Here is a 56,143-nt window from a genome sequence, read left to right as displayed (position 1 = left end):
ACAAAACGCGTCAGCATTTAGCCACCTCCTGCTGTCGGCGGAGCCGGCGGTGTGGTCGCCGGCTGATTAGATTGGGCCGCATAGGGTCCGGCGAAGACCGGGTTGACGCCCGTCGCGGCCAGCTGCTCGCGGGTGTAGATGTCGGCACCCGGCACCCCAGTCGACGGCGGCGGTACAAACGGCAGAATCGGACCTGCGGCAGCGATCGCCGCCAGCGGGGGCGCCACCGGCGGGTTGTCGTCGAAGACATCCGGTGGCGGCGGGGTGACCCCGGTCTTGAGCGGGTCGTAGGTGTAATTCAGGTAGTACGGATCGCCGGGCGCGGGAATCAGCTGGGCCTGCGCGTCTCCCCATCTGGTACCGAGCATCAGTGTGCGCTTCAGCCGTGGGACGGTCAGGTCGATGGTCGCGAACAGGTTGTAATAGTCACCGCGGATAGCCCGATCCATGAATGGCTGGGTGAACGGGAAGTGGATCGCGTATTCGAGGAGCGCATCCAGATCGGGGCCGACGTCGGCGAACGCCTTGAGGGCAGGTTCCAGGTTTTTCAGGTTGGCAACCAGGTCGGCCTGCGACTGGTTGACCACCGTGTTGGCGGTATCGCTGAAGGTGCCGAGCTTCACCAACGCTGTTGTCAGCGTGGGCCTTTCCTTGATCAGAACGTCGATGGCCGGCGGGATCTTCTGGAGAGCCGCGGCGAGGTCGTCGCGCTGACCGGCGAACGTCGCGGCCATCCGGTTCAACGACTGAATGACCGAGACGATGTTGTCACGCTGGCTGTCCAACGTTGCGACGAAGGTGTCGAGCCGGGTGATCAGGTCGCGGAATGCGGCCTCGTTGCCGCTGACCGCTGTACTGAAGTTGTGGATGACGTCGCCGATCTGCCCGAGCCCGCCGCCAGTGACCACGGCCGCCAGCGACGCCAGCGTCTGCTCGGTGGTCGGATACGTCGAAGTAGAATTCAGCGGAATCGTCGCGCCTGGGTTGAGCTTCCCGCTCGGTGCCTGGCCAATCGGGGTGTTCAGCGATAGGTGCATCGAGCCCAGCAAGCTGGTCTGTCCAACGCTCGCAACGGCGTTCGCCGGCACCACGACGTCGGGCTTGACCGAGAACTCGACATCGGCGTGCCAGTTCTTGACGGTCAGCTTACGCACGCTGCCGACGACGACGTCGTTGATCATCACCGGCGAATTCGGCTCCAGCGTGGCGATATTCGCGATCTCCGCGTGGTAGATGCTGGCATCTCCCCCGCGTCCCACCGTGCCGGGCAGCGGCAGCGAGTTGACGCCCTGGAATGCGCAGGCACTGGTGGTCACCGCAACGCACGACCCTGCGATCACCGCCCGTCGCCATGCTTTTCCGCCGATCATGGCGTCCCTCCTGCTTCTGCCGCCATCGGGGCACCAGGCTCCGGACCGGGGGCGGGCCCGGTCGGGTTCAACATGCTGGGCAGCGACGAGATCACGCTGGGCGGGATGATCGGTCCTGCGCCGGGCAACAGCTGGGCAGCACCGGGCGGCGCCTCCCCTGGCGCGCGGCCGGTGAACGGCGGCGGCGGAGTGGGTCCCCCACCTTCGTATGCCGAGATCGACGGCGGCAGTGGCGGCACATCGGGGGTCGGACCACCAGCACCCGGGGCCAGGTTCGGCTGCGAGTAGACGAGTTCGTCCGGCGACGCCGAGGGCATGAGATAGGGATCGATTCCGATTGGCAGGTAGTTGAAGTTCAGCAACCGAAGCGCCGGGCCTAGGTACTGACTGCAAAGCTTCGCCGTCTCCGGGGCAGTGGTGTTCTCGATCGCACCGATTGCGCCGCAGATGAATTCGGTCGGGTTCGAGAAGTTGTTCAACACGAACTGGCCCACCGCGCTACCCGAGGACGGGTTGTAGATGTTGTAGGCGTTGGCCAACGCGTTCGGCGCGATGTGGAGAATGTTCTCGATTTCCATTTTGTTGTTCAACAGATTCGTGGTGACGTTCGTCAGCCGATGCAGCTGCTCCGACGTCTGGTCGCGGCTACCCGCGACGAACCGTTGGATGTCGACGATGGCCACCGACAAGTTCTTCAGCGCACCGTCGAGATCCGAGCGATTGCCGTCGATCACCCTGGTCAGCGTCGCCAATCGGTTCTGGAACATCACCACCTGTTCGTTGCTGTCGCGAAGGGTGGTGACGAAGGTCTGCAGGTTCTTGACGATGTCGACGATGTTGCCGCTGCCGTTGGCCAGGACACGAGACACGCCGGCAAGCTCGGTGATGGTCTGGCGCAACTTGTCGCCATTGCCGTCCAGCGCATTGGCCGCGCTGTCAATGAAGCGCGAGACCGACGTTCCCGAAACACCGCTTCGCGGTCCCAGGTCGGTGGCCAGCCTGGTCAGCTGTTCTTTGACCTCGTCCCACTCCACCGGTATCGCGGTGCGGTCCAAGGGAATCACCGCGCCGTCGGCCATCTCCTTCTGCCCGGTGTTCTTCCGATAAGCCGGGGTGAGTTGAACGTAACGGGCAGCCACCAGATTCTGCGCGACGATCACGGCCTTGGCGTCGGCTGGGACGGGCACATCCCGGTCTACGTCGAGCACCAGCTTGGTCTGGGTGCCCTCCGGCTCGATCGCCTTGATCGTGCCGACCTTGACCCCCGACACCCGAACATCGTCACCGGGATAGACACCCGTGGCGGTGGTGAAGACCGCATCGATTCGCTTGGGGCCGAAAAGGACGTTGCGCACCAGCACCGCCACACCCACCAGGAGAACCCCGGCTAGCACCACTGCCAGCACCTTGACCCAGCGTCGGCCCATCAGCGCGAACCTCCAGGAATACCGTTGTAGGGCAGTGGCAACTCGGCGCGCGGCCCAGCGGTGTCAGCGGGCTGACCGGCATTGACTCCGCGCCGGAAGCCGAACGCGTAGTCCATGAACGGCTGCAGCAACTGCGCGGGCTGCAGGTTTGGCACAAACGCGTTGTAGTACGGGCCGTTGGCCAGTGTCTCGCCCTCGGAGAGGATGAATTTCTTTACGCTCGGCAACATCGTGGCGATATTGTCTTTGTTCTTCTCCAGCACGGCGACAACGGAATTGAGGCGCTGCAGCGTCGGCGCCAGCTTGTCCTCGTTATCGTGGACCAGACCCGTCAGCTGGGCCGACACCGCGGAGGTGTTGGCCAGCAGGTCAACGATCACCTCGCGGCGGTCGTTCAGCACACCCAGCAGGTCGTTGGCATTCAAAATCAAGGTGTTCAGCTGCTGACTCCGCTGCCCCAACACGGTAGTGACGTCGGAAGCGCTCCTGAGTAAGCCGGCCAAATTTTCGTTGCGACTGTTGAGCGATCGCGACAGCGTGCTCAGACCGTCGAACGTCGGCCCCAGCTTCGGCGCCAGCTGGTCGATCGTGGCCGAGAGGGTGTCCAGCGACTGGTTGAGCGATGCGGTGTCGGTCCCAGCCGTGTTGCTGGTCAGATCGCTGACCGCCTCGGTGAGCGAATACGGCGACGACGTCCGGGTCGTCGGAATCACATCGGCAGACCGCAGGCTCCCACCACCCGCCGATTCCAGGGTGAGCACCCGCTCGCCCAACAGGGAACCGGTGCGAATGTGCGCCGTCGTTTGGGACCCCAGCGAATACTTGCCCGCGGTAGTGAACGTGACCAGCGCATCGCCGTTGTCCAGTGAAACGTCGGTGACCGAACCGATTTTGATACCGGACAGCGTCACGTCGTTGCCGGTAGTGATGCCGCCGGCCTCGGTGAACAATGCCTGATGGCGGACCGAGGTGGCCAACTGAAGCAGGCGTTCGGGCTGCAACCCGACGGCGATCACGAGCAGGATCAGGACGGCACCGAGGAATCCGGCGCGCCATAGATTGGAAGCGCGGTATTTCAGCATCAGGGCTCCGCACACCTTCCGGTTTCTTGTTTGATCATCGGGAAGACCCCGGTCCGTCCCTGAAGATCGGTCACGCGGATGCCAATTCCGCAGATGTAATACATGATCCAGCTGCCGTACGCCCCGAGCCGGGCCATTTTGCGGTAGTTGTCCGGCCCACGCTGCAGCCCCCTGTCGAAGACGATCCTGTTGTCGTCCAGCAGCGGCGCCAGCCGGTTGAGTTGCTCGACGTCTCCCTTCAGAGGGGCGCGGGCCTGGCTGAGAAGGCTTGTCAGCGAGGCCGTTCCGTTGTCTAGCTGCGTGATCGCCGTGCCGATGGGTTCGCGATCCTGTGCCAGACCGGTGATCAGCTTCTCCAGCTTGTCGATGGCTCCGGAGAACTTATCGCCATCCTTGGCCAAGGTATCGACTACGACCTTCAGGTTGTCAATCAGCTGCTCGACAGTCTGACTGTTGTCGGCCAACGCATTCGAGAACGACGTCGTCTTCCCCAGCAACGAGTCAAGGGTGTCGCCCTGCCCCTGCAGGATGTTGATCAGCGAGGTGGTGAGCGCGTTGACGTCCTGCGGGTTGAGCCCCTGAATGACCGGGCGAAGGCCGCCGAGCAAGAGGTCAAGGTCCAATGCGCCCTGGGTGCGGTCCTTGGGAATCGTGGAACCCGTCGACAGCACCCGAGCCGAGCCCGGCCCGTCGATGAGCTCCAGATACCGGTCACCGGTGAGGTTCAAATAGCGAACTGCCGCCTGGGTTCCCGTGGTCAAGACGATGTCACGGTCGGCGTCGAACTTGACCAGGACGCTCTTGTCGGGTTGCAGGTCGACACTGTCGATCGTGCCAACCCGGACTCCGGCGACCCGCACCGTGTCGCCGTCCTTCAGCCGGGATGCGTCCGCGAACACTGCTGAATAGCCGGACGTCGAACCGCTCCGGTAGTTGCTGAACGCCAAGAACAGGAACGCGGTCAACACCACCATCACGACGCTGAACACGCCGAACTTGACCAGTGTGCTTGTGGTGCGCATCATCCCGGCTGTCCGATCTGTGCGGTGTTGCGCGGCGGGCCATCCAGCGGCCCGAACAGCAGTTGTTTGAGGCCGTCAGAGTTCAGCAGGATGCCCTGGTTGCCGTACTGCCACGGGTTGCTGCCGACATCGGTGACCAAGTACTTGGATTTGTTGCCGAAGCCGAGGTACGGCAGGCCCATGCACTGCGGACCGCCCGTGGCCGCAACCTTTGGCAGGTTCGAGGGGTAGCGGTACCGATCGATGCCCAGTGTGAAGGCGACGGCGACCGCCACGCCAGGGTCCTGCAGTGGAGGCGACAACCGGATCCAGTCCATACCTTTGAGCGTGCACTCGATGACCGGCGCATATTCGTTGAACAACTTCGTGGTGGGCGTCAGCAACTGGAGCACCTTGGACAGTGCCGGCTGGTTGGCGCCCAGCACGTCATTGCCCTGATCGGCCAGCCCAATCATGTTGACCAGAAACGTGTCCAGATTCTGCTGTTCGTCCACGATGCTCTGGCTGATTCTGTTCGTGTTCTGCACCGTCTTCACCAGATCCGGTGCGGCGTCGGCATAGGCGGCCGACACTGGCGCGGACAGTTCGATGTCCTTGGCCAGGTTGGGCAGGCTGGGCTCCAGCTTGGCCAGCAGGCTGTCGAAGTCGGCCACGGTCTGACCAAATTGCTTGCCGCGGGCCGCGAATGCCTCTGAGAGCGCCCCGAGTGTCGCGTTGAGCTGTGTCGGATCGATCTTGTCGAGGATCTGCGTCAGCTGCTGGAACACCGTGTTGATTTCGACGGTGACATGTTGGCCCTGCAGTACCTGACCGGAATACATGGGCTTCGATGACGGGTCAGCAGGCGGTTCAAAGTTGACGTATTTCGCACCGAAAACTGTCGTCGAGGCAATATCGGCGACGACGTTGGACGGAATCTTGCGCAGCTGCCCAGGGTCCATCGCCAAGTGCAGGACGGCCGCACCATCGGGGCGGGTCTCGATCGAATCGACCTTGCCCACCTGTACACCACGCATCTTCACTCGGGCGTCAGGGTTCATCACCAGACCGGCGCGGTCGGAGATCACGGTCACCGGAACGGTTTTGGTGAAGTCGCCACGGAACAGGCCGACGGAAACCGCGACGATCGCGGCGACGATCACCACGGTCGCCAGGCCCGCCACCGGGCGTGCCCAGCCGCGCGCACCGAAGTTGGTCCCAGTTCTGGCCGCCACCGGCGCAGCATCGGTTTCGGTTTCAGATCGGTCGGACGGGCCCGGACCGAGATTCCGCGTCACGTCGTCCCCCCCTATCCGGACAGGTTGAAGTTGCCGTTGGATCCGTAGATGGCCAGGGAGACCAACAGGGTGACCGAGACGACCACGATCAGGGAGGTCCGCACGGCGTTACCGACTGCTACCCCGACACCGGAGGGTCCACCGGTGGCGAAGTAGCCGAAGTAGGTGTGGATCAACAAGATCGTGATGGCCATCAACACCGCCTGCAAGAAACTCCACAGCAGATCGATCGGATTCAAAAACGTGGTGAAGTAATGGTCATACAAACCCCCGGACTGGCCGAACAACACCACCGTGGTGAACTGGCTGGCCACAAAGCTCAAGATCACCGCGATCGAGTACAGCGGGGTGATCGCGACCATCCCGGCCACAATCCGAGTACTGACAAGGTATTCGACCGGCGGAATACCCATCGACTCCAGCGCGTCGATCTCCTCATTGATCCGCATCGCACCCAACTGCGCAGTCACACCCGCACCGAAAGTCGCAGCCAACCCGATCCCAGCCACCACCGGCGCACTGATCCGCACATTAATGAACGCGGCCAAAAAGCCCGTCAACGCTTCGATACCGATATTGCCCAATGAGCTATAACCCTGCACCGCCAGCGTCCCACCGGCAGCCAACGTCAAGAACCCGACGATCACCACGGTGCCGCCGATCATCGCCAACGTGCCCGCACCCATCGAGATCTCCGCGATCAACCGGATGATCTCTTTCCGGAAATGCACCGTCGCGTGCGGAGTGCCAGCGATCGCACGCCCATAAAAAATCGTGTGATCACCAATACGACTAAACGTCCCCAACGGACGCCTGACCTGCCGCGCGATCCGCGGATACACACCCTGTAGCGACGCCACCGGTCCTACCTCGCGCTCATCCGGATACCAATAGCGGTCACGACCACGTTCACCACGAACAACGCCATGAACGCGTACACCACCGTCTCATTGACCGCGTTCCCCACCGCCTTGGCACCACCACCAGAGATCGTCAACCCCCGATAACACGCCACCAAACCCGCGATCAACCCAAACAACGCCGCCTTCACACACGAGATGATCACCTCCGGCACCCCGGTCAACAACGTGATCCCCGCAGCGAACGCACCCGGATTCACATCCTGAACAAACACCGAGAACACGTAACCACCCAAAATCCCGATGATCACCACCAAACTATTCAGCAACAGCGCCACCAAACCCGACGCCAACACCCGGGGAGTCACCAACCGCTGCACCGGGTTAATCCCCAGCACCTCCATCGCGTCGATCTCCTCACGGATCGTGCGCGACCCCAAATCCGCACACATCGCCGTGGCACCAGCACCAGCCACAATCAACACCGTCACCAACGGACCGACCTGCGTCACCGCGCCAAACGCCGCACCAGCCCCCGACAGATCCGCAGCCCCCAACTCCCGCAACAGAATATTGAGCGTGAAACTCACCAACACCGTGAACGGAATCGCCACCAACAACGTCGGCGCCAACGACACCCGCGCCACAAACCACGACTGCTCCAAAAACTCCCGCCACTGAAACGGCTTCCGAAACACAAACCGCACCGCATCCGCCGACATCGCGAACAACCCGCCAATAGCCTGCATCGGACCCGCAGCACTCTTCAACGAAATACCCGGTGACCAACGCTCCGGTCCCTTAGCTGCCATGGGTGCCCGGTCCCTCCAAAATCGTCACCGCGGCGACCGCCGTCGGCCCACCAATGTTGTGGGCCAGCCCGATTCGGGCGCGGTCCACCTGGTTTCTCGCCTCACCCCGGAGCTGCTCGACAAGCTCTACGGACTGGGCCACTCCGGTGGCGCCGGGCGGATGCCCCTTGGTCTTGAGGCCGCCGCTGGAATTCACCGGCAACGCTGCCCCAACACACGTCACTTCGGCCTCCATCAATTTGTAGGCCTCCGCTGGTTCGGCGAAGCCGAGATCTTCATAGCTGATCAATTCGATGCCGGTGAAGAAATCGTGAACTTCCGCCACGTCGACGTCAGCGGGCGTCAGATTTGCCATACTGAAGGCTCTTGTGGCCGCTCGGACCGTCGCCGGGAACGTGGTCAGATCCGACGTGTGCTGACGCATCACCGAGTCCAACCCCAGCCCCACACCACGGATCCACACCGGCCGGTCGGTATAGCGGTCCACCACATCTTCGGCTGCCAGTAAAAGTGCTGCGGCACCGTCACTTTGGAGTGCGCAGTCATACACACCGAACGGTGTCACCACCGTGGGCGCGGCAAGCACCTCGTCGATGGTGACCTCGAATCGGAGGCGCGCCTTCGGGTTGGATAGGCCATGCCGATGGTTTTTCACCGCGACCATCGCCATGTGCTCACGGGTGGAAGGGGTTTCGTGCACCTTGTCCGCACCCATCATCAACGCCACGTCGGCCGTGCCGGACGCAACGCCGTAGAGGGCATCGCGGACTGTGTCATTGCCGGTGGCACAGGAGTTCTCGATCCGGGTGACCGGTAGGTCGGGCAGGCCCAGCGAGTCGGCCAGGATGCCGGCCGGGAATCCGTCGGGCGTGCCCATCGCGCCGAACCATGCCGCGTCGATCTCAGATTTGTTGACGCCCTTGTCAACCCGGGCGGAGCGCTCTCGCGGCAAGCCCTGGTGATATGGCGCAAAGGAATACCCGTAGCCGCTCCCGGACAGTGCCGCTCGGCCCGCTTCAACAGCGAGTGTGGTCGCGTCCTCATCATCGCCAGAAACACGATGTGCAGCACACCCCCACGAAGGTAGATGGGCGCCAATGGCGATGTGTGCGGCATGAGGTCTCCCGCGCTACCTACGTGACCGCGCCGGCGGTCTTGAGTTCGATGATGCGGTCCCAGTCCAGCCCGAGTTCTTGGAGGATCAGGTCGGTCTGTTCGGCGAAGCCTGGTGCCGGACCTGTGTGCGGCGCGGCGACGTCGAACTGCACCGGGTTGGCGACGAGCTCCAATTCGCCTGCCTGCACGATGTATTCGTTGGCACGGACCTGCGTGTCCTGCGCCGCCTGCAAAGTGTCCTGCACCGGCGCCCACGGCCCGGCCAGCGTCGAGAATCGCTCGCTCCACTCCAGTAGCGGCCGTGTGGCCATTGCCTCGCGCAGGATGTCCACGGCGGCCGGGGTGTTCTCCGCGATCGATTCCGCGGTGGCGAACCGGGGGTCGTCAGCGAGCTCGTCGAGGTCCATGTGCTTGCACACGTCGGCCCAGAACTTTCCTGGCTGCATCATCACGAACGAGATGTAACGGTTGTCGGCCGTCTCGTACAGGCCTACCAGCGGGTTGATCGGCGACCCGGGCACACCCGGAGGCGGTTGCACCATCCGCTGTTGGAGGTGCTGGGTCAGCGCCACGGTGTGGCCCATCGCCCACAGCCCACTGCCGAGCAGGGAGACATCGACGGTCGTCGGCTCGCCGGTGCGCTCACGCTGGAACAGCGCGGCCGCGATGCCGCCGGCGAGATTGGTACCCGAGATCGTGTCACCGTAGGCCGGGCCTGGCGGGCCGATCATGCCTGGGATACCGGGCGGCGTGATAGTCGCGGCGGTACCGGCGCGACACCAGAAGGCCGTCATGTCGTACCCGCCCTTGACCGACTCCTCGCCGCGCGGGCCGAGCGCACTGCCGCGCGCGTAGATGATCTTCGGGTTGACGGCGCGGATGTCGTCGACGTCGATCCCGAACTTCTGGCGGTGCCCGGGCAGGAAGCTGGTGAGGAACACATCAGCGCGGCGCGCCAATTCCAGCAGTACCTCTTTGCCTTCGGGCACCGACATGTCCAGCCCGATGCTGCGCTTACCGCGGTTGGCGTGCTCGATGTTCGGGTTGGGATCGCCCTCGACGCGCAGTGGGCCGGTCTGACGCAGTCCGCGCTGCGGATCACCGGTCACCGCGTGTTCGACCTTGATGACATCGGCGCCCCATTCGGCGAGCACCGCGCCGCACGACGGCACGAAGCCGTACATCGCGACCTCGAGGACGCGAACCCCATCCAGCGGCCTCACGACACGACCGCCGCAAGGGTCTTGCGCTCTAGGAATTCCTCCAGGCCGGCCACACCCATCTCGCGGCCGACACCGGACTGCTTGTAGCCGCCGAACGGGCTGTCCGGACCGAAGTAATTACCGCCGTTGATGCCCATCGTCCCGGTCCGGATCCGGCGGGCGATCGCCAGCGCACGGTCATGGTCGCCGAACACGCCGCCGGAGAGGCCGTAGATGGAGTTGTTGGCGATCCGGACCGCGTCGTCGTCATCCTCGTAGGCGAGAACGGCCAGCACGGGTCCGAAGATCTCGTCCTGCGCGAGCTCGCTGTCGGGGTCGACATTGGTGATCAGAGTCGGCTCGTAGAAGAAGCCCGGCCCGTCGACCTTCTTGCCACCGGTGACGACGGTCGCGCCCGCGGCAACCGCCCGCTGGACCATGCCGTCGACCTTGCCGCGCTGAGCCTCGTTGATCAGCGGTCCCATGTACGTCGACGGGTCGGCCGGATCGCCGTGGCGAACCATGCCCATGAAGTTCTTCACCAGCTCGACGATCTCGTCGTGGTGCTGACGGGGCACCAGCAGCCGAGACGTGATCGCGCAGCCCTGACCGGCATGCGAGGTGATCATGAAGGCCGCCATCATGGCGCAGTTGTTGAAGTCGGCGTCGTCGAGCACCACCATGGCGGACTTGCCGCCGAGTTCCAGGAAGACCTTTTTGATGGTTTCGCTGGCCGCGGCCATGATTTTGCGGCCGGTCGCCGTCGATCCGGTGAAGGTCACCACATCCACATCGGGGCTGGTGGTCAGCGCCGCACCGACGGCGGCATCGGTGGAGCTGATCACGTTGACCACACCGGCCGGGATGTCGGTGTGCTTCGCAATCACCTCGGCTAGGGCCAGCGTCGTCAGAGGGGTGTCCGGTGCGGCCTTGAGAATGACCGTGCACCCGGCCGCCAGCGACGGGCCCAGCTTGGCCAGCGCCAGCTGGTTGGGGAAGTTATAGGCAATGATGGCGGCCACCACACCGGCGGCTTCCTTCTCCACCCACCGGCGGTGGATCTGACCGCGGCTCTCGATCTCGCCGAGGTCCTCGCTGAGCGAATAGGTATTCAGCAGATTCGCGTAGTAGCCGACGATCCGGATGGGGTCGTCGAGCTGGGCGCTCTCGGTTAGCGCGCGCGTCGCGCCCACTTCGGCGATCGTCAGCGCACGCAGTTCATCGCTGTGTTCCACTAGCGCGGCGTGCAGCTGCTCGAGGCAGCGGACCCGCAGTTCGACGTTGGTGGACCACTCGCCGTTATCGAAGGCATTGCGGGCCGCGGCGATCGCCCGCTCGGCGTCGGCGACGTCCGCATTGGGCGCGTAGCCGACAACCTCACCGTTTGCCGGATTGATCGAAGAATAGGTGCGCGCAGCCGCCACGAGCTGGCCATCGATCAGCATCTGCCGGTCGCAAACCTGACGCTGGACCGCTTGCTCGCCGCTCGCGATGGTTGCTGTCGCGTCCTGGGCCGGCATCGGCAACTCCTCCGGTGGGTGGATAACTCGATTCTCATCTCCGGCGAATCATACATTCGGCTCATGAGAACTCAAGCCGCGTTTGAGGAACGTCCCGATCGGACACGCGTCCGATCTACGCGACGTCGAATCACATCACCGCAGTTAGACACATCGCGCCGAAGTGTCTTGCGAAATGGATCACACCGAGAGTAGCGTTCTCATATCAGAAAGGGCGATTCTTGACATTCGAGATCCGCGGCAACGGCGACGTGACGGGATGCGGACGCCGTGGCGAGCCGTGTCGCTCCTTCTTGTGCGCCAGAGATCGTCTGTGAAGACGGCGTTGGTAACCGGTGGCGGTTCGGGTATCGGTGCGGCAATCGCTGCCCGACTGCGCTCGGACGCCTACCACGTCGGCGATTCGTTTCGCCGAGGCCGGCTGCGGCCGCATCGTCAACGGCGGCCGCAGCACCTGAGCACGCGTGAGTTCACGACATTTCGACACATGACGGGCAGTTAGCGAGAGGAACACCGATGGGACGAGTCCAAGGCAAGGTTGCGTTCATCACCGGCGCTGCACGAGGGCAGGGCCGCAGCCATGCCCTGAGGCTGGCCGAAGAGGGCGCCGACATCATCGCTGTGGACTTGTGCAAGGACGTCGAGACCATCGGCTACAAAATGGCCTCTCCCGAGGATCTCGAGGAGACCGCCGAGCTGGTCAAGAAGACCGGTCGGGGCATCGTCACCGCAGAGGCCGATGTGCGCGAGGCCGCTCAGCTCAAGGATGCTCTCGACCAAGGCCTCGCCGAGTTCGGCAAGGTCGACGTCGTCGTGGCGCAGGCCGGCATCGCCGGGATGAAGGGCACGCCGCCGCTGCAAGCCTGGTGCGACGTCATCAACACCAACCTGATCGGCACCATCAACGCGATCCAGGTCGCGCTGCCCCACCTGGAGGCGGGTGCATCGATCATCGCAACGGGTTCCACCGCAGCGTTGATGGACGCCCATCAGAAGGCCAACCCGGGCGCCGATCCCGGTGGTATGTCGTACATGGTCGCCAAGCGACTGCTGTCGAATTATGTGCACGACCTCGCGACCGAGCTTGCGGTGCGGGGCATTCGGGCCAATGTCGTCCACCCGACGAACTGCAACACCGACATGCTGCAGAGCGAACCGATGTACCGGTCCTTTCGCCCCGATCTGGAGAACCCGACCCGTGCGGACGCCGAACCCGTGTTCGGGGTCCAGCAGGCGATGAAGGTCAACTTCGTTGAGCCGCTGGACATCAGCAACGCCGTGCTGTGGCTGGCATCCGAAGAAGCCCGCTACGTCACCGGCATGCAGCTGCGCGTCGACGCCGGCGGCTACCTCAAGTGGTACGACTACCACGTCTAGGCGTGACGACCGCCACATCTGACGACTCAGCACTCGGTGCAGGAAAGGAAAACTGTGAAGGTCCGGGTTGATCAGGATCGGTGCCAAGGACACACGCTGTGCGCCATGATCGCGCCAGATATGTTCCGGCTCAGCGATATCGATGGCAGTTCATCACCTGTCACCGAAGACGTCCCAGCCGATCAGATAGAGCTCGTCGGTGAAGCCGCGCATTCCTGTCCCGAGCAGGCAATCCTCATCGAAAACGATTGACGATTCCCTGCCTGTCCATGAACTATCAAGGGAGACAATGCCTTGAGCCTCGATGACGCCACCGAGCGGAAGCAGCCGAACTATCACTTCGACCGGCACAAACCGGAGTATCGGCAACAATTCGAGAAGATCACCGAGGAGATGCAGTCCCGGTGCCCGATGGCGTGGACCGACGTCTACGACGGCCATTGGGTGGCCGCGGGCAGCAAAGAGGTATTCGAGCTGGCGCGCTGCCCGGTGGTGTCCAACCATCACGACCTCACCGGCGAGACGCCGTTCACAGGTATCACGATCCCGAAAGCCCAGCGGGCAACCGTGGTTCGCGGCGGCATCCTGGAGATGGACGAACCAGAGCACAGCAATTACCGCGGGGCGCTGAACCCGTACCTCTCCCCTGCCGCGGTCAAGCGGTGGGCGCCGTTCGTCGACGAGATCGTTCGCGCGTCGCTCGACGAAAAGATCGAGTCGGGTCACATCGACTTCGTCGACGATCTCGCCAACATCGTTCCCGCGGTGCTCACGCTGGCCATGATGGGGATCGAGCTGAAGAAATGGCCGGTCTACAGCGAACCCGCACACCTCTCGGTGTCCACCCCGGAGCACTCCCCCGACGCCCCGCGCGTCGCGGAGATGAATCGACAGATGGGCATCGACATGATCAACACGATGATGGAGGTCCGGGAGAATCCGCGACCCGGTCTGGTGAACGCGCTGCTGCAACTGCGCATTGACGGTGCGCCGGCCCCCGATCTGGAGATCCTGGGCAATCTCGGCCTGATCATCGGCGGCGGCTTCGACACCACCACCGCGCTGACTGCCCATTCCCTGGAGTGGCTGAGCGAGAATCCCCTTGAGCGCGAACGGCTCAGCCGCGAGCGGGACAAGCTCCTGGATCCGGCCACCGAAGAATTCCTGCGGTTCTACACTCCCGCGCCGGGCGACGGGCGCACGTTCTCCGGCGATTTCGAGGTCGACGGATATCAGTTCAAGGAGGGCGAGCGGCTCTGGCTGTCATGGGCGATGGCCAACCGCGACCCCTCGGTGTTCGAGAAGCCCAACGAGGTCGTGCTGGATCGAAAGGGCAACCGGCACTTCAGTTTCGGTATCGGCGTGCACCGCTGCGTCGGGTCGAATGTGGCGCGCACGGTGTTCAAAGCGATGCTGACCGCCGTGCTGGACCGCATGCCCGATTACGTCTGCGACCCCGAGGGCAGCGTGCACTACGAGACCATCGGCGTCATCCAGGGTATGAAGCACCTGCCGGCCGATTTCACGCCGGGGCCGCGCCTTGGCCCCGGGCTCGACGAGACGCTGGAACTGCTCCAAAAAGCATGTCTGGAACAGGGACTCGCGCGTCCCATCACCGAACACAAGGAAGCAGCCGTCATCGACTGGCGCTAACACCCACCAAACGAGACGTGGCCCTTCCTTTCGGAGCGGCCACGCTTCGTTGTGGGTTAGGCAGCGTCCTGCTGTGCGCCACCGCCGGACTTGTTGGCCGAGCCGGAACCCGACGCCGAGCTATCGCTGTTGGCCGAGCTATCCGACTTGGAATCCGAGGATCCGCTTGTCGGTGCCTTGGGCAGCGACGGGGCCTTCGGGACCCGAACCCGGCCTATTTCGCGCGCGGAAGGCCCAGCACCTGCTGGGCGATGATATTGCGCTGGATCTCCGAGGTGCCCCCAGCGATCGTGCCCGAGAAGCTTCGGGCATGGCGCTCGAACCAGCTGGCGAAATAGTGGTCCAGATTCATGTGCGCGTACGGTCCGGTACTGGACGGATGTACCAGACCGTCGGAACCTGCTGCCGCGAGCGCATACTCGGACGCGCGCAGCTCGGCTTCGGATCCGAACAGCTTGACCACTGACACCGATGCCACATCGGATTCGCCGCGGGCCGCCTTGGCCAGCCCGGAGGACCCCATCAGGCGCAACGCCTGATAGTCCATGATCATCGAGGCGTACTGGTCCTTTTCCAACGGCGTCACCGGCTCGAAGTCCCCGATCATGTTGGCGATCCGGTCGGCGAATCCCAGCCACATCATCGTGCGCTCGTGACCGAGCGATCCGTTGGCCACGCCCCAGCCGCCATTGAGCGGGCCGACCAGATTCTCGGCCGGTACCCGCACATCGGTGAAGAACACCTCGTTGAAGTCTTTGTCGTCGACCCCGCAGATCGACGCGAATGGCCGGCAGACCACGCCCGGCAGGTCGGTCGGGATGATCAGCACGCTGATGCCCTTGTGCTTGGGCGCATCCGGATCGGTACGAACAAACGTCAGCAGGAAGTCGGCATCGTGCGCGCCCGAGGTCCACACCTTCTGCCCGTTGACCACGAAGTCATCGCCATCGCGTACCGCGCGGGTCCGCAATGACGCCAGATCCGATCCCGCACTGGGCTCACTCATGCCCAGCGACGCGGTCTTCTCGCCCTTGAGGACCGGCACCGCCCAACGCTGCTTCTGTTCGTCGGTTCCGAACGAGATCAGCGACGCCGCAATGATATTGACGCCCTGGGGATTAAAGCTGTGGTAGATCCGCCGATTGCACAGTTCCTCGAGATGCACGAACTGCTGCAGGATCGATGCATTACGGCCACCGAACTCGGGCGGCTGGGCGGGCAGCAGCCAGCCGTTGTCGAACAACAGCCGCTGCCAACGCCGCGCCCAGGCCGGCATATGCGATACCGATCGGGGCCGCTCCAAGGTCTCGGCCTCGGTGGGCAGATTGGCATCGAGGAACGCGCTGAACTCATCGCGGAAGGACTCGACATCGGGATCGAATGAAAGCTGCATCTACAGGTCCCTGTACTCATCGGCAATCAAGGCGCGGTGTTCGGCGGCACCGCCGAGCATCAGCTCTCCGGACTTGGCGCGCTTGAGGGCGAATTGGACGTCGTTCTCCCAGGTAAAGCCCATGGCACCGAACAATTGCAGCCCGTGGCGGAACGCCACCGACTGGCAATCGCCTGCAGCGGCCTTGGCCATCGAGGCGGCCAGGCGCCGGCGCGGGTCGTCGGCGCTGATCGTCAACGCGGCGAAATAGGCCAGCGTGCGGGCCCGTTCGATCGCGACGTGGATGTCGACGGCCTTGTGCTGCACGGCCTGGAAAGAGCCGATCGGCACCCCGAACTGCTGGCGGTCCTTCACGTGTTGCAGTGCCAGGTCGAGAATGCGCTGGCACGCACCCACCGTCGTAATGGCCAAACCGGTCAGTGCGATATGCCGGGCCCGTTCGGGGTCGGTGTGCACGCGGTCATCGTCGCAGATGTGCACAGCGGGGAAGGTGACGTCGGCGATGTGCAGCAACGGATCGAATACCGGTACCCGCGTGATCGTTGCGGCAGCGGCTTCAACGAGAAACACCCCGCCGTCGGTGACCACGGCGAGCTGCTGCGCCCGGTCGGCGTCCAAGACGTAGCGGGCGGTTCCGGACAGCACCCATCCCTCGGCGTCACGGTGCGCGGTGACGCCATCGAACACCGCGGTACCCGCCTGCTGTGGGTCGTAGCGATCCCCGGCCAGCGGGGCGTATTGCGTGAGGGTGGCCAGGAACGGGGTCGGGTCCGTCGCGCGGCCGAACTCCTCGAGCACGATCGCCAGCTCAACGGCGTTCTCCGGGTCGGCCAATTCGGTCCAGCCGGCCTCGACGTAGGAGCCCCAGAGTGGACCCGGGTCGACACCGTCCTCAGCGATCCCGCGGATCAACGTGGCCGGGCACTGCTTGGCCACCGCGTCGCGCACGGTGTCCTGCCACAACCGCTGATCAGCATCGAATTCCAGTAGCACCCGCTGCCTCCTGCATCGACCAAACCGATGCGGATGGAAATCTAATTCTCCATTCCTGCGCCACCGGTTTCCCTTCGACGGTATCGCACTCTACCGGCTGATTTGCTTGCCGCCTACGGCCGGATGAGGCACAGTGGTAATGACGTTCTACTCTCAATCGCGAGAACATTATTCTTGATCCTGAAGAACGTGGATTTAGCCTAGGGCAGACACCTGGAAGGTGGGTTTGGTGATAGAGCACCGCGACGGGACCACGACCCCCGTGATCGACGCGAGCGTGCACATCTTCTTCGGGTCGACCCCCGAGTTGCGCGGCGTCATGCGGGAACCGTTCAAGAGCCGCGGCTTCCCCGACTACGAAATGGACTGGTACGGGGCACCGGGCGGCGAGTACCTCAAAGGGGCCCGCGGGCCCGACGGCCAGTACCCCGGCTCCGACCCCGCCGTCGTCGCGCAGCAGCTGTTGACCGATCGCGGCGTCGACGTCGCGATCCTGCATCCGATGGGCCGGGGCATCATGCCCGACCGGCACCTGGGCACCGCGATCTTGGCCGCCCACAACGAAATGTTGGTCTCGCGCTGGCTGGATCATCCCGAACTCGGCGAACGCTTCCGTGGCACCATCCGGGTCAACCCCGACGATATCCGCGGTGCGCTGCGCGAGATAGACAAGTACAAGGACCACCCCCGCGTCGTTCAGATCGGCATCCCGCTGCAATCGCGAGAGCTCTACGGCAAGCCGCAGTTCTGGGATTTGTGGCAGGCGGCGGTCGATGCCGGCCTACCAGTGGCCACCCACATCGAGACCGGTGAGGGCATCGCGTTCCCGCCGACCCCGTCCGGCCACACCAGAACCTTCGAGCAGTACCTGGGCTTTATGTCGCTGAACTACATCTATCACCTGATGAACCTGATCGCCGAGGGCGTGTTCGAGCGCTGGCCAGACCTCACGTTCGTCTTCGCCGACGGCGCGGGCGACATGATGACCCCGTTCATGTGGCGGATGGATTGCTTCGGCCGCCCGCACCTAGAGCAGACGCCGTGGGCACCGAAGATGCCCAGTGACTACCTGCCCGGGCACGTCCACTTCATCCACAACAGCCTCGACGGACCGGGTGACGCCGACTTCGCCGACCAGTGGCTGTCCTTCACCGGCAAGGAGGACATGATCATGTTCGGCTCCAGCTATCCGCACTGGCATTGCACCGATATCCATGCCCTGCCCACCGCATGGACGGCCGAACAGCGGGAAAAAGTCTGCTGGCGCAACGCCGCGCGGCTGTACGGCATAGACATTCCTGCCGGCGTGACCGCACAGTAGACGTGAGCTAAGGAGACCCCGATGACTCTGACCCACAGCCACGAGCGAATCGCTCCCACCGAACGCATCGCGGTCCGGTGCGTCGACTCCGACGTGCACCCGGTGCCCAAGCGTGGCGTGCTGCAGGAGTACATCCCGGAGCCGATTCGCACCAAGTACTTCAAGAACCATCGCGTCGGCGAGACGATCTACTACGACTCGCCGGACTATGCGCACGCCTACGCGATGCGGGTCGACTCCTTCCCCGACGACGGCGAGTTTGCCTGTAGCGACCCCGGCATGGCGCTTCGACAGGCCGTCATGGAAGCCGGCGCCGACATCTGCATCCTCGAGCCCGCACACGCCCCGTGCCGGATCCCGGAGGCGACCGCGGCGCTGTCCTATGCACACAACACCTGGCAGGCCGAGCACTGGCTGGACAGCAAGACCAATTGGCACCAGCGTTGGCGTGGCTCTATCTGCGTGGCGATCGAGGAGCCCGAGGGGGCGGCGCGCGAGATCGAGAAATGGGCCGAGCATCCGTACATGGCCCAGGTGATGATCAAGGCCGAGCCGCGGCCGTCGTGGGGTGACCCGAAATACGATCCGATCTGGGCGGCGGCCACCAAAATCAACAAGCCGGTGAGCTGCCATCTGTCGCGCGGCTTCTTCGAGACCTTGCCCATCCCTCCGGTCGGCTTGCCCAGCTACAACCACGATTTCATGGTCAGCTATTCGCTGCTCGCGGCGAATCAGGTGATGAGCCTGATCTTCGACGGCGTCTTCGACCGCCACCCCACCCTGCGCATCGTGTTCGTCGAGCACGCGTTCAGCTGGATCCTGCCGCTGATGTGGCGGATGGACGCGATCTATGCGGCGCGCAAACCGTGGCTGGACATCAAGCGCACACCGTCGGAGTACGTCAAAGACCACATCAAGTTCACCACCCAGCCGCTGGACTACCCCGAGGACAAGACCGAGTTACTGCGGGCTTTCGAGTGGATGGAATGCGAGAAGATCCTGCTGTTCTCGTCGGACTACCCGCACTGGACCTATGACGATCCGCGCTGGTTGGTCAAGCACCTGCCCGAGCATGCCCGGGAAGCGGTGATGTTCCGCAACGGCATCGAGACCTACGGTCTGCCGGATACCGTGCCGGCCCTCGAGGGTCAGACGCGGGTCTTCTGAACAATGGCTCAAGCAGACAAAAAGCCCCGCCTGGCGCAGGGCCGCGAGCACGTGGTCGCAACCGTTGACGAAATCCCGCCCGGCACAAACAAACTGGTGCCGATCGGCCGGCACGGAGTCGGTGTGTACAACGTCAACGGCACGTTCTACGCCATCGCGAACTACTGCCCGCATGAGGGTGGCCCGCTGTGCTCAGGACGCCCGCGCGGCCGCAACATCGTCGACGAGAGTGTGCCCGGCGACGCGGTGATGGTGCGCGATATGGAATACATCTACTGCCCGTGGCACCAATGGGGGTTCGAATTGGCAACAGGCACCACGGCGGTCAAGCCGGAGTGGAGCATCCGCACCTACCCGGTGCGTGTGGTGGGCGACGACGTTCTCGTGACCGCATGAGCACACCGGTGACCGCCGGTCCGCAGCTGCGCGAGGGCGAACAGATTATGAAGATCAACGGCGGTAACGTCGTCTACGAAATCCTCGGCGCTAAAGGCGATTTCATCGCCTTGACGCCGGGTGGCCGATACAGCAAGGATATCGAGGGGTTGCGCCCGCTGGCCGAGGAATTGGTCAAGGGCGGCTACCGGGTCTTGTTGTGGGACCGGCCCAACTGCGGAAAATCCGATCTGCAGTTCTACGGCCAGAGCGAATCCCATATGCGCGCCGAGACATTGCACGGGCTGATCACCGGCCTCGGCATCGGTCCGTGCGTGATCGCCGGCGGCTCCGGCGGTGCCCGCGATTCGATCCTGACCACGATCCTCTACCCCGAGATCGCCACCAAGCTGGTGACCTGGAACATCGTCGGCGGGGTGTACGGCAGCTTCGTGCTGGGCTCGTACTATCTGGTGCCGAGCATCCTCGCGGTCCGCGGCCTGGGCATCAAAGGCCTTCTGCACGTAGACGAATGGCAGGAGCGGATCGCCGAGAACGCGGTCAACAAGGACCGGATCCTGGCGATGGACGCCGATGAATTCCTCCGGGTCATCCTGCGCTGGCTCACTGCGTTCGTGCCCAAACCCGGCCAGGCGATCCCCGGTGTCGACGACGAGTTCTTCGGCGATATCAAGGTGCCCACCCTCATCATTCGCGGCGGCGAGAACGACTGGGACCACCCCAAGCGCACATCGCTCGAGGTGAACTGCCTGATCAAGGGCTCCACATTGATCGATCCGCCGTGGCCGGAAGACGCCTGGGAGCGCGCCGGCGAGGATCGGGCATCCGGAAAAGTCAAGCGGTTCAACATGTTCGACACCTGGGTGCAAGCCGCCCCGGCCATTGTGGACTTCCTGGCCCGATGAGGGACGGGTTCGGATCAGACCATGCGGATATGAATCTCGCAGTTGGTCGAGGCCTCCAGCGCGGTGTGTACCCGACTCTCGGGGATCCGCGTCATCTCCTCCTTGCGCAACGTCACGACGATGATGTCGTAGCCGTCATCACCGGCGGTCCGCGCGATCTCGCCGTGCAATCCGAAACCGGCCAGCACCCCGTGGGCGTCCTCGTCGGTGCCCCGGCTGACATAGGTCACCACACCGCTGAGCGGCTCGGTGCCGAACGCCTTGGCGCACATGGCGATCGCAGCCTCTTGGAGTTCCTCGACGTCGGTGGCTCGCGGATTGTCGACCAGCATCTCGGCTTCGCGGCGACCACGCGGCATCTGGGCCAGGTTGTTGTCGATCACCGCCACCCCGCCCCGCTCGGCGAGCGTGCGCAGCGCTGCAAAGCCTTCGGTCAGCTGAGCAGGCGTCAGCTCACCAGACGGGTCAACGTCGACACGAACCACAGCCGTTCTCATGCGCCTCAGCGTAGCGACCGCGTGCCGAGTGCCCGAATCAGAAGAGGTGACCGATGAGTGCAACCGCACCCGTGGGCACGGCCTTGACCGTCGCCACCGCGCCCGGCAACACACCCCGGCTCTTGCGGCTGCCCGTGAAGGTGGAAACGCACAGCGCCTACCTATCCGCCGGCGGATACGAGCTGCTGGAGAACGTCGAATCGCTGCTAGCCGAGGTGCAGAACGCCGGCGTGCTGGGCCGCGGAGGTGCCGCTTTCCCGCTGGCCGTCAAGCTGCGTACGGTGCGCTCCGCGCACACCCGGGGCCACGAGACGGTGGTGCTGGCCAACGGCGAGGAAGGTGAGCCGGCCTCGGTCAAGGACCGCTGGCTGCTGCGGCACCGCCCGCACCTGGTGCTCGACGGGATGCGGTTGGCCGCCCGGCTGGTCGGCGCGACACGCGCCTACGTGTACGTGTCCGATACGGAGGCGGCCCGCGCCGTCGACGCCGCGCTCAGCGAGGTCGGTTTCGATACGTTTGGCGGCCTGGGTTTTTCGATCGTGACGGTGACACCCGGTTACGTCGCCGGCGAGGAATCCGCGGCGGTGCGGGCCATCAACGGAGGCCCTGCCAAACCCACCGACAAGCCGCCGCGACCGTTCCAGCACGGTATCTCGGGGCATCCCACTCTGGTCAGCAACGTCGAAACCCTGGCGAACCTGCCCTATGTGCAGCGCCACGGTGCGGCGGTGTTTCGGTCGGCCGGCACAGCAGCGTCGCCGGGGACCTTCCTGATGACGATCACCGGCGCGGGCCTCCCACCGGCCCTTTACGAAGTCCCGCACGGCATGCCCTTCACCGATCTGCTTGCCCTGCATGGTGTTTCACCGGACAATGTCCGCGGAGCACTGATGGGCGGCTACTTTGCCGGACTGCTGAACCGCGACGTATTGGACACCACCCTCGACCATGAAACGTTCCGCCAGCTGGGCTCCGGTCTCGGCTGCGGCGCGATCACGATCCTGACCGACGATTGCCCGGTGGCAGTGGCCGCCGCGGTGCTGGCCTACTTCGACCGGGAAAACGCCGGGCAATGCGGATCCTGCTTCAACGGAACGGCGGCGATGGCCGCGGTTGCCGGCGCGTTGCGTGACGGTGTGGCGACCGCCGAAGACATTGCCCGCCTAAAGCGTTGGTCGGTTGTTCTTCGTGGCCGGGGCGCCTGCGCGACCCTGGACGGTGCGGCCAACGTCGCTGCCAGCCTGCTCAAACATTTCCCCCAGATCGTCACCGAGCATCTGGCCGGCGCCTGCGATCCCTGCCGCTCGGCTGCGTTCAGCGCCCAGCGGCCCTACGAGGTGGAGGCGGTGACCCAGCGATGAATCCGAAGATGCGAATCCGGCTGGACCGGACGATCTGCGACGGTTTCGGCATCTGCGCCAAGCAGGCACCGAAGCACTTCTCGCTAGACGACTGGGGCTATGCGTCGCTGATCGGCGATGGGACCGTTGAGGAGGCCGATCGCGACGACGTGCTGCGAGCGTTGTTCGACTGCCCGGTGCACGCGATCGTGGAGATCAGCGACAACGAATTCGTTGGTGAGGCGCCACCGAACGGCACGGCCGCGACCGACGAGGCGCCGGCGTTCGAGGCCCGCTGGGGCTTCGCGCAGTGACCCGCGCTCCCCTGCCACAGGTCACCGGCGACAACGAGTTCTTCTGGACCGCCGGCGCCGACGGCACGCTGCGCATCCAGGAGTGCCAGGACTGCACCTCGTTGATCCACCCCCCGCAGCCGGTGTGCCGGTACTGCGGCAGCCACGACCTGAAGGCCCGCCCGGTCAGTGGCCAGGCGGTGCTCTCGGCGTTCACCGTCAACCAGCGTTTCAGCATCCCCGGATGGCCCGCGCCCTACGTAGTGGCGCAGGTCGCCATCACCGAGGATCCGCGAGTCCGGTTGACCACCAACATCATCGACGCAGACCCCGACGACCTGGAGCTGGGCCAGCTCGTCGAGGTCGTCTTCGAACAGAACGACGACGTCTATCTCCCGCTGTTCCGGCCGGTGACGCCCAACCAGATCGCGGACCTGCCAGCCGACGAGATCGCTCCGCAGGATTTCGCCAAACATGTCCGGCCGCCGCTGACCGCCACCAAATTCGAAGAGCGTTCGGCGATAACGGGTATTGGCGCGTCTCGACTCGGGCGCCGGTTGATGGCCAACCCGTTGGCGCTGACCGTCGAGGCCTGCGAGGCCGCGGTGGCCGACGCCGGTGTGACGTTCGCCGATATCGACGGACTGTCTACCTACCCGGGCCTCGATATCGCCGGGATGGGCGAAGGCGGGGTGACCGCGCTGGAGGGTGCGCTGGGTCTGCGGCCCACCTGGATCAACGGCGGGATGGACACCTTCGGCCCCGGCGGGTCGATCATCGCGGCGATGATGGCCGTCGCCACCGGGATGGCCCGGCACGTGCTGTGCTTCCGAACCTTGTGGGAGTCGACGTTTCAGGAGCTGCTCAAGCAGGGCAAGATGGCACCCCCCGGTGGCCTTCGCACCTCGAGCTGGCAGACGCCCTTCGGTGCCACCTCAGCCGCACACACGTTGGCGCTCAACGCTCAACGCCACTTCGCGCGCTACGGCACCACCCGCGAGACGCTGGGCTGGATCGCGCTCAACCAGCGGGCCAACGCCGCATTGAACCCGACCGCGATCTACCGCGACCCGATGACGATGGACGACTACCTGTCGGCGCGACCGATCACCACGCCGTTCGGACTCTACGACTGCGACGTCCCCTGCGACGGCGCTGTCGCGGTGATCGTCTCGGCGGTGGAGACCGTACGCGATCTGCCCAAGCCGCCGGTGCTGTTCGAGGCGGTCGGCACGCAGATCATCGAACGCACCGACTGGGATCAGACGACGCTCACCCATGAACCGCAGGTGCTCGGCCAATCCGCGCACATGTGGACCCGAACGTCGTTGCGCCCCAGCGATGTCGATGTCGCCGAGCTCTACGACGGATTCTCGTTCAACTGCCTGTCCTGGATCGAGGCACTCGGGTTCTGCGGGATCGGCGAGGCCAAGGACTTCCTGGACGGCGGCGCCAACATCGCTCGCGATGGGGTGCTGCCGCTGAACACCCACGGCGGCCAGCTCTCTCATGGCCGCACCCATGGCATGGGGCTGATCTACGAAGCGGTCAGCCAGCTTCGCGGCGAGGCCGGTGACCGTCAGGTCAAGGGCGCCAAAGTCGCTGTTGCCAGTAGCGGCGGGCTGACGCCGAGCGGTGTGCTGCTGATGCGGGCCGATGACTGACGCCCCCACCCGCCGGGTGGTGCCGGTCGCCGGGATCCCGATGTCCGGTCTGTTCGCCGAGGCGCCCAATCCGCGTGCGGTCATCGTCGCCCTGCATGGCGGGGCATCGTCGGCGGTGTACTTCGACTGCCCCGGCCATCCGGACCTGTCGCTGGTGCGCGCTGCTGCCGCAGCCGGTTTCAGTGCGGTGGCCCTGGATCGGCCGGGTTACGGCGCGTCGGCGCCGTACTCCGATGCGATGTGGGACCCGCAGCGTCGAGTCGAGTTGGCCTACGGCGCCGCCGACGCGATGCTCGGTAAGTGCGAGCGCGGCGCGGGCCTGTTCGTTCTGGCCCATTCCAATGGCTGCGAACTGGCCTTGCGGATGGCCGTCGCCGAGCGCGGGCGCGATCTGCTCGGTCTCGAGCTGGCGGGTACCGGGCTGCGCCAATATCCCGCCGCCAGAGCAATTCTCAAGCAGGCTACGCCCACCCACCGGCCGGCGGGCATCCGCGAGCTGATCTGGGCGCCCGAGGAGCTCTACCCCGCTGACGTCGTCAACGCCGTCGGCTCCGCCGGGGCGCCGCCGCAGGAGGCTGAGATCTCGACACATTGGGCTGGTCGCGACTTTCCTGCACTGGCCGGCCACGTCGTCGCTCCGGTGCGGTTCACCGCGGCCGAACACGAAAAGGTGTGGGACTCCACCCCTGAGGCAACCGCCGATATCGCCGCGTTGTTCGCCAAGTCGCGGCACGTCGAGATCCACCACCAGAATGGCGCTGGCCACAATCTGAGCCTGGGTGTGGCGGCCGCGCAGTACCATTCGGGCGTTTTCGCGTTCGTGAACCACTGCATCACCGCTGATGTGGACCTGGAGGCTGGCTAATGCGTGTCGGATTCATCGGGCTGGGCAGCCAGGGCGCTCCCATGGCTCGCCGGATCGTCGAGGGTGGCTACCCGCTCACGCTGTGGGCGCGACGCGCGGCGTCGGTGGAGCCGTTCGCCGATACCGCGGCGACGGTGGCCGCCACCCCGGCGGAATTGGCCGCGAACAGTGAGCTGGTCTGCCTGTGCGTGGTCGGTGACGCCGACGTGCTCGAGGTCGCCACCGGCGAGGGCGGCGTGCTGTCCGGGCTTCAGCCTGGCGGCGTCATCGCGGTGCACGCCACCGTGCATCCCGACACCTGCCGAAAGCTTGCCGAGACGGCCGCCGCCCAGGGCGTGGCCGTAGTGGACGCACCGGTGAGCGGCGGCGGCCCGGCAGCCGAAGAGGGCAAGCTGCTGGTGATGATCGGCGGCGACGAGGCCACCGTGGAGAAGGTCCGCCCGGTGTTCGCCACCTACGCCGACCCGATCGTCCACCTGGGTGGGGTGGGCGCCGGGCAGGTCACCAAGCTGCTGAACAACCTGCTGTTCACCGCCAACATCGCGACCGCCAAGACTGCGCTCGACCTGGGCGCGGCACTGGGCGTGCCGGCGAAGAATCTGTCTGAGGTGATCACTAGGGGTTCGGCCAACAGTTTCGCGCTGGGCAGCGTGGCCCGCTTCGGCGGCAGCCTCGACATCCTCAAGCAGGTCGCGGCTGGGCTGCTACATAAGGACGTCAGTCTGATCGCCGGGATCGCCGAGAATGCCGGCGCACAGCCTGGTGCGGTGCTCGATGCGGCCGATGCAGCGCTGAGGTTGATGGGCAACCCCAGGTGAAGGTCGGCTTCGTCGGCGCGGGCCGAATGGGTGCGCCCATGGTGCGTCGGCTTGTCGACGCCGGTCACGATGTCGCAGTACTGGGCCGCACACCCGAAAAGCTCGCCGCCACAGCAGAGTTAGGCGCCATACCGGCCGAGAGTCTGGCAGAGCTGGCTCGCGACGCCGATGCGGTGGTGGTCTGTGTGTTCACCGACGAGCAGGTGCGCCAGATCTGCCTGGCCGACGGCCTGCTCGACAGTATGCAGTCGGGCTCGGTGTTGGTCCTACACACGACGGGCAGCCCACGCACCGCCGACGCCATCGCCGAACAGGCCCGCGCGCACGAGGTTGCCGTGATCGACGCACCAGTCAGCGGCGGACCGCAGGATATCGCCGCCGGGACCGTGACGTTATTCGTCGGCGGCGACGACGAGGCGGTGCAGCGGGTCCACTGGCTGCTGTCCAGCTACGGCGATCCGGTTCTGCACGTCGGACCGCTCGGTTTCGGCCAGCGAGTCAAGCTGATCAACAACGCAATGTTCGCCGCGCAGATCGGGATCGTGGCCGAGGCGGTGTACCTTGCCGAACGCCTCGGCGTCGACGAGACCACGCTGCTGGCGGCGCTCCCCCATGGCAGCGGCACGAGCCGCGCCCTGAGCTCGATCGCCCGAGTCGGCTCGGCCGCCGGATTCATCGGCGCCGTCGGCGAATTCATCGGCAAAGACGTGGCCGTCGTCCGCGCGACGGTGGCCGATCTGGGCAGTGACCTCGGCCTGCTCGACGAGGTCGTCAATGCCGGCCTTTCGCGCAAGAAAGTTAGGTGATTCAGCCATTTTCAGCTCTCCCGGATGCCCCACTGTTAGCGTTACAATCAACCAGCTTTCCGTAACGCTTATGGACCAGCCCTCGCCTCGGAGGAGATCGCAATGACCCAGGCCGAACTCGTCTTCGATCCGTTCTCGCAGGAATACTTCGAGAACCCGTTCGACATCTACCGCCGGATGCGGGATGAGGCGCCGATCTATTACGACGCCAATGAGGACTTCTATGCCCTCTCGCGCCACGAGGACGTCTCGGCGGCGTTGAAGGACCACGACAGCTTCTCGTCGTCGCGGGGTTGCGATCTGGCCATGGTCAAGGGCGATGAGCCGCCGCAGAAGTCGATCATCTTCATGGACCCGCCCGAGCACCGGCACATGCGCAGCCTGCTGAACAAGGCGTTCACTCCCCGCGCGGTCCAGTCGCAAAAAGAGGTGATCATCGAACTGATCGACAAGTATCTGGCCGCGGTCAATCCGGATGCGTTCGACATGGTCCAGGACTTCTCCGGCCCTTTCCCGGTCGAGGTCATCACCCAGATGGCCGGCGTGCCCGAGGAATACCGCCAGCAGGTTCGGCACTGGATCGACACCAGCCTGAGCCGAGAACCCGGACAGATCGCCTATAGCGAAGCCGGCATGCAGGCCAATATCGACACCGCGATGTACTACTACGGACTGGTGCAGGAGCGGCGCGAGAATCCGCGGGATGACATGATTAGCCGCCTGATCGCCGCCGAGATCCCCAACGACGACGGCACTCTGCGTCGCCTCGACGACATCGAAATCTGCGGTTTTGCAACGCTTCTCGGCGGCGCGGGTGCCGAAACCGTAACCAAGCTGATGGGAACCGCCGCGGTCAACTTCGCCCGTTTCCCCGACCAGTGGACGAAGCTGCTTGACGACCGGGACAAGATTCCCGCGGCGGTGGAGGAACTGCTGCGCTACGAAGGCCCGGTGCAGTACAACGTGCGGTACACGTTGAAGGAGGCGACACTGCCCAGCGGAACGATCCCAGCAGGCAAGCCGGTGTTCCTGCTGATTGCGTCGGCCAACCGGGACTCGGCCGCCTTCACCGACGCCGACACCTTCGACATCGACCGCGACCGCACCGAGGCGCAGAACCTGGGCCTCGGCTACGGCATCCATAGCTGCCTGGGCGCGGCCCTGGCCCGAATGGAAAGCGCGATCGCACTGGAGAAGATGCTCGACTTCATGCCGCGCTACGAAGTGCAGTGGGACGGCCTCCGGCGCGTCCAGATGCAGAATGTGGCCGGCTTCTCCCACGTCCCGGTGCAGGTGCTGCGATGAAGATCGAGGTGGACTTCGGCCTGTGTGAGGCAAACGCGATCTGTATGGGAATCATCCCCGCGGTGTTCGACCTCGACGACCAGGACTACCTGCACGTCCTCACCGACGAGGTGACCCCGGAGAACGAGGAACAGATCCGCGAAGCCGTGCGCCAGTGCCCGCGGCAAGCCATCTCCATCAAGGAGTAACGCTCGGGGTACGGCGTCGTCCGGTGAGCTCGACCTGGATGTATCGGGCAGGACGCCTTCGGCCTCGGGTTCACATTCATCGGCGAGAACCTGCCGTTCATCGTCCTGCCCCACCCGCAAGGCCGCAGGGCCCGGGGCGGCCGAGCTCAGCTAGCGGGGACCAGGTCGGCACCGATCGGCGGGCAGCTCATCGCCCCGCTGCGGAAGGTTTCGGTGGGTGCCACGGTGATATCGCTGACCGCCGCGGCGGCCAGCGCCTGTGCCTTGAATACCCGCGCCGCCGAGCTCAGCCGGTGCTCAACCGAATCGACGGTGCGATCGAGTTCGACGGGCTGCGCCTCGCCCCACAGCGCCACCTCGGTCATGCCGTAGTCCAGCGCCCGCAAGACACCCTCACGCACCCGAGCGTCGGTGTCGACGAGGTCCGCGGCCACCGCGAGGGCCTGGGGATGCGGCTGGTCATCGCCGGCTTCGAGTACGGATTCGAAGTCGACGGTTTGGGCGCCCAGGATCGACAGCGGCCGGGTGTCACCGGGTTGCGCGAGCAGGACATGGACGTCCCAGCCGGCCATCACGCGGTCGAAGATCCACCCACCGGCGTGCTGCACCGCCTCGGCGACGCTGGGCGCGACGATGTCGAGCCGGTACCTCATGATCCGGCGAGTGGCGCCATCTGGCCCGCCAGCGACCTGGAGTACTCCCGGAACACATCGGTCAGCGGTATCGACGGGTCGAGCAGCCATGAGGTCTCCATTCCGTTCACAAATGCCAGGATTTCGATGGCTTTGAGGGCCGGGTTGATGTCGGTTCGGTAGCGGCCGTCGGCCTGCCCGCGGCGAATTCCCTCGGCCACGATCTCAATTGCGTCCTGATACCGGGTCAGCAGCCGGTCATGCAAGGGTGCATCTGGTGCGATGTTCTCCACCATCAGCACTGCGAAGGTACCGACCAGCTGCGGTGACCGGTCCATCCGGTCGGCAGCGTTGGCGATGCCCTCGACGAGGTCACCGAAAAGGTAATCGGCGTGCTCGCTGTCGTCGGCATCGCGGGCGTCGAGCACCGCGTGCAGTAGCTGCTCTTTGGATTCGAAGTGGTGCAGCAGCCCGGCCGCGGTCACGCCGGCCTCCCGCGCGATCTGGGCCAATGTGGTGTTGCGCCAGCCGTTCCGCGCCAGCAGCCGCTGCGCGACGTCGAGAATGCGCTGCTTACGGTCTTCGCCCTTGGCCAGAAGGGTTGCGTACGGCCGCGTTGCCGTCACCCGAACTCCCTCCCCAGGACAACCTAGTGAACACACAGTAGGTTGGTTTCGGGCGGTGTGACAAGGGTCTCAGCGAGATTATTTGCCGCTACGACCCCAACGAGCTAGCGATGATCACCCTCATCACCTCGCTGGCGCCGGCATAGATCCGAGCCACCCGTGCATCGGTGTAGAGGCGGGCGATCGGATATTCCATCATGTAGCCGTAGCCGCCGAACAGCTGCAGGCAACGGTCGATCACACGTTGCCGCATCTCGGTGAGGTCGAACGTGGTGTTCTGAAACGAGGCGACAGGTGTGGCGAATGCCTTGCGGCTCTGGGTGTACTGGATCGCAGCGGCGATCGCCGAGCGAAGACGCCGCCAATGCCAATGCCAATGCCAATGGCACCATCGTCGAGATGATCAACTGATCGGGGCCTGATGCGCCGGGATCTGTTCACCCAAGATCACGAGGCTTTTCGTGAACTCGCCCGAGACTTCATCGAGAAGGAAGTCGTTCCGGCTGACCCGCAGTGGGAGAAGGCGGGCCGGATGCCGGCACATCGTCTGCAGGATTCCGGCCAGCCGGCTGCCAGTACGGCGAATCGCAGTACCACTCCTTAGTTCTCATGCCGTGTCACGCGACCACGCCTTGCTCGCGCAGTCGGCCGATCTCGTTGCCGGGCAGACCCAATTCGGCTAGCAGGGCATCGGTGTGCTCTCCGAGACCCGGCACCGGCCCCATCGGCTGCTCGTAACCGGAGATGATCGGCGGCGGCAGGATGGCCTCGATCGGGCCGGCCGTGGTCTGCACTGTGCGCCAACGATCGCGTTCCGACAGCTGAGGATGCGCCAGCACGTCGCTGGGCAGGTTGTAGCGGGCATTGCCGATGCCCGCGGTGTCAGCGGTCTTCTGGATGTGCGCGAGATCGTGCTGGCCACACCAGGTTTGGATGGCATCGTTGAGCACATCACGGTGGGCGCAGCGATCGGAGTTGGTGGCGTAGCGCGGGTCGTCGGCCAAGTCGGGCCGCTCGATGATCTCGCGGGCCAGCCGTTGCCACTCCCGGTCATTGGTGGTGCCCAGCACGACCGTCTGGTTGTCGGCGGTGTCGAAGGAGCCGTACGGCGCAACCGCCGGGGAGTTCATCCCCAAGGGTTGCTGGTCGATTCCGGAATGCTGGGCGTAGGTCAGCGGATAGCCCATCAGGTCCATCATCGTGTCGAACAGGCTGACAGTTACGGCCGCGCCCCGGTGGTCCCGCTGCCCGCGAGAAATCAGCATTGCCATGATCGACAGCGCCGAGTACAGCCCGGTCGAGATATCGGCGATCGGCGGCCCCGGCTTGGCCGGCATGCCGGGATAGCCGGTCACAGCGCATGATCCGGACTCGGACTGAGCCAGCAAGTCGTAGGCGCGTTTGTTCGACAACGGGCCACCGGCACCATAGCCGTCGATCTCGAGAGCAATCACGTCGGGGTGCCGCTCGCGCAGCTGCTCGGGCGAGATGCCAAGCCTGGCCGTGGAACCCGGCGCTAGATTCGAGACCAGCGCATCGGCGCCGTCGAGCAGCCGGTGCAGGATCTCAAGGCCCTCGGCCGATTTCAGGTCAATCGCGATGGATTCCTTATTGCGATTGGCCCACACGAAGTGAGCGGCAAGGCCACCCGGACCGTTGACGACGTCGTCGTAGTGGCGGGCGAAGTCGCCGCCGGCCGGATTCTCTACCTTGACCACCCGGGCCCCGAAATCGGCCAGCACGCGAGTGCACATCGGCGCGGCCACCGCCTGCTCCAGAGCCACGACGGTGATACCGGCCAGCGGGGCTGCCGGTCCTTGAGCAGAATTCATCAGATCACCATACGGTCGGCCGCGAAGCTGTCAGGACACTAGTAACTCTTGGGCAGGCCGAGAACGTTGGCCGCGAGGAAGTTCAGGATCATCTCCTGGCTGACCGGGGCGATCTTCATTAGGCGTGATTCACGGAAGAACCGCGAGATGTTGTATTCCTCGGAGTAGCCCATGCCGCCGTGGGTCTGCAGGGCACGGTCGGCTGCCCCGAATCCGGCGTCCGCGCAAAGGTATTTGGCCATATTGGCTTCGCGGCCGCACGGCTTTCCGTTGTCGTAGAGCCACGTCGCCTTGCGCAGGATCAGCTCGGCGGCGTCCAGACGCGCCAGCGAATCGGCCAGCGGGAACTGGATCCCCTGGTTCATCCCGATCGGCCGGTCGAACACCACGCGCTCGTTGGCGTATCTCACCGCCCGGTCCAGCGCCACACGCCCGATGCCCAGCGCCTCGGCGGCGATCAGCATTCGCTCGGGGTTCAGCCCGTGCAGGATGTAGGAGAAGCCCTTGCCCTCTTCACCGATGCGGTCGGAGACCGGGACCCGCAGATCGTCGATGAACACCTCGTTGGAGCTGACGGCGTTGCGCCCCATCTTCTTGATGGGCCGGATGTCGACGTGGTCCCGGTCGATATCGGTGAGGAACAGCGATAATCCCTCCGTGGGCTTGCCGCCGCGGTTCTCGACGTCGTCGCGACTCTCGGTCCGGGTCAGCAGCAGGATCTTCTCGGATTCCAGCGCCTTGGAGATCCACACTTTTCGGCCGTTGACAACATAGTCGTCGCCGTCACGCTTGGCGAACGTCGTGATGCGCGAAGTATCGAGTCCGGCACCGGGTTCGGTGACGCCGAAGCAGACGTGAAGGTCCCCGTTGACGATCCGCGGCAGCGTCGCAGCCTTCATCTCGTCCGAGCCGAACACCACCACCGGCTGCATACCGAAGATCGACAGGTGGATCGCGCTGGCGGCGTTCATGGCGCCACCGGAGCGAGCGACCTCCTCGGCCAGCAGCGTGGCCTCGGTGATGCCCAGCCCGTGGCCGCCGTACTCCTGCGGGATGGTCATCCCAAGCCAGCCGCCCTTGGCGATGGAGTCGTAGAACTCGATAGGAAACTCGTGCCCCTGGTCCTTGTCCATCCAGTACTGGTCATCGAAGCGTGATGCCAGCTCTCGCACCGACTTACGGATCAGTTCCTGATCTTCGGTCAGTTCGAAGTTCATCCCTGAAGACACCCCAACACTCCTCTACTACGTCATCGGCGGCAGCAGAGTGAACCAGCGCGATCGGCATTCCACGGACCGGTGCACTGTCGCTGCGGCGAACCGGTTCAGTCCTTGTTGCCGCTCAGTTCCTTGGCATTCGCCGCGAAATCGGCGAAGTTGGCGCCCGTCTTTTCCTTCTTTGACAGCGCCTGGGTGGAGACGTCGTGGCCCTCGGCGGCCTTGCGTAGCGCGCCAATGGTGGCTTGCTCCTTGGCGATGTGGGTGAACGGGTCCCAGTGATACCAGCGCATCGCGTTCTCGTAGGTCATCTTGTTGATCTCGTCGTCGGGCACGTTGTGTTCCCGCAACACCTCGTCGAGCTGTTCGGGGGCACCGGGCCACATCGAGTCGCTGTGCGGGTAGTCGGCTTCCCAACAGATGTTGTCGATGCCAACGTCGTTGCGCAGCTTCACCCCGACATGATCTGAAATGAAGCACGTCAGGAAGTGATCCCGGAACACCTCCGAGGGCTTCTGCTTACCGAAGTCCTGCCCCGTCCACGTCGAGTGCATCTCATAGGTGCGATCGGCGCGCTCCAGGAAATACGGAATCCAGCCGGTGCCGCCCTCACTCAAGGCGATCTTGAGGTCGGGGTACTCCTTGATCGGCCGCGACCACAGCAAATCCGCCGCGGCCTGCACGATGTTCATCGGCTGCAGCGTGATCAGCACATCCATCGGAGCATCCGGAGCGGTGATCGCCAGCCGGCCCGACGAACCGATGTGCACGTTGAGCACGGTGTCCGTGTCGACCAGCGCATCCCACATCGGCTTCCAGTGGTCGAAATCGTGGAAGCTCGGATAGCCCATCGCCGAAGGGTTCTCGCTAAACGTCAGCGAGTGCACACCGCGGGCAGCATTCCGGCGGATCTCGGCGGCACAGGCCACCGGATCCCAGATCACCGGCAACGTCATCGGAATGAACCGCGCCGGGTAGGCGCCACACCACTCCTCGACATGCCAGTCGTTATAGGCCTGCACCAGCGCTACCGAGAAGTCGTGATCGTCGGTGGCGAACAGGCGCCCAGCGAAGCCCGGGAACGACGGGAAACACATCGACCCGAGGATGCCCCCGGCGTTCATATCCTTGACGCGCTCATCAACATCGAAACAACCGGGCCGGATCTCATCGAGCCCCTGCGGCTCCAGGCCGTACTCCTCCTTCGGACGCCCCGCCACCGCATTCAAGGCAACGTTGGGGATCACGATGTCGCGGAAGCGCCACATATCCGAGCCGTCCGGGTTGTGGACCAACCGGGGTGCGTCGTCGATGTACTTCTTCGGCAGATGGTTCTTGAACATATCGGGCGGCTCAACAATGTGATCGTCGACGCTGATCAGAATCATGTCCTCTTTGCGCATGGCGGTTCCTTCCTTGGCTGCCCTCCATGAAAACTAGCTTCTCATTACACGAGAATCAACATTCGATAATCGCCTTACCGGCGCGTAGCCGCAGTAGGCTGACGTTCCGACACGCCTGCCCTACCTCGGTTTTCCGCCCTGCTCGGATGCGGAGATTGACCTTGTGGCGCGTTCATGGAAACCTGTTATTCGGATCTGAGAATGGGATTCTCTGCCTTGGGAGGGGGTTACCGATGCGCTTGGCGCCGCTACCAGCTGAACAGTGGGACGACGAGGTGCCACTCGCCCTCACGGGCATGCTGCCGCGCAATCGGCACAACCCCGAGGGCGCCGGGACAGCGCTGTCCACCCTTGTCCGGCATCCCGACCTCACCGAGCGCCAGCGGATGGATTTCGTCTTCACCGTCGGCAGCCACGGCATGTTGGCCATGGCATTCAACACTTTTGGCGTACAGCTCGAGGACGAAAGGTAAGTACGTGGCATTTTTTCCAAAACCAGCGGTGGGTAGCTGGACCGAGAACTGGCCCGAACTGGGCACCGGTCCGGTCGATTACACCGATTCGGTCGACCCCGAGCAGTGGAAGCTCGAGCAGCAGGCGATCTTCAAGAAGACCTGGCTGCAGATGGGCCGCGTTGAGCTGGTTCCCAAGAAGGGCAACTACGTCACGCGTGAGCTGCCGTCAGTCGGGCCCGGTGTGTCGATCATCATCGTCAACGACGGTGATGAAATCCGGGCCTTCTACAACCTGTGCCGCCACCGCGGAAACAAGCTGGTGTGGAACGACTTCCCGGGCGAAGAGGTCTCCGGTAGCTGCCGCCAGTTCGTCTGCAAGTACCACGCCTGGCGCTACGACCTCAAGGGCGACCTGACCTTCGTGCAGCAGGAAAGCGAGTTCTTCGACCTGGACAAGGCCGATTACCCGCTGAAGTCCGTGCGTTGCGAGGTCTGGGAAGGCTTCATTTTCGTCAACGTCGACGACAACGCCGTGTCGCTACGCGAGTACCTGGGCGAATTCGGCGCGGGGCTGGAGGGCTACCCGTTCCACGAGATGACCGAGCACTACAGCTACCGCTCGGAGATCAACGCCAACTGGAAGTTGTTCATCGACGCGTTCACCGAGTTCTATCACGCGCCGATCCTGCACATGAAGCAGGCGGAGCGCGAGGAAGCCGAGAAGCTGGCCAAGTTCGGCTTCGAGGCACTGGCTTACGACATCAAGGGTGACCATTGCATGGTGTCGTCCTGGGGTGGCATGAGCCCGCCCAAAGACATCAACATGGTCAAGCCGATCGAACAGATCCTGCACAGCGGCCTGTTCGGCCCGTGGGACCGGCCCGACATCAAGGGCATCCTGCCCGATGAGCTGCCGCCGGCCATCAACCCAGGCCGCCATAAGACTTGGGGCACTGATTCCTTCGAGTTCTTCCCCAACTTCACGCTGCTGTTCTGGGCACCGGGCTGGTACCTGACCTACAACTACTGGCCCACCGCGGTGGACAAGCACATCTTCGAGGCCGACCTGTACTTCGTGCCGCCCACCAACCTGCGCCAGCGGCTCTCGCAGGAGCTGGCGGCGGTCACGTTCAAGGAGTATGCGTTCCAGGACGCAAACACCCTGGAGGCCACGCAGACTCAGATCGGCACCCAGGTGGTTAAGGACTTCCCGTTGTGCGATCAGGAGATCCTGCTGCGTCACCTGCATATGACTGCCCACCAGTACGTGGACCGGTACAAAGAGTCAATGGCCAACGGGAACGGCTCAGCTGCCGCCGTGGGCTCCGAGGCTGAAGAAAGGGATCCAGCAAATGTCTAAGTTGCCAGAAGAATTCGCCGACCTGGAACGCTTCAGTGACTGGTGCCTGCCCACCGAGGAAGAGCGCTACCAGAAGCGGCTGAGCTCCACGATGGACGAGATGCAGGAGCTGTACGACGCCGGTATGGCTCGGCTGGAAGACATCATGGTCTACGTCGACGCCCGCTTCCCGCTCAAGGGCATGCCGGCGGACGCCAAAGCCCTGGTGCACCTGGGACAGTCGATCGTGCAGGTCAGCTTTCCAATCGAAGTGTGGAAGCAGCCCCGCGTACTCGACAGCGGCGCAGCCTATATCGGCCTGATCAAGGAGCCGGTGGTCTGAGCGTGCTGACCCTCAAGGCTGCCGGGTACGTCGATGTCGACGCGGGCGAGATCGTCCGCCCCGGCATTGTGAAGGTCGACGGCGACCGCATCGTCGGTCTCGGTGGCACCCCCGAAGGCGAGATCATCGATCTCGGGGACGCCATCCTGTTGCCGGGCCTGATGGACATGGAGGTCAACCTCCTGATGGGCGGCCGGGGTGAAAACCCCGGACTGTCCCAGGTTCAGGACGACCCGCCAACCCGGGTGCTGCGTGCGGTAGGCAATGCCCGCCGTACGCTGCGTGCCGGCTTCACCACGGTGCGCAACCTCGGACTCTTCGTGAAGACCGGCGGCTATCTGCTCGACGTCGCGCTGGGTAAGGCCATCGACGCAGGCTGGATCGACGGCCCGCGCATCATCCCGGCCGGTCATGCCATCACCCCGACCGGCGGCCATCTGGACCCGACGATGTTCGCCGCGTTCATGCCCGGTGCGCTGGAGCTCACGGTCGAGGAGGGCATCGCCAACGGGGTCGACGAGATCCGCAAAGCGGTGCGTTACCAGATCAAGCACGGCGCACAACTGATCAAGGTCTGCGTCTCCGGTGGCGTCATGTCGCTCACCGGTGAGGCGGGCGCGCAGCACTATTCGGATGAAGAGCTGCGCGCCATCGTCGACGAGGCGCACCGACGCGGGCTTCGGGTGGCCGCACACACGCACGGAGCCGAGGCCGTCAAGCATGCGGTGGCATGCGGGATTGACTGCATCGAGCACGGCTTCTTGATGGACGACGAAGCGATCCAGATGCTGGTCGACAATGACCGGTTTCTGGTGACCACTCGCCGTCTGGCTCAGGCGATGGACGTTTCACAAGCGCCGAAGGCGTTGCAGGACAAGGCAGCCGTGATGTTCCCGAAGGCGCAGACTTCGATCAAGGCAGCGTATGAGGCCGGGGTGAAGATTGCCGTCGGCACCGACGCACCCGCCATCCCCCATGGCAGGAACGCCGACGAGCTGGTCACCCTGGTGGAATGGGGCATGCCCCCGGCCGCGGTGCTGCGGGCCGCCACCGTCGTGGCGGCCGACTTGATCAACGTCACCGATCGGGGCCGGATCGCCGAGGGCCTTCTCGCCGATCTCATCGCCGTGCCCGGTGATCCACTGCAGGACATCACCGTTACACAACAGGTCACCTTTGTAATGAAAGCAGGTAAGGTCTTCAAGAATGACACCGTCACGAACTGAGGATCTGGTCGAGATCCAGCAGCTGCTCGCGAAGTACGCCGTCACCATCACTCAGGGCGATATCGATGGCCTGGTTTCGGTATTCACCCCGGATGGCACCTACAGCGCATTCGGGTCGACATACACATTGTCGCGGTTCCCCGAACTCGTCGACGCTGCTCCCAAGGGCTTGTTCATGACCGGCACAGCGCTGGTCGAGCTGACCGAAGGCGCCGATACCGCCACCGGCACACAGACGCTGTGTTTCATCGAGCATTCGGCCCACGACATGCGCATCGGCTACTACAAGGACAACTACCTGCGCACCGCCGACGGCTGGCGCCTGAAGACCAGGGCCATGACCTTCATCCGTCGCAGCGGCGTGCACGATTCCGGTCGCCCGCACGCGATCGGCAGGCCCGCTGCGGGATGACGGCCGATCTGCACGACCCGGCCACGTTCCGCACTGCGCTACGGGCCTGGCTCGCTAAGAATGACCTGACGCCGCCCGACGACCACTCGCTGGCCGGCCACATGCGGCAGTTCGCGCGCGTCATGCGCGCGCTCTACGACGCCGGCTGGGGCCGGTACGGCTGGCCCGAGCACGCGGGCGGCCTCGGCGGGCCGAATATGTTGCGGGCCATCGTGGGTGAAGAGATCGTCGGCCGGCGCCTGGCCGAGCCCGGTCCGTACTCGATGATCGAAGTGTTGGCTCCGACGATGATCGACTATGCCACAGCGGAATTGGCTGCCGAGATGCTGCCGAAGATGCTGTCGGGCGAAGAGCAGTGGTGCCAAGGGTTTTCCGAACCTGGCTCGGGCAGCGACTTGGCGTCGCTGACCACGCGCGCTGTCCGACAAGAAGGCGCGGATCGCTACATCATCAACGGCCAGAAGGTATGGACCAGCTTCGCGCAGTTCTCCCACCGCTGCATCTTGTTGACCCGCACCAGCGACGCGGACACCCCCAACCATCAGGCGATCACCGCATTCTTCGTCGACCTCGACACCCCGGGCATCACGATCCGGCCGCTGCACACCATGCACGGGGTCGACGAGTTCTGCGAGGTGTACTTCGACAATGTCGCCGTCGACGCCAGCCGGATGCTCGGTGCGCCCGGCGACGGCTGGCAGTTGGCGATGGACCTACTGCCGTATGAGCGCTCGACATGTTTCTGGCAGCGAATCGCCTACCTGTACTCACGATTCGACGCGCTCATCGGTGAAGTCGCCGGCCAAGGCGAGAGCATCGATACGGATATGGGCGAGACATTTCTCGCACTGCACACGTTGCGCTGCCGGTCCAGGGCCACTCAGCACCGACTGGCCGACGGGCAGAAGCTGGGTCCGGACACCTCGATCGACAAGGTGCTGCTGGCCGGCGCCGAACAGCGCCTCTACGACACCGCGCGCGATCTATTGCCCGGGGGCACCATCGAACTCGACGGCAATGACTGGCGCACCGAGTACCTGTATTCACGCGCGGCCACCATCTACGGCGGCACCGCCGAGGTGCAGCGCAACATCATCGCCCGACGGCTGCTTGAACTTGGGAAGGAGTGATATGGATCCCGAATCCCTCGAACTGCTCGAAGCCGGCGTGCGCAAGACGATGCTCTCGTCGTCCGGACCGGATCTCGACGCGGCACTGACCGAGCTGGGCTGGGCGGACATGCTGTCCGATATCCCCGAGGTCGCGGTGCCGCTGGTGTTTCGGTTACTGGGCGAGACCGGCTCACACGCTTCGGTTCTCGTGGACGTCGTGCTGCATGCGACCGGAAACACCATCGGTGACAGCGTGGAGCTCCCCCTGCCGTACGCAGGCAACACGTGGGTGGTATGGGACCGCACGGCCACCGAGGACAGCGATACCACGCTCGGCGGGCTGCCGCTGCGCCGGGAGCAGGAGGGCTATCCGATCCGGGTGGCCGAAGCCCGGCTCGCGGTGGGTTGGTGGTTGGTCGGCTCGGCACGCGCGATGCTCACCGTCGCCCGCCAGCACGCCCTGGACCGCATGCAATTCGGACGCCCGGTCGCCGCGTTTCAAGCGATCCGGCACCGGCTGGCCGAGACACTGGTGGCCATCGAGGGTGCTGAAGCGACACTGAGCACACCCGCGGCGGAGAGCCCCGACCTGACCGCGCTGCTGGCCAAAGCCGCTGCCGGTAAGGCCGCATTGACCGCCGCCAAACACTGTCAGCAGGTGCTGGCCGGGATCGGCTTCACCGCCGAACACGAGTTCCATCACCATCTGACGCGCGCCCTGGTGCTAGACGGGCTGCTGGGCAGTTCGCGGGAACTGACCCGCAAGGCCGGGGCAGGATTGCGGGCCCGGGGCTCGGCCCCCCGCCTGGTGAATCTGTGACGTACGCCACGGCGGCGAATGCGCTGGTTACCCTTTAGACTGAGCGGGACGAAAATTTTGGTCCCCAGTGGATTGAGAACGTAATTCTCGCCGCTGAGAGTAGTACTCTCTACCCGTGAGATACATCCGAATCGCTGACTCGCGCTCGTTGAGGTCCTTTCAGTGAACAGCCCGAGCGAAGAGCCTGCCTGGAAACAGCGCGCTGTCGAGCGGTCCATCCGGACCGCCAAGGTGCGCGCCGGGCAGCGTGTGCAGCGATTTTTAGATGCCGCACAGGCCATCATCACCGAAAAGGGCAGCACCGACTTCACCGTGCAGGAAGTGGTGGATCGATCGCGTCAGTCGCTGCGCAGCTTCTACCTGCAGTTCGACGGTAAGCACGAACTGCTACTCGCGCTGTTCGAAGACGCACTGAGCCGGGCCGCCGATCAGATCCGGGCGGCGACGTCAGCCCAGAAGGATCCGCTGGACCGGCTCAAGGTCGCCGTCACGCTGCTTTTCGAACTCTCCCGGCCGGACCCCACAGCGCGCCGACCACTGTTCACCGACTTCGCCCCGCAACTGCTGATCTCGCACCCGACCGAGGTCAAGGTTGCCCACGCCCCGTTGGTCGCGCTGTTCTCTGAGCTGATGATCGAAGCCGGCGCCGCCGGTGAGCTACGGGACGATGCCAACCCCCGCCGGATGGCGGCGATGACCATGCAGACCATCATGTTCATCGCTCAGTCGAGCGGGGTGGAGGACGAGGAGAACGCCCATTCGCCGATCAGCGGCGATGAGGTGTGGACCTTCTGCTCCCAGGGCTTCGCCCGCAAGTAGCGCGCCGGCTCACTGCGGATCGACGGTCGGCGTAACTCTCTGTGCGATAAGGGTTTCCGCGGCGGTATAGGGGTCGATGCGGCCATCGGCGACGGCTTCGGCCAGCGAGTCGAGATCCGGGTGGCTGTGCAGGCGGCTCTGCGCCAGTGAGAGAACCTGTGCCCGCGCCCGAGCCGCGCGCCGGGCTGGGGTGTCGGCTCGGCGGTGCGCCTCGATCGCCTCGACGAGCTCCCCAACCCCTTCGGACCGCGCTGCCACCAGCGTCAGCACCGGAACATGTGTCTCGAACTTGAGGTCGCGCACCGTCTGGGCGGCACCGTCCCGGTCGGCCTTGTTGACCACCACCAGATCGGCGACCTCAAGTAGGCCTGCCTTGGCGGCCTGCACGGCGTCACCGGTGCCCGGATTGAGGATGACGATCGTCGGATCGGCGACCGCGGCGATCTCGATCTCGGACTGTCCGACTCCGACGCTCTCCAACAGCACGACGTCATAGCCCAGCGCACCCAGCAGCCGGATGGCGGCGGGTACGGCGGCGGCCAGGCCGCCGAGATGACCCCGGGTCGCCACCGATCGGATCAGCACGTCCGGATCGTTGATGTGCTGCGCCATCCTGATCCGGTCACCCAGCAGGGCACCGCCGCTGTAGGGCGACGACGGATCCACGGCGAGCACCGCGACCCGTTGTCCGCGTTCGCGATACGCTGCGGCGAGGACCGCGATCGTTGTCGACTTGCCCGCACCGGGCGGGCCCGTCACGCCGACTACGGGCACTGTGGCCGGACCGATCTGCGCGAGCACTTCGTCGCGGCGGGCACTTTCGACCAGGCTCAGCAGCCGCCCGACCGCACGGGTGTTGCCCCCGCGGGCCGCGATGATGAGCTCGGCGACATCCATGGTGGGCAACGCTAGCGCGCAGATGCTCACCGACGCGGGTTGACGTATTTCAGACGACATGAGAATACTATTCTCGCAAGTAGAGAGTGTCAGTTGCAAGAAGCGTGAGGCGCTGGCCAGCGAGCGTGGAGTTCCCTACGTGCGCAGGCCTACTGGGGCCCGCAGGTGCCGTTCCCCAAGCGGATGGGACGCTCCGTCGAATACAGTTCTCTGGCACCGTCGATCGTCGAACACGACTACCTCAACGGCGAAACCATCCGGCTGGCCGGCGCGCTGCGCTTCCCGCCGAAGTAGCGCTACTTCGTGGCGATCAACCCGTCGACGATCTTGTTGAAGTCGGCGGTGCCGAACGACACGTACTCGGCGAGGTTTGCGTAGTCCAACGAGGCCATCACCGACTTCTCCAGCTGAATATTCATCAGCCGCTTGGTGGCTTCCACCGCCTGCTGCGGCAGCTCGATGAGCTTCTTCGCGCACGCGATGGCCTCGGCCACCGGTTCGGCGACAACATGATTGGCCAATCCCAGTTCGACCGCGCGCTGCGCCTTGATCCGCACACCCGTCAGCGCGAACTCCTTGGCCTGCAGCAGCGAGATCTGCGAGCCCCACACCAGCGGGCCGCCGTCGGCGGCCACCAGGCCGATCGACACGTGTGGGTCGGCGAAGAACGCGTTCTCGGCGATGTAGACGATATCGCTCAGGGCGGCCAGGCTGCAGCCCAGCCCCACGGCTGGCCCGTTGACGGCCGCGACCAACGGAATCCGGCAACGCACCATCCCGATCACCAGATCGCGACCATGCTTGATCGTCTTCTGCCGCAACGCTTCATCGTTGCGTAGCTCATCGAGATAGTTGAAGTCGCCACCCGCCGAGAACGCCCGGCCCGCACCGGTGATGACGGCCGCGCGCGCGGACGCATCCTCATTGAGCGCTTCCCAGACCGTGGCCAGGCCCACGTGCAGGTTGTCGTTGACCGCGTTCAGCTCGTCCGGGCGGTTCAGCGTGATGATGCGCAGCGGACCGTCGGCTTCGACGATGATCTCCTCCGGCATGTCGTACATATTCAGACTCCTAGTCCCAAAATCCGGCCGGCAATGATGTTCTTTTGAATCTGTGACGTTCCGCCCATGACACTCTGGGCGCGACTGTAGAGGTAAGCACCGAACAATTCCTCGTCGTCGGTGCCGACGGTGGCCAGGGCAGCATGACCGACCGACTGCTCGGTCCACGTCATCAGAAGCTTGTCCAGTGAGCCGTCCGGGCCGTGCTTGATGCCGTCGAGCTGTTCGGACAGCCGCCGACGCACGTGCAAGCGCAGCATCTCGGTCTGTACCCAGGCCCAGGACAGTTCATCGGGGGCGGGGCCGTCGACACGGGAGGCCATCTGGCGCACCAGCTTTCCGTACCGTGCCGAGAAGCCCAGGGTCGACGGCTCCCGCTCGTGGCTGACGACGGTCATCGCCAGCTTCCAGCCGTCGCCCGGTGCACCGACCATATTCGCGGCCGATACCCGGACGCCGTCGAACTCGACCTGACCAAACTCCTTGGTCACGCCGCTGATCATCTTCAGCGGGCGCTGCACGATGCCGGGCTGGTGCATCGTTACGATGAAAGCCGAAATGCCCTTGTGCTTGGGCACGTCTCTATCGGTGCGCGCCAGCACCAGGCACCAATCGGCGCAATCCGAATAGCTGGTCCAGATCTTGTGGCCATTGATGATGTAGTCGTCACCGTCACACGTCGCAGTCGTCGTCAGCGATGCCAGATCCGAACCGGCGCCGGGCTCCGAAAACCCCTGGCACCAACGCTCGGTGCCGTCGATCATGCCGGGCAGGAATCGCTGGGCCAGTTCCTCGCTGCCGTGATGGCGCAACCCGACCACCAGATAGCCGAGGCTCGGGCGGGCAGGCGCGCCAGCCTTGGCGATCTCCTCATCGACGATCACGTCGAAGACGGTTGGCAAGCCCTGGCCGCCATATTCTTTCGGCCAGGACGTCCCGAAGAAGCCGGCCTCATACAGCGCCCGGTGCCACTCCCCCGCTTTGGCCCAGTAGGCGTCCCCGGAGGTCGGGAACTTGCCCTTCTGCCCGGTCAACCAGGCGCGCAACCGCTCCCGGAAAGCGGCCTCATCCGGCGAATCACGAAAGTCCAATGGTCAACTCCTCCAACTTAACTGGCCAGGCCTCCGTGGCTGCCAGCACCCGACGCAGATAGATATGGGCGAGGCACTCCCAGGTGTTGCCGATTCCGCCGTGCACCTGAATCGACATCTCGGCGACCGCGAATGCGGCCCGCGCACAATAGATCTTGGCGACCCGAGCGGCCTCCACCGCCTGCTCGACGGGCAGTTCGTCGACCGCCCAGGCGGCATGGCGTAGCACGCTGACGGACCCCTCGATGAGGGCCAGGCCCTCAGCCAGCAGGTGCGCGACGGCCTGATACGAGCCGATGGTCGCACCGTACTGCTCGCGCACCTTGGCGTATTCGGTTGCCAGCGCGTGGGTACCGCGGGCCGCGCCCACCAGGTCGGCCGTCGTCACCACCAGCGCCAGCGCATACCAGCGCTGCGCCTGCTCGGGAGTCAACTCCCCCACTACCTGGGCATCGCCGGCAACCACGGCAGTGACCCTGGTCAGATCGGCGGCCTCGCGGGCGTCACCCACGCCGACCGACTCCACGCTGGTGCCGTCCAGCCGTAACGCCGCGCCGGCCCCGTCAGCGTCGATGACCACGCCGCCCACCGCGATGGTCGCCGGGAGCGGATCGGTACCGAGCAGCCGGTACACATCGTCGGCGAGCACCGGCCCCAGAAACGGCACATCGACCAGACCACGGGCGAATTCCTCAGCCACCAAGGCGACTTCGACGCCGCTGGCACCATCCGAGCGAAGCGAGCGCCAGCCGGTCGCGTGTACAGTTTTGACCAGCCGGGCCCGCCGGGACTGGTCGTCCAGGTCGGCGACCGACCCGGGGCCGAAGTCGTCGGCCAGCTTGGCCGCGGCATCGCGGAGCTGTTGCTGCTCACTGGTCAGACGTACGTCCATACTGCTCCTTGAGAACTCGCCGCAGCGCCTTACCCGATGGCAGGCGCGGGATTTCGGGCACGAACACGATGTCACGCGGGCGTTTGTCGGAGGCCAACCGGTCGGCGATCAGCGCATCGAGCTCATCAGCGCCGACATCCTCGGTGGTGGTCACGGCGGCGATCACCGGTACCTCGCTGGTCCCGTATGCCGAGATCCAGCCGACCCCCGTCCGTCGCGTCATCTCATCGGCAACGCTCGCGGTCACCGGGGTGGCGCACCACATGATGTAGCGTAGCGACGGCAGGTCGAATTTCTCCAGTTCCGGATGTGATGCGATCGTCAATACGATTGGGGCAACGGCTATTTCGGCAGTAATGCGGTCGCTCTGGATATGCTGCGGCATCGTGTCGAGGACGAACCTGCGATGCAGGCGCATCCAAGCTCCGGTATCGAGCACGGTGGCGATGTTGAGCACACCTAGGATGCGCGAGGGGGGCGTGACGATGTGCATACGGTCGACATGCGCGACCTCAAGGGCACGCCCGACGTCGCCGGCCTTCCAGCTGGGACTGATCAACACCGCCGACGCACCGAGGCGCCAGATGGCCCGCACCGCGAAGACGAACTCGGGCCGGTTCGACGACATCAGTGCAACCCGATGACCGGCCTGCACTCCGCGGCGCGCCAAGGTGGCGGCCAACCCGGCGGATAGCGCATCGACCTGGGATCGTGTGTACATGCGGTCCGCACAGGCAAGCACTCTGACGTCGCTCACGGCGCGGTCCGCTCGCACATGGTCAGTGACAATCCCATCGACAGGTCAGTGGACGAGAACATACTATCCCCAGTAGAGAACTGTATTCTCATCTGGGTAGAATGATAATGCTCAAAACTCGAGGAGAGAAGTAGATGGCCAGCTCGCCGTGGACGGCCACCATCACCCTGGACGGCACCACGGTCACGGTGTCCCTGAACGCAGGTGACACGTTGCTGGAGACGGCGCGCCGGGCCGGGCTGACCCCGCCCTACAGCTGCGAGGCCGGCAACTGTGGCACCTGCATCGCCACCGTCACCGACGGCACCGTCACGATGCGGATCAACGAAGCGCTCGACGACAGCGAGATCAACGACGGGCTGGTGCTCACCTGCCAGGGTGTGCCCGAAACCGATGTGACTCTGACTTACGACGACTGAAATTCGTCTAGTGCCGGCGGCGGCCGATAGTCGGGCTGGTACCCCGCCACCCGGATCGGACTGCCGACCAGGCGGAAGTTCCCTGCCGTCACGGTGACTTCCGGGCTCGACTCGAGCGCGTCGGGAAGCGATCGCACGGCCGCGGCTGGGATACCCAGCGGGCGCAGCCGCGCTTCCCATCCCACCGCCGAGTCCGCGACCAGTGCCCGTGTCACGGTCGCCAGAACATCGTCGCGGTGCGCGGCCCGTTCGGCCATCGTCGGGAACCCCTCGATACCGGCTTCGGCGGCGAAGTTCTTCCAGAATCCGTCGTGGGTGACGAACAGCGCCAGGTAACCGTCCGCAGTCGGAAACAGTTGGGCCGGAACATAGAACGAGTGCGCGCCGAAGGGGTGTCTGCGCGGGTGCACACCGTCGTTGAGGTACGCCGAGGCGCGGTAGTTCAGCTGCGAGAACATCACATCGCGCAGCGAGACGTCCACCTGCCCGCCCTCGCCGGAGACGATCATCGCGAGAAGTCCCAGCGCCGCAGTCAATCCCGTGGAGTTATCGGCCGATGAGTAGCCCGGCAGGGTGGGCGGCGCCTCAGGGTCACCGGTCATCGCGGCCACGCCGGTCGCGGCCTGTATCACGTAGTCGAACGCCGGGTCATCCCCGCCGTCGAGACCGTAGCCAGTGAGCGCGACGCACACGATCTTCTCGTTGTGCACCCGCAGGGCGTCGTAGGTGAGGCCAAAGCGCCGGATCACCGACGGCTTCATATTGACTAGCAGCGCATCGGATTCCGCGGCCAGCTCCCCCAGCCGCCGCTGCCCGGCTTCGGAGGCCAGGTCCAGGCACACGCTGCGTTTGTTACGGTTCAGGCTGGCGAAGTAGGAGTCGGCGACCTGACGAGAGATCTCGCCACCTGGCGGTTCGATCTTGATGACCTGCGCACCGAGGTCGGCGAGCAGCATGGTGGCGTATGGGCCGGCGAGCATGGCGCCAACCTCGAGGATCCGAACTCCGGACAGAGGTCCGGAGGCCAGCGTGCCCGTCATCGAATTTCGGCAGCGAGCTGTGAAATCACTTCGCGAGTGCGATATTTCGAGGCCACTAGCTCGTCGCGGGTCTCGCCGATCGGCAGAAGCCGCACCGATAGGTCGGTCACCCCGGCGTCAGCGAACGCGCGGAACCGCTTCAGAATCGACTCTTCATCCCCCGCGGCGCAGAGATCGCCGACGTCCCTGGCGTCCCCCTGGTCCAGCAGGCGCTGATAGTTGGGCGACGTCTCGGCCTCGGCCAGGATGCGGTTGGCCCGGCCCTTGGCCGCATCGATCTCCGAGTTCGCGCAGAGGGTGACGGGGATACCGGCGACGATCCGTGGTGCGGGCTTGCCGGCGTCGGCGGCAGCCTTGTTGATCTTGGGGGCGATGTGTTCAGCGATGGCCTTCTCGTCGGCCATCCACAGCGTGGTGCCGTCCGCATGCTCACCGGCGATCTGCAGCATCACCGGGCCGAGCGCCGCCACGAGCACCGGCATCTTCGTCTCGGCGCCGAGTGCGGTCGGGTTGTGCACGGTGAAGTTGTCATTCTCGACGTCGACAGCGCCGGGCCCGGAGATCGCCGCATTGAACACCTGCAGGTAGTCGCGGGTGTACGCGGCCGGTTTGTCGTAGGGCAGACCGAGCATATCCCGAATGATCCAGTGATGCGACGGGCCGACGCCGAGTGCCAGCCGCCCGTTCGAGATGGCATGCACCGACAGTGCTTGGCGGGCAAGCACAATGGGATGCTGCGCCTGCAACGGGACCACGGCGGTTCCGAGTTCGATGCGCGTGCTGTGCGACGCCATCAACGCGACCATGCTCAATAAGTCGAAATCGTCGGGCACCTGCGGCATCCACGCGCTCGACAGCCCCGCCGTGTCGGCCCATTCGATATCGGCGATGAGTTTCTTCACCTTGCGGGCCATATCGCCGCGCTCGGCGCCGATCATCACACCAAGACGCATTACTCGACCACCTGTTCTGAGGTCAGTGCACGCACGTCACGGACCAGGGTGTCCAGCGACGTTCCGGTCGGAAACACCGCGGCCGCACCGGCTTCCAGAAGCTTGGGTACGTCGCTGAGTGGAATCGTGCCACCGACGATGACCGCGATATCGCCCGCATCTGCAGCCAGCAGCGCGTCGACGGTGCGCTGGGTCAGGGCCAGGTGCGCACCGGAGAGAATCGAAAGCCCAACAACGGCAACGTCTTCCTGAAGCGCGATCGACACGATGTCCTCGATGCGTTGCCGGATTCCGGTGAAGATTACCTCAAATCCGGCGTCGCGCAGTGCGCGGGCGACGATCTTGGCGCCGCGATCGTGGCCGTCGAGTCCGGGTTTGGCAACCAGGACGCGTGCGCTCATCAGAAGACCACCGGCTGCTGGAACTCGCCCCACACCGACTTCAGTGTCGAGACCATCTCGCCCACCGTGCAGTAGGCGTTGGCGCAGTCAATCAGATTGTGCATCAGGTTGTCGTCGCCTTCCGCCGAACGGGCCAGTGCGACAAGGGCTTCTTTGACGGCGACGCCGTCCCGCTCCGCCTTGACTTTCGCAAGCCGCTTCAGCTGCTTGTCGCGGCCGTCGGCGTCGAGCTCGTAGGTGGCCAGATCGGGCGCCGGTTCGTCGACGACGAACGTGTTCACCCCGACCACCGGGCGCTCCCCCGACTCAACCTCCTGGTGAATCTTGTAGGCCTCGTCGGCGATCAGACCCTGCAGATAGCCGTCTTCGATGGATTGCACCATGCCGCCGTGCGCTTGGAGATCGGCCATGATCTCGATGATCCGTTCCTCGGTCGCGTCGGTCAGCGCCTCCACGAAGTAGGAGCCGCCGAGCGGGTCAGCCACCCTGGCGACCCCGGTCTCGTAGGCCAGGATCTGCTGGGTGCGCAGCGCCAGCGTGGCGGACTCCTCGCTGGGCAGGGCGAACGGCTCGTCCCACGCGGCGGTGAACATCGACTGCACGCCGCCGAGCACCGAGGCCAGTGCCTCGTAGGCCACCCGGACCAGGTTGTTCTGTGCCTGCGGGGCATACAACGACGCACCACCGGACACGCACCCGAACCGGAACATCGAGGCCTTGTCGGTCTCGGCGCCGTAACGCTCCCGCACGATGGTCGCCCAACGGCGCCGTCCGGCGCGATATTTGGCGATTTCCTCGAAGAAATCGCCGTGGGTATAGAAGAAGAACGAGATCTGCGGGGCGAACTTGTCGATCGTCATCCGGCCGCGTTCGACCACCGTGTCGCAATAGGTGACACCGTCGGCCAGCGTGAACGCCATCTCTTGGACGGCGTTGGCACCGGCATCGCGGAAGTGTGCGCCGGCCACCGAAATCGCGTTGAAGCGTGGCACCTCTGCCGCACAGAACTCGATGGTGTCAGCGATCAGCCGCAGCGACGGTGTGGGCGGCCAGATCCACGTGCCACGCGACGCATACTCCTTGAGGATGTCGTTCTGGATGGTGCCGGTCAGCTTCTCGCGCGGCACCCCCTTCTTCTCCGCGGCCGCGACGTAGAACGCCAGCAGGATCGCGGCGGTGCCGTTGATGGTGAAGCTGGTGCTGATCTTGTCCAGCGGAATGCTGTCGAACAGGATCTCGGCATCGGCCAGGGTGTCCACCGCGACGCCGACCCGGCCGACCTCTTCGCCGTACTCGGGGTCGTCGGAGTCATACCCGCACTGCGTCGGCAGATCCAGTGCCACCGACAGTCCGGTGCCGCCCTGTTCGAGGAGGTAGCGGTAACGGCTGTTCGACTCCTCGGCCGTGCCGAAGCCGGAATACTGGCGGAACGTCCAGAGCCGTCCGCGATAACCGCTCGAGAAGTTGCCCCTGGTGAACGGAAATGCACCCGGAGCGGGAGGATCGCCACTGCGGTCGGCCGGTCCATATACCGGCTCCAGTGGGATTCCCGACGACGTTTGGGAGTGGTGGTCCATCGGTGGATACCGTACTTGCAGTGTAGGAGAATGCCAATACCGCTTTGGGCAAATCCTGTGCAGGTTCCGCGGTAGCTGCTGGTGAAGCCACCGCGCCTCAGGAGCGGAGCCGGCCGGACAAGAGGTGCGCCTGCTCAAGCAGCAGTGTTCCGAGCTCATGCCGACGGTCCGGCTTGAAGCGGGTTTCGACGCCGGTGAGGCTCAGCGCCCAGGACGGCCGGCCGTTCTGATCGAATACCGCCGCTCCGATGCCCCAGCTGCCCTCTACGATCAGGGCGGGATTCACCGCGTAGCCGGTGATCCGGGTCGCCTCGATCCTGGCCCGGATTGACTCTTCGCTGTGCTCGGCACCCCAGTCGCCCACCGGGCGGGCGCGGGAGAAGTAGTCGTCGACCTCGCCGGCGGGCAAGTGGCTGAGGATCGCCAGCCCGGCCGACGCCACCCCGAGAGGAAACCGGACACCCTCCCGCAGCACGTGCGAGCGCAGCGGGAAACTGCCCTCCGCGCTGAGGATGCAGACCGTTTCGTCACCGCGCCGGGCGGACAGGAACGCGCTCTCACCGGTCTCGGCCGCCAGCCGGTTGACGACGTCACGCGCCTGACCGCTGACGTCATACCGGTTGGCCGCCACCGCACCCAGCAGATACATCTCCGGCCCCAGCGACCAGCGACCGTTCTTGGTGTCGCGGTCGATCAGGCCGACCTCAGCCAACGCGGTCAGCAGCCGGTGAGCGGTCGGGCGTGCCAGGCCGGCGACTTTTCCCAGTTCTGTGGTGGACGCGCCAGCGGGTTCGGCGGCACTGACCGCACCCAGCAACGCGGCGACCCGCGCGACCACGGGTGATCGGTCTTGGCGGGCAGTCACGGGCATGATCCTAGGCGTTCACCAGATGGACGCTGAAACGATCGGTTATCGCACTGCGAACATCTTCGGCATGGTTCGCCCTGAATGGTTGACTGCTCAAGGCACTACTTGTTGAGTGGATGCCGGGCACGACAATCCGTTTACAGAGCGGACGCCGGCCGGTTTGGAGAAGGTGCGATGACATCGAAGGTGTATGAGTCGGCGGCCAGTGCAGTTGCCGATATCACCAGCGGCGCGAGGCTGGCCGTCGGCGGCTTCGGCCTGTGCGGAATTCCCGATGAGTTGATCCAGGCGCTGCTCGACGCCGGCGTGACCGACCTCGAGGTGTTCTCCAACAACTGCGGCGTAGACGATTACGGACTGGGAATCCTGCTGTCCGACAGGCGGATCCGCCGTATCACCGCCTCCTACGTCGGGGAGAATAAAGAATTCGCCCGGCAGTATCTCGCCGGCGAACTCGAAGTCGAGCTCACCCCGCAGGGAACGCTGGCCGAGCGGTTGCGCGCCGGCGGCACCGGCATACCGGCCTTCTACACCCCCGCCGGGGTCGGCAGCGTCGTCGCCGACGGCGGGCTGCCGTGGCGTTATGCACAGGACGGTTCAGTGGCAATCGCCTCACCGGCTAAGGAAACTCGAGTGTTCGGCGCGAAGCGGTATGTCCTGGAAGAGGCGATCAACGCCGACTTCGCCCTGGTGCACGCAGTGCGCGGAGACACCGACGGCAACCTGGTCTTCAACCGGTCGGCGATGAATTTCAACCCGTTGTGCGCGATGGCCGGCCGGATCGCGATCGCTCAGGTCGAGGAACTCGTCGCACCGGGCGATATCGATCCGGCGACCGTCCATCTGCCGGGTGTGTTCATCTCGCGCATCGTGCGCACCGGACCACAGGAGAAGCGCATCGAGAAGCGCACCGTCCGCTCGGCACAGGAAGCGAACTGATGACCCAACCAACAGGGTGGACCCGGGACCAGATGGCCGCCCGCGCCGCCGCGGAGATGATGGACGGCGAATACGTGAATCTCGGGATCGGGTTGCCCACCCTTATCCCGAACTATCTGGGGGCTGGGGTGCGGGTCACGTTGCACTCGGAGAACGGCATTCTGGGCACCGGCCCCTACCCGACCGAAGACGCGGTCGATGCGGATCTGATCAACGCCGGTAAGGAGACCGTGACAGTGAATGCCGGTGCGGCATTCTTTGATTCGGCACTATCGTTCGGCATGATTCGCGGCGGCCATATCGACACCGCCGTCCTGGGCGGCATGGAGGTATCGGCGACCGGGGACCTCGCGAACTGGATGGTCCCCGGAAAAATGGTCAAGGGTATGGGCGGCGCGATGGACCTCGTGCACGGGGCGGCACGCGTCATCGTGCTGATGGAACACACCGATCGCGCCGGCAACCCCAAGATCGTCAAGCAGTGCTCGCTGCCGTTGACGGGGGTAGGCGTCGTCGACCGGATCGTCACCAACCTCGGCGTCATCGACGTGGTCGGCGACGGCGCGCTGGTGTTGCGTGAGCTGGCACCGGGAGTCAGCGCCGACGACATCATCGCGGCAACCGAACCCGAACTGACAGTCGCGCTGTCGAGCTAGATCAGAACCCGGTGAGGATCGCCGCGTTGGTGTCGGCGGCGGCCTGCCGCAGCACGCGCGCATGGGAGTAGGCGTCCGAGTCATACCACGCCTGCGCGGCCTCGGCTGATTCGAACTCCAGCACCACGGTCTGGTGGCCGTGCCAGTTGCCTTCGAGCACTTGCGGTTTGGAGTCGACAGCAAGCACCTTGGCACCGCCCATGGCCGCGCCGGCGGCCTTCCCGTAGGACTTCATGCCCTCCAAGTCGTGGATTTCCTCGGTGAAGATGACGTAAGCCTTGGGCATGCCGCTCCTCTCAGGCGAGAATTATATTCTCGCATTTCGAGTGAGGAGTTTTTACGCCAACAGGGGTAACCACAATGACCAAAGTCGACGCTGACACGGCTGTGCTCGCCGGCAAGCAACGCATGCTCATCGACGGTTGATACGCCGGAAAGCCCGCGTGAGGGTTTGCTCAGGTGATGGCATAGTAATGGCATGAATCGCATACGCCTGAGCACTACTGTCGATGCCGGACTGTTGAGCAGTGCACGCGACGTGCGGGCAGGAATCACTGATGCAGCTCTTATCGATGAGGCGCTCGGGGCATTACTTGCTCGCCATCGATCGGCCGAGGTGGATGCGAGCTATGCGGCCTACGACAGGCACCCGGTTGATGAGCCCGACGAGTGGGGCGACCTAGCGTCGTGGCGGCGGGCGGCTGCAGACTCGTGAGCGGACTTCCGGCACACGGAGAGCTGTGGTGGTGTGAGATGGCTGAGATCGGTCGGCGTCCAGTCGTTGTTCTCTCGCGCGATGCGGCGATCCCCCGGCTTCGACGCGCGATCGTCGCGCCCTGCACCACAACCATTCGGGGGCTGGCCAGCGAGGTTGTTCTTGAACCCGGTTCCGACCCGGTCCCGCGTCGTTCCGCGGTGAATCTGGACTCTGTCGAAAGTGTCTCGGTCGCGGTGTTGGTCGATCGGCTTGGCCGCCTCGCCGACGCCCGGATGCGCGCCATCTGTGCGGCTCTGCAGGTTGCGGTCGACTGCCCTGGATGACACATCAGGCAAACCGGTGAGAATCCGAGGCCGTCTTTCCCGTTTTGCGTTAGACAACTGGCTCACAGGTTTAAGCGCCGCTCCCCCGCCGGGGGGATTGATGGCTGCCGGCCCTGATCGACGCGAATCGACCGGCGGATAAGCAACGGTCACATCGACAATCGACCCCGCGTATTGCTCCAGCTCTGTCCGACGCCGCTCGCCCGACTCAGACAACCGTCGAGCCCAGATGTAGAGGTGATGTCGGAAAAGAGCTGCCTTCTCACCGCACCGGCCAGGCCACGTCGCACCGCGATGCGCTCACCCAGACCCGTTGCCCGACCGCGATATCGACATCTCCGGGCACTTCGGCGACCAATTCGGATGTTGGTTCGCCGTCCCTCCGTAGGGTGAGTGCAGTGGTGGCGCCGTGGTAGGCAACTGCGGTTACGGACGCCTCGGCACCGTCCGTAGGCTCAAGCGCCACGGTCAGGTGTTCAGGCCGTAGCAGCACCGTGTAGGCCCCGTCGTCGAAGCCGAGCCGCTCCTGCAGGGGCACCGCGCACTGCAATTCACCTGCAACGACTTCGCCGGGCAACAGGTTCGCCGTTCCGAGGAACTGGGCGACGTGTTCATCGGAAGGTGAGTTGTACAACTGCCGCGGGCTGCCGACCCCGGCGATCCGGCCGTTGCGCAGCACGGCGATCTGATCCGCCATGGTGAACGCCTCGTCCCGGTCGTGCGTCACCACGATCGCCGTGGCCCCGACATCGCGCAACACCTGGGCCACGTATCGGCGCAGATGCACGCGCAATCCGGCGTCCAGCGAAGCGAACGGCTCGTCGAGCAGTACCAGCGCGGGCCGGGGCGCGAGCGCCCGGGCCAATGCCACCCGCTGTCGCTGACCACCCGATAGTTGGTGCGGGAAACGGTTGTCCAATCCGTCGAGTCCCAGCATGCTCACGAGTCCGGCGACCCGGCACGAATCCCGACGGCGCAGGCCGAACGCGATATTCGCCCGTACCCGCAGGTGCGGGAACAGCCCGCCGTCCTGCGGCACATAGCCGACCCCGCGGTGCTGGGCGTGCGTCCACTTGGAACCGTCATCGACCACCCGATCGCCGATGGCAATGGCGCCGGCGTCGAGCCGTTCGAACCCGGCGATGCTGCGCAGCAGCGTCGTCTTTCCGCTTCCGGACGCGCCCAAAACCGCCGTGATCGAGCCGGCCGGGACCTCAAGGCTGACGTCGTCCAGAACAGGCATGCGGCCGTATGACTTTCGCGCGTACCGCACGAGGACTGCACTCATCGGGCCACCTCCAGCTCCTGTGGTCCAGCGGCCCCGGCCGTCACATCGCCGTCGGCGGCCTGTGGTCGGCGGTCGAACCACAGCCCGAGCAACGCCCCCGGTACCACTGCCACCGCAACGATCACCAGTGCGTACGGCGCGGCGGCCGAGTACGCACTCTCCGACTGAAAGGCCCAGAACTGCGTGGCCAGGGTCTTGGTGTCAGCTGGGGCCAGCATCAACGTCGTCGTCAGTTCGGTTGCGGCAGTGACGAACACCAGACAGAAACCGGCGAGCAGACCCGGACCGATCAACGGCAACGTCACGTGCGCGAACACATAGCACGGTCCCCGCCCCAGCGACCGGGCCACTTCACCGAAGTGCCGGGGCACAGAGGTGACCATGGCGTGCACGCACACCAGGCCGAGCGGAAAGAACTGGATGGTGTAAGCCGCAATGACCAGCCACCCTGTCTCGTACAGCCCAAACAGGTAGTTGACGGACAAATACACCAGGCTGACCGCAATGATCACCCCCGGAACCGCCCTGGTGATGAAGGTGATGTTGTGCAACAACAGATTCAGGCGGGACGGGTAACGGACCGCCAGGTACGCCACCGGTGCTGACAAGACCAGCACCGCCACGCCGCTCGCCGAGCTGTAGCCGAACGTCGTCCAGGTCGCGGTCGACAGGTCAGCGACCGCCGGCAATGTGGTGTGCCCGGCCTGTCGCAGCCAATACACCAGCACCCCCACCGGCAGCCCCACCCCGGCCACGGCGATCGCGACGAAGGCCGACACCGCCAGTCGCCGGGCCAACGGAGCACCGGCGCGGGCCGGGCGCGCCTGCGCGGTGAATCCGGTACGTCGGCGGGGCAGTGCCCCCTCGGCTGCAATGAAGGCGAACCCCAACAGCACCAACGGGATTGATAACGCCGCCGCGGCGTGCTGATCGAAGCTGAACTCGGTGACGATCTCGGTGGTTAGAGTGTGGAACCTGACCACTTCGAAGGCACCGTACTCGGAGATCACGGCCAGCGCAGCCAGCAGTGTGCCGCCGCCGATCGCGGTCCTGATGGCCGGGAAGGTCACCCGGACGAACACGGAGACCGGCCCAAGACCCAGACCACGGGCCACGTCTTGCAGGCTCGGGTCGGCCCGCCGGAGCGCGGCCGACACCGGCAGCAGCACCAGCGGATAACCCGACAGCGTCATGATCAAGGTGGCCGCCAGCAGCGGTTGCATCGTCGGCCACACTGCGTGCCAAGCGAACCCGACCACGAAGTCGGGCATCGCCAGCGGCAAGATCAGCAGCGCTGTCCAGGCCCGTGCCCAGCGCAGCGCCAGCCGTTCCAGGCACCAGGCAGTCACCGTTCCCAC

At 64.8% G+C, this 56,143-nt stretch carries 58 protein-coding genes and 6 pseudogenes (2 of these 64 running past the window's edge); 31 read left to right on the top strand and 33 right to left on the bottom strand.

The genetic code is table 11. The annotated features are described in order from the left end of the window. From G6N13_RS15230 to G6N13_RS15180, 11 genes are all read right to left on the bottom strand, one after another. Positions 1–17, bottom strand: partial view of an MCE family protein gene (locus G6N13_RS15230; RefSeq protein WP_163698291.1) — the 5' end (the start) only. 1,690 nt of this gene lie to the left of the window's left edge; only the first 17 of its 1,707 coding nucleotides appear in the window; it begins with the start codon at positions 15–17; the stop codon falls past the left edge of the window. Further along, positions 18–1,370, bottom strand: coding sequence for an MCE family protein (locus G6N13_RS15225; RefSeq protein WP_163698289.1), 1,353 nt, complete (start codon positions 1,368–1,370; stop codon positions 18–20). Beyond that, positions 1,367–2,797, bottom strand: a complete 1,431-nt coding sequence (locus tag G6N13_RS15220; protein WP_170310452.1) for an MCE family protein — start codon at positions 2,795–2,797, stop codon at positions 1,367–1,369. Before G6N13_RS15220 ends, G6N13_RS15225 begins: the two co-directional genes overlap by 4 nt. After that, positions 2,797–3,879 (bottom strand): MCE family protein, encoded by a 1,083-nt coding sequence (locus G6N13_RS15215; protein ID WP_163698287.1) that lies wholly within the window; start codon positions 3,877–3,879, stop codon positions 2,797–2,799. The genes G6N13_RS15220 and G6N13_RS15215 overlap by 1 nt, the downstream gene beginning before the upstream one ends. After that, positions 3,879–4,904: an MCE family protein gene (locus G6N13_RS15210; protein ID WP_163698285.1), complete on the bottom strand. Its 1,026-nt coding sequence runs from the start codon at positions 4,902–4,904 to the stop codon at positions 3,879–3,881. Before G6N13_RS15210 ends, G6N13_RS15215 begins: the two co-directional genes overlap by 1 nt. After that, the gene (locus G6N13_RS15205; protein ID WP_235677773.1) at positions 4,901–6,115 is read right to left on the bottom strand and encodes an MCE family protein; all 1,215 of its coding nucleotides are present in this window, start codon (positions 6,113–6,115) and stop codon (positions 4,901–4,903) included. Before G6N13_RS15205 ends, G6N13_RS15210 begins: the two co-directional genes overlap by 4 nt. 74 nt (positions 6,116–6,189) lie before the next feature. Further along, positions 6,190–7,038 (bottom strand): MlaE family ABC transporter permease, encoded by an 849-nt coding sequence (locus G6N13_RS15200; protein WP_163698282.1) that lies wholly within the window; start codon positions 7,036–7,038, stop codon positions 6,190–6,192. A 5-nt stretch (positions 7,039–7,043) separates the two neighbouring features. Further along, positions 7,044–7,850, bottom strand: a complete 807-nt coding sequence (locus G6N13_RS15195) for an MlaE family ABC transporter permease (protein ID WP_163698280.1) — start codon at positions 7,848–7,850, stop codon at positions 7,044–7,046. Then, positions 7,840–8,802, bottom strand: coding sequence for a thiolase C-terminal domain-containing protein (locus G6N13_RS15190; protein ID WP_235677772.1), 963 nt, complete (start codon positions 8,800–8,802; stop codon positions 7,840–7,842). The genes G6N13_RS15195 and G6N13_RS15190 overlap by 11 nt, the downstream gene beginning before the upstream one ends. 181 nt (positions 8,803–8,983) lie before the next feature. Beyond that, entirely contained in the window at positions 8,984–10,189 is a 1,206-nt protein-coding gene (locus G6N13_RS15185; RefSeq protein WP_163698278.1) for a CaiB/BaiF CoA transferase family protein, read from the bottom strand. Continuing rightward, complete coding sequence (locus G6N13_RS15180; protein WP_163698276.1) at positions 10,186–11,688, bottom strand: aldehyde dehydrogenase family protein; 1,503 nt, start codon at positions 11,686–11,688, stop codon at positions 10,186–10,188. The genes G6N13_RS15185 and G6N13_RS15180 overlap by 4 nt, the downstream gene beginning before the upstream one ends. 313 nt (positions 11,689–12,001) lie before the next feature. On the opposite strand from G6N13_RS15180, the pseudogene G6N13_RS25180 reads away from it, so the two are divergent. The 4 genes and pseudogenes from G6N13_RS25180 to G6N13_RS15165 all read left to right on the top strand — a co-directional run. Further along, positions 12,002–12,085: pseudogene (locus G6N13_RS25180) on the top strand (short-chain dehydrogenase); the annotation flags it as partial. A 119-nt stretch (positions 12,086–12,204) separates the two neighbouring features. Beyond that, a complete protein-coding gene (locus tag G6N13_RS15175; protein ID WP_163698274.1) occupies positions 12,205–13,065 on the top strand; it encodes a mycofactocin-coupled SDR family oxidoreductase in 861 nt (286 codons plus the stop codon). Positions 13,066–13,119: 54 nt separating this feature from the next. Beyond that, positions 13,120–13,317 carry a ferredoxin gene (locus tag G6N13_RS15170; RefSeq protein WP_163702142.1) on the top strand — a complete coding sequence of 66 codons (198 nt, stop codon included), beginning with the start codon at positions 13,120–13,122 and terminating at the stop codon, positions 13,315–13,317. A 42-nt stretch (positions 13,318–13,359) separates the two neighbouring features. Beyond that, positions 13,360–14,718 carry a cytochrome P450 gene (locus G6N13_RS15165; protein WP_163698272.1) on the top strand — a complete coding sequence of 453 codons (1,359 nt, stop codon included), beginning with the start codon at positions 13,360–13,362 and terminating at the stop codon, positions 14,716–14,718. Positions 14,719–14,932: 214 nt separating this feature from the next. Here the strand turns inward: G6N13_RS15165 and G6N13_RS15160 are convergent, their stop codons facing one another. Both G6N13_RS15160 and G6N13_RS15155 read right to left on the bottom strand, forming a co-directional pair. After that, a complete protein-coding gene (locus G6N13_RS15160; protein ID WP_163698271.1) occupies positions 14,933–16,111 on the bottom strand; it encodes an acyl-CoA dehydrogenase family protein in 1,179 nt (392 codons plus the stop codon). Further along, a complete protein-coding gene (locus G6N13_RS15155; protein ID WP_163698268.1) occupies positions 16,112–17,104 on the bottom strand; it encodes an acyl-CoA dehydrogenase family protein in 993 nt (330 codons plus the stop codon). A gap of 229 nt (positions 17,105–17,333) precedes the next feature. On the opposite strand from G6N13_RS15155, the gene G6N13_RS15150 reads away from it, so the two are divergent. Genes G6N13_RS15150 through G6N13_RS15135 form a run of 4 tightly spaced genes read left to right on the top strand, consistent with a single transcriptional unit; the run spans position 17,334 to position 20,893 of the window. Further along, on the top strand, positions 17,334–18,425 hold the full coding sequence (locus G6N13_RS15150; RefSeq protein WP_163698266.1) for an amidohydrolase family protein: 1,092 nt from the start codon (positions 17,334–17,336) through the stop codon (positions 18,423–18,425). Between the two features lie 21 nt (positions 18,426–18,446). Next, positions 18,447–19,592, top strand: a complete 1,146-nt coding sequence (locus tag G6N13_RS15145; protein WP_163698264.1) for an amidohydrolase family protein — start codon at positions 18,447–18,449, stop codon at positions 19,590–19,592. A gap of 3 nt (positions 19,593–19,595) precedes the next feature. Continuing rightward, entirely contained in the window at positions 19,596–19,988 is a 393-nt protein-coding gene (locus tag G6N13_RS15140; RefSeq protein WP_163698262.1) for a Rieske (2Fe-2S) protein, read from the top strand. After that, positions 19,985–20,893: an alpha/beta fold hydrolase gene (locus G6N13_RS15135; RefSeq protein WP_163698260.1), complete on the top strand. Its 909-nt coding sequence runs from the start codon at positions 19,985–19,987 to the stop codon at positions 20,891–20,893. Before G6N13_RS15140 ends, G6N13_RS15135 begins: the two co-directional genes overlap by 4 nt. 14 nt (positions 20,894–20,907) lie before the next feature. Here G6N13_RS15135 and G6N13_RS15130 read toward each other — a convergent pair whose 3' ends face one another. Beyond that, positions 20,908–21,390 (bottom strand): hypothetical protein, encoded by a 483-nt coding sequence (locus G6N13_RS15130; protein WP_163698258.1) that lies wholly within the window; start codon positions 21,388–21,390, stop codon positions 20,908–20,910. Positions 21,391–21,443: 53 nt separating this feature from the next. On the opposite strand from G6N13_RS15130, the gene G6N13_RS15125 reads away from it, so the two are divergent. From G6N13_RS15125 to G6N13_RS15090, 8 genes and pseudogenes are all read left to right on the top strand, one after another. Next, positions 21,444–22,751, top strand: coding sequence for an NADH-ubiquinone oxidoreductase-F iron-sulfur binding region domain-containing protein (locus tag G6N13_RS15125; protein WP_163698256.1), 1,308 nt, complete (start codon positions 21,444–21,446; stop codon positions 22,749–22,751). Positions 22,752–22,759: 8 nt separating this feature from the next. Further along, positions 22,760–23,044: a ferredoxin gene (locus G6N13_RS15120; RefSeq protein ID WP_163702140.1), complete on the top strand. Its 285-nt coding sequence runs from the start codon at positions 22,760–22,762 to the stop codon at positions 23,042–23,044. Further along, positions 23,041–24,687: a thiolase C-terminal domain-containing protein gene (locus tag G6N13_RS15115; RefSeq protein WP_163698254.1), complete on the top strand. Its 1,647-nt coding sequence runs from the start codon at positions 23,041–23,043 to the stop codon at positions 24,685–24,687. Before G6N13_RS15120 ends, G6N13_RS15115 begins: the two co-directional genes overlap by 4 nt. Continuing rightward, positions 24,680–25,552, top strand: a complete 873-nt coding sequence (locus G6N13_RS15110) for an alpha/beta fold hydrolase (RefSeq protein WP_163698253.1) — start codon at positions 24,680–24,682, stop codon at positions 25,550–25,552. The genes G6N13_RS15115 and G6N13_RS15110 overlap by 8 nt, the downstream gene beginning before the upstream one ends. After that, positions 25,552–26,370 carry an NAD(P)-dependent oxidoreductase gene (locus G6N13_RS15105; protein WP_163698250.1) on the top strand — a complete coding sequence of 273 codons (819 nt, stop codon included), beginning with the start codon at positions 25,552–25,554 and terminating at the stop codon, positions 26,368–26,370. The genes G6N13_RS15110 and G6N13_RS15105 overlap by 1 nt, the downstream gene beginning before the upstream one ends. Next, positions 26,355–27,176, top strand: a pseudogene (locus G6N13_RS15100) (NAD(P)-dependent oxidoreductase); the annotation flags it as partial. The gene G6N13_RS15105 and the pseudogene G6N13_RS15100, both read left to right, overlap by 16 nt. A gap of 102 nt (positions 27,177–27,278) precedes the next feature. Further along, complete coding sequence (locus tag G6N13_RS15095) at positions 27,279–28,481, top strand: cytochrome P450 (protein WP_163698246.1); 1,203 nt, start codon at positions 27,279–27,281, stop codon at positions 28,479–28,481. Then, the gene (locus tag G6N13_RS15090) at positions 28,478–28,669 is read left to right on the top strand and encodes a ferredoxin (protein ID WP_163698245.1); all 192 of its coding nucleotides are present in this window, start codon (positions 28,478–28,480) and stop codon (positions 28,667–28,669) included. Before G6N13_RS15095 ends, G6N13_RS15090 begins: the two co-directional genes overlap by 4 nt. A 146-nt stretch (positions 28,670–28,815) precedes the next feature. Here the strand turns inward: G6N13_RS15090 and G6N13_RS15085 are convergent, their stop codons facing one another. From G6N13_RS15085 to G6N13_RS15075, 3 genes and pseudogenes are all read right to left on the bottom strand, one after another. Next, positions 28,816–29,322 carry a hypothetical protein gene (locus G6N13_RS15085; protein ID WP_163698243.1) on the bottom strand — a complete coding sequence of 169 codons (507 nt, stop codon included), beginning with the start codon at positions 29,320–29,322 and terminating at the stop codon, positions 28,816–28,818. Continuing rightward, positions 29,319–29,927, bottom strand: a complete 609-nt coding sequence (locus G6N13_RS15080; protein WP_163698241.1) for a TetR/AcrR family transcriptional regulator — start codon at positions 29,925–29,927, stop codon at positions 29,319–29,321. Before G6N13_RS15080 ends, G6N13_RS15085 begins: the two co-directional genes overlap by 4 nt. Before the next feature lie 88 nt (positions 29,928–30,015). Next, positions 30,016–30,279: pseudogene (locus G6N13_RS15075) on the bottom strand (acyl-CoA dehydrogenase family protein); the annotation flags it as partial. Between the two features lie 69 nt (positions 30,280–30,348). Between G6N13_RS15075 and G6N13_RS15070 the strand changes: the two are divergent. Further along, positions 30,349–30,489, top strand: a pseudogene (locus G6N13_RS15070) (acyl-CoA dehydrogenase family protein); the annotation flags it as partial. A gap of 55 nt (positions 30,490–30,544) precedes the next feature. On the opposite strand, the gene G6N13_RS15065 reads toward G6N13_RS15070, so the two are convergent. The 3 genes from G6N13_RS15065 to G6N13_RS15055 all read right to left on the bottom strand — a co-directional run bounded on the left by G6N13_RS15065 (position 30,545) and on the right by G6N13_RS15055 (position 34,379). Next, positions 30,545–31,759 (bottom strand): CaiB/BaiF CoA transferase family protein, encoded by a 1,215-nt coding sequence (locus G6N13_RS15065; RefSeq protein WP_163698239.1) that lies wholly within the window; start codon positions 31,757–31,759, stop codon positions 30,545–30,547. A 38-nt stretch (positions 31,760–31,797) separates the two neighbouring features. Next, positions 31,798–32,976 (bottom strand): acyl-CoA dehydrogenase family protein, encoded by a 1,179-nt coding sequence (locus tag G6N13_RS15060; RefSeq protein ID WP_163698237.1) that lies wholly within the window; start codon positions 32,974–32,976, stop codon positions 31,798–31,800. 107 nt (positions 32,977–33,083) lie between these two features. Beyond that, on the bottom strand, positions 33,084–34,379 hold the full coding sequence (locus tag G6N13_RS15055; RefSeq protein WP_163698235.1) for an amidohydrolase family protein: 1,296 nt from the start codon (positions 34,377–34,379) through the stop codon (positions 33,084–33,086). Between the two features lie 233 nt (positions 34,380–34,612). Here G6N13_RS15055 and G6N13_RS15050 point away from each other — a divergent pair, with 233 nt between their 5' ends. The 8 genes from G6N13_RS15050 to G6N13_RS15015 all read left to right on the top strand — a co-directional run bounded on the left by G6N13_RS15050 (position 34,613) and on the right by G6N13_RS15015 (position 40,905). Then, on the top strand, positions 34,613–34,852 hold the full coding sequence (locus G6N13_RS15050) for a hypothetical protein (protein WP_163698233.1): 240 nt from the start codon (positions 34,613–34,615) through the stop codon (positions 34,850–34,852). A 4-nt stretch (positions 34,853–34,856) separates the two neighbouring features. Continuing rightward, entirely contained in the window at positions 34,857–36,194 is a 1,338-nt protein-coding gene (locus G6N13_RS15045; RefSeq protein WP_163698230.1) for an SRPBCC family protein, read from the top strand. Further along, positions 36,187–36,516: a hypothetical protein gene (locus G6N13_RS15040; protein WP_163698228.1), complete on the top strand. Its 330-nt coding sequence runs from the start codon at positions 36,187–36,189 to the stop codon at positions 36,514–36,516. The genes G6N13_RS15045 and G6N13_RS15040 overlap by 8 nt, the downstream gene beginning before the upstream one ends. Before the next feature lie 2 nt (positions 36,517–36,518). Then, positions 36,519–37,742, top strand: a complete 1,224-nt coding sequence (locus G6N13_RS15035) for a metal-dependent hydrolase family protein (RefSeq protein WP_163698225.1) — start codon at positions 36,519–36,521, stop codon at positions 37,740–37,742. Beyond that, complete coding sequence (locus G6N13_RS15030; protein ID WP_163698223.1) at positions 37,723–38,154, top strand: nuclear transport factor 2 family protein; 432 nt, start codon at positions 37,723–37,725, stop codon at positions 38,152–38,154. The genes G6N13_RS15035 and G6N13_RS15030 overlap by 20 nt, the downstream gene beginning before the upstream one ends. Further along, positions 38,151–39,284, top strand: a complete 1,134-nt coding sequence (locus G6N13_RS15025; protein WP_163698221.1) for an acyl-CoA dehydrogenase family protein — start codon at positions 38,151–38,153, stop codon at positions 39,282–39,284. Before G6N13_RS15030 ends, G6N13_RS15025 begins: the two co-directional genes overlap by 4 nt. Position 39,285: 1 nt before the next feature. Next, positions 39,286–40,086, top strand: coding sequence for an acyl-CoA dehydrogenase family protein (locus tag G6N13_RS15020; RefSeq protein WP_163698219.1), 801 nt, complete (start codon positions 39,286–39,288; stop codon positions 40,084–40,086). Between the two features lie 162 nt (positions 40,087–40,248). Then, complete coding sequence (locus tag G6N13_RS15015; protein ID WP_163698217.1) at positions 40,249–40,905, top strand: TetR/AcrR family transcriptional regulator; 657 nt, start codon at positions 40,249–40,251, stop codon at positions 40,903–40,905. Positions 40,906–40,914: 9 nt separating this feature from the next. Here G6N13_RS15015 and meaB read toward each other — a convergent pair whose 3' ends face one another. Then, the gene (gene meaB, locus G6N13_RS15010; protein WP_163698215.1) at positions 40,915–41,802 is read right to left on the bottom strand and encodes a methylmalonyl Co-A mutase-associated GTPase MeaB; all 888 of its coding nucleotides are present in this window, start codon (positions 41,800–41,802) and stop codon (positions 40,915–40,917) included. Between the two features lie 144 nt (positions 41,803–41,946). Between meaB and G6N13_RS15005 the strand changes: the two are divergent. Continuing rightward, positions 41,947–42,096 (top strand): annotated as a pseudogene (locus G6N13_RS15005) (3-hydroxyacyl-CoA dehydrogenase); the annotation flags it as partial. Between the two features lie 2 nt (positions 42,097–42,098). On the opposite strand, the gene G6N13_RS15000 reads toward G6N13_RS15005, so the two are convergent. The 4 genes from G6N13_RS15000 to G6N13_RS14985 are packed head-to-tail and all read right to left on the bottom strand — an operon-like array spanning position 42,099 to position 45,603. Beyond that, positions 42,099–42,863, bottom strand: a complete 765-nt coding sequence (locus G6N13_RS15000; RefSeq protein ID WP_163698213.1) for an enoyl-CoA hydratase/isomerase family protein — start codon at positions 42,861–42,863, stop codon at positions 42,099–42,101. Positions 42,864–42,865: 2 nt separating this feature from the next. Continuing rightward, a complete protein-coding gene (locus G6N13_RS14995; RefSeq protein WP_163698211.1) occupies positions 42,866–43,954 on the bottom strand; it encodes an acyl-CoA dehydrogenase family protein in 1,089 nt (362 codons plus the stop codon). Further along, positions 43,941–44,846, bottom strand: coding sequence for an acyl-CoA dehydrogenase family protein (locus G6N13_RS14990; protein ID WP_163698209.1), 906 nt, complete (start codon positions 44,844–44,846; stop codon positions 43,941–43,943). Before G6N13_RS14990 ends, G6N13_RS14995 begins: the two co-directional genes overlap by 14 nt. After that, the gene (locus G6N13_RS14985; protein ID WP_163698207.1) at positions 44,824–45,603 is read right to left on the bottom strand and encodes an AMP-binding protein; all 780 of its coding nucleotides are present in this window, start codon (positions 45,601–45,603) and stop codon (positions 44,824–44,826) included. The genes G6N13_RS14990 and G6N13_RS14985 overlap by 23 nt, the downstream gene beginning before the upstream one ends. A 134-nt stretch (positions 45,604–45,737) precedes the next feature. Between G6N13_RS14985 and G6N13_RS14980 the strand changes: the two genes are divergently transcribed. Then, positions 45,738–46,022 (top strand): 2Fe-2S iron-sulfur cluster-binding protein, encoded by a 285-nt coding sequence (locus G6N13_RS14980; protein WP_163698205.1) that lies wholly within the window; start codon positions 45,738–45,740, stop codon positions 46,020–46,022. Here G6N13_RS14980 and G6N13_RS14975 read toward each other — a convergent pair. The 5 genes from G6N13_RS14975 to G6N13_RS14955 all read right to left on the bottom strand — a co-directional run bounded on the left by G6N13_RS14975 (position 46,010) and on the right by G6N13_RS14955 (position 50,858). After that, positions 46,010–47,062: a CaiB/BaiF CoA transferase family protein gene (locus tag G6N13_RS14975; RefSeq protein ID WP_163698203.1), complete on the bottom strand. Its 1,053-nt coding sequence runs from the start codon at positions 47,060–47,062 to the stop codon at positions 46,010–46,012. The two genes, G6N13_RS14980 and G6N13_RS14975, sit on opposite strands and share 13 nt — an antisense overlap. Next, entirely contained in the window at positions 47,059–48,015 is a 957-nt protein-coding gene (locus tag G6N13_RS14970; RefSeq protein ID WP_163698201.1) for an LLM class F420-dependent oxidoreductase, read from the bottom strand. The genes G6N13_RS14975 and G6N13_RS14970 overlap by 4 nt, the downstream gene beginning before the upstream one ends. Then, positions 48,015–48,416, bottom strand: coding sequence for a cobalamin B12-binding domain-containing protein (locus tag G6N13_RS14965; protein ID WP_163698200.1), 402 nt, complete (start codon positions 48,414–48,416; stop codon positions 48,015–48,017). The genes G6N13_RS14970 and G6N13_RS14965 overlap by 1 nt, the downstream gene beginning before the upstream one ends. After that, on the bottom strand, positions 48,416–49,993 hold the full coding sequence (locus tag G6N13_RS14960; RefSeq protein WP_163698198.1) for a methylmalonyl-CoA mutase family protein: 1,578 nt from the start codon (positions 49,991–49,993) through the stop codon (positions 48,416–48,418). The genes G6N13_RS14965 and G6N13_RS14960 overlap by 1 nt, the downstream gene beginning before the upstream one ends. Before the next feature lie 97 nt (positions 49,994–50,090). After that, positions 50,091–50,858, bottom strand: coding sequence for an IclR family transcriptional regulator (locus G6N13_RS14955; RefSeq protein WP_235677771.1), 768 nt, complete (start codon positions 50,856–50,858; stop codon positions 50,091–50,093). 177 nt (positions 50,859–51,035) lie between these two features. Between G6N13_RS14955 and G6N13_RS14950 the strand changes: the two genes are divergently transcribed. Next, complete coding sequence (locus tag G6N13_RS14950) at positions 51,036–51,800, top strand: CoA transferase subunit A (RefSeq protein WP_163698194.1); 765 nt, start codon at positions 51,036–51,038, stop codon at positions 51,798–51,800. Continuing rightward, positions 51,800–52,456, top strand: coding sequence for a 3-oxoacid CoA-transferase subunit B (locus G6N13_RS14945; protein WP_163698192.1), 657 nt, complete (start codon positions 51,800–51,802; stop codon positions 52,454–52,456). The genes G6N13_RS14950 and G6N13_RS14945 overlap by 1 nt, the downstream gene beginning before the upstream one ends. Position 52,457: 1 nt before the next feature. Here G6N13_RS14945 and G6N13_RS14940 read toward each other — a convergent pair whose 3' ends face one another. Further along, positions 52,458–52,742, bottom strand: coding sequence for a DUF1330 domain-containing protein (locus tag G6N13_RS14940; RefSeq protein WP_163698190.1), 285 nt, complete (start codon positions 52,740–52,742; stop codon positions 52,458–52,460). Between the two features lie 177 nt (positions 52,743–52,919). Here G6N13_RS14940 and G6N13_RS14935 point away from each other — a divergent pair. Together G6N13_RS14935 and G6N13_RS14930 are read left to right on the top strand one after the other, a co-directional pair. Then, positions 52,920–53,171 (top strand): annotated as a pseudogene (locus G6N13_RS14935) (type II toxin-antitoxin system antitoxin MazE5); the annotation flags it as partial. Further along, complete coding sequence (locus G6N13_RS14930) at positions 53,168–53,497, top strand: type II toxin-antitoxin system PemK/MazF family toxin (RefSeq protein WP_163698186.1); 330 nt, start codon at positions 53,168–53,170, stop codon at positions 53,495–53,497. The pseudogene G6N13_RS14935 and the gene G6N13_RS14930, both read left to right, overlap by 4 nt. Positions 53,498–53,759: 262 nt before the next feature. Here the strand turns inward: G6N13_RS14930 and G6N13_RS14925 are convergent, their stop codons facing one another. Together G6N13_RS14925 and G6N13_RS14920 are read right to left on the bottom strand one after the other, a co-directional pair. Next, positions 53,760–54,785: an ABC transporter ATP-binding protein gene (locus tag G6N13_RS14925; protein ID WP_163698184.1), complete on the bottom strand. Its 1,026-nt coding sequence runs from the start codon at positions 54,783–54,785 to the stop codon at positions 53,760–53,762. Beyond that, positions 54,782–56,143, bottom strand: partial view of an ABC transporter permease gene (locus G6N13_RS14920; protein WP_163698182.1) — the 3' portion only. Its footprint extends 228 nt past the window's final position; 1,362 of the gene's 1,590 nt are visible here — the last part of the coding sequence; its start codon lies off the right edge, out of view — the gene reads right to left on this strand; it ends in the stop codon at positions 54,782–54,784. The genes G6N13_RS14925 and G6N13_RS14920 overlap by 4 nt, the downstream gene beginning before the upstream one ends.

It is taken from the genome of Mycolicibacterium sarraceniae (genome assembly GCF_010731875.1).
GTDB lineage: Bacteria > Actinomycetota > Actinomycetes > Mycobacteriales > Mycobacteriaceae > Mycobacterium > Mycobacterium sarraceniae.
This window is presented reverse-complemented; position numbering and strand designations above follow the sequence as displayed.

Coding starts and splice junctions, on each gene's coding strand:
- G6N13_RS15140 (WP_163698262.1), top strand. CDS start 19,596: ATGGCTCAAGCAGACAAAAAGCCCCGCCTGGCGCAGGGCCGCGAGCAC.
- G6N13_RS14945 (WP_163698192.1), top strand. CDS start 51,800: ATGACCCAACCAACAGGGTGGACCCGGGACCAGATGGCCGCCCGCGCC.
- G6N13_RS14990 (WP_163698209.1), bottom strand. CDS start 44,846: ATGGACGTACGTCTGACCAGTGAGCAGCAACAGCTCCGCGATGCCGCG.
- G6N13_RS15085 (WP_163698243.1), bottom strand. CDS start 29,322: ATGAGGTACCGGCTCGACATCGTCGCGCCCAGCGTCGCCGAGGCGGTG.
- G6N13_RS14980 (WP_163698205.1), top strand. CDS start 45,738: ATGGCCAGCTCGCCGTGGACGGCCACCATCACCCTGGACGGCACCACG.
- G6N13_RS15090 (WP_163698245.1), top strand. CDS start 28,478: ATGAAGATCGAGGTGGACTTCGGCCTGTGTGAGGCAAACGCGATCTGT.
- G6N13_RS15060 (WP_163698237.1), bottom strand. CDS start 32,976: ATGAACTTCGAACTGACCGAAGATCAGGAACTGATCCGTAAGTCGGTG.
- G6N13_RS15050 (WP_163698233.1), top strand. CDS start 34,613: ATGCGCTTGGCGCCGCTACCAGCTGAACAGTGGGACGACGAGGTGCCA.
- G6N13_RS15095 (WP_163698246.1), top strand. CDS start 27,279: ATGACCCAGGCCGAACTCGTCTTCGATCCGTTCTCGCAGGAATACTTC.
- G6N13_RS15215 (WP_163698287.1), bottom strand. CDS start 3,879: ATGCTGAAATACCGCGCTTCCAATCTATGGCGCGCCGGATTCCTCGGT.
- G6N13_RS14950 (WP_163698194.1), top strand. CDS start 51,036: ATGACATCGAAGGTGTATGAGTCGGCGGCCAGTGCAGTTGCCGATATC.
- G6N13_RS14940 (WP_163698190.1), bottom strand. CDS start 52,742: ATGCCCAAGGCTTACGTCATCTTCACCGAGGAAATCCACGACTTGGAG.
- G6N13_RS15055 (WP_163698235.1), bottom strand. CDS start 34,379: ATGCGCAAAGAGGACATGATTCTGATCAGCGTCGACGATCACATTGTT.
- G6N13_RS14965 (WP_163698200.1), bottom strand. CDS start 48,416: ATGAGCGCACGCGTCCTGGTTGCCAAACCCGGACTCGACGGCCACGAT.
- G6N13_RS15195 (WP_163698280.1), bottom strand. CDS start 7,850: ATGGCAGCTAAGGGACCGGAGCGTTGGTCACCGGGTATTTCGTTGAAG.
- G6N13_RS15110 (WP_163698253.1), top strand. CDS start 24,680: ATGACTGACGCCCCCACCCGCCGGGTGGTGCCGGTCGCCGGGATCCCG.
- G6N13_RS14925 (WP_163698184.1), bottom strand. CDS start 54,785: ATGAGTGCAGTCCTCGTGCGGTACGCGCGAAAGTCATACGGCCGCATG.
- G6N13_RS14970 (WP_163698201.1), bottom strand. CDS start 48,015: ATGCGTCTTGGTGTGATGATCGGCGCCGAGCGCGGCGATATGGCCCGC.
- G6N13_RS14960 (WP_163698198.1), bottom strand. CDS start 49,993: ATGGACCACCACTCCCAAACGTCGTCGGGAATCCCACTGGAGCCGGTA.
- meaB (WP_163698215.1), bottom strand. CDS start 41,802: ATGGATGTCGCCGAGCTCATCATCGCGGCCCGCGGGGGCAACACCCGT.
- G6N13_RS15025 (WP_163698221.1), top strand. CDS start 38,151: ATGACGGCCGATCTGCACGACCCGGCCACGTTCCGCACTGCGCTACGG.
- G6N13_RS15020 (WP_163698219.1), top strand. CDS start 39,286: ATGGATCCCGAATCCCTCGAACTGCTCGAAGCCGGCGTGCGCAAGACG.
- G6N13_RS15040 (WP_163698228.1), top strand. CDS start 36,187: ATGTCTAAGTTGCCAGAAGAATTCGCCGACCTGGAACGCTTCAGTGAC.
- G6N13_RS15225 (WP_163698289.1), bottom strand. CDS start 1,370: ATGATCGGCGGAAAAGCATGGCGACGGGCGGTGATCGCAGGGTCGTGC.
- G6N13_RS15135 (WP_163698260.1), top strand. CDS start 19,985: ATGAGCACACCGGTGACCGCCGGTCCGCAGCTGCGCGAGGGCGAACAG.
- G6N13_RS15145 (WP_163698264.1), top strand. CDS start 18,447: ATGACTCTGACCCACAGCCACGAGCGAATCGCTCCCACCGAACGCATC.
- G6N13_RS15220 (WP_170310452.1), bottom strand. CDS start 2,797: ATGGGCCGACGCTGGGTCAAGGTGCTGGCAGTGGTGCTAGCCGGGGTT.
- G6N13_RS14975 (WP_163698203.1), bottom strand. CDS start 47,062: ATGACGGGCACGCTGGCCTCCGGACCTCTGTCCGGAGTTCGGATCCTC.
- G6N13_RS15000 (WP_163698213.1), bottom strand. CDS start 42,863: ATGTACGACATGCCGGAGGAGATCATCGTCGAAGCCGACGGTCCGCTG.
- G6N13_RS15160 (WP_163698271.1), bottom strand. CDS start 16,111: ATGCAGCTTTCATTCGATCCCGATGTCGAGTCCTTCCGCGATGAGTTC.
- G6N13_RS15175 (WP_163698274.1), top strand. CDS start 12,205: ATGGGACGAGTCCAAGGCAAGGTTGCGTTCATCACCGGCGCTGCACGA.
- G6N13_RS15065 (WP_163698239.1), bottom strand. CDS start 31,759: ATGAATTCTGCTCAAGGACCGGCAGCCCCGCTGGCCGGTATCACCGTC.
- G6N13_RS15210 (WP_163698285.1), bottom strand. CDS start 4,904: ATGATGCGCACCACAAGCACACTGGTCAAGTTCGGCGTGTTCAGCGTC.
- G6N13_RS15125 (WP_163698256.1), top strand. CDS start 21,444: ATGAGTGCAACCGCACCCGTGGGCACGGCCTTGACCGTCGCCACCGCG.
- G6N13_RS15120 (WP_163702140.1), top strand. CDS start 22,760: ATGCGAATCCGGCTGGACCGGACGATCTGCGACGGTTTCGGCATCTGC.
- G6N13_RS15130 (WP_163698258.1), bottom strand. CDS start 21,390: ATGAGAACGGCTGTGGTTCGTGTCGACGTTGACCCGTCTGGTGAGCTG.
- G6N13_RS15030 (WP_163698223.1), top strand. CDS start 37,723: ATGACACCGTCACGAACTGAGGATCTGGTCGAGATCCAGCAGCTGCTC.
- G6N13_RS15180 (WP_163698276.1), bottom strand. CDS start 11,688: ATGCCGGCCCAGGACGCGACAGCAACCATCGCGAGCGGCGAGCAAGCG.
- G6N13_RS15105 (WP_163698250.1), top strand. CDS start 25,552: ATGCGTGTCGGATTCATCGGGCTGGGCAGCCAGGGCGCTCCCATGGCT.